The organism is Streptomyces sp. NPDC028991, assembly GCF_055564775.1.
The window spans coordinates 1-55,818 of sequence record NZ_JBVHVP010000021.1; the positions used below are offsets into that span (position 1 = coordinate 1).

The following is a 55,818-nucleotide window of genomic DNA, read 5'->3' on the forward strand; positions in this document are numbered from 1 at the left end:
AACACAGCCCACTCAGCATCCGAAAGCTCATGACGACGCACCACGACAAGCATGATCCCTCATCACTTGAGCACCTTTGAAGACGACTCCTAGGGCATCCGTGGAGTCCGAGGTGTTCTGCAAGTGCGTGAGCATGATGTTGACCGGGGAAACGCCTTTGCCCAGCAGCACGGCCAGTAGGAGCACCAGGGCGAGGACGAGCGCGTAGCCGTGCCGTCGGAACACCAGCCGTGAGCAGACCAGTCCGATGGCCATGCCGGTGAAAGCGCAGGTGAGTTGGGCCTCGGTCCCCAGCACCAGGTCCGCAAGGCCGGGTGTGTGGTTTCCGAACATCAGCGGCAGCACCAGACCGGCAGCCGTCAGCAGCAGGCACCACACGGCGGCCGTCCCGACCGTCGCGAGCAGAACGCGTAGATGGCTGCCGGTGCTGACGACGACGATCGAGCGGTGCGCCTGGTCCTCGAGACCGATCAGTGCCATGGTCAGCCAGACCGAGCACGGCAGCATGGCCCCGGCCACCGAGGCGTAGGTCGCGGTGAGCGGGCCGGCGTCGCTGCTGGTCAGCACGGCCACCAGACCGAGGAACAGCAGCAGCGGCGCGAGGTAGCGCTGGGAAAGCAGCAGCACCGTGAACATGTAGCGGACCAGGGCGATCACAGGGCGGTTCTCCTCGCATCGAACCGGTGATCGTGTTCACCCGCGGCCCCGGTGAGGCCTGCCACCGACCACCGGTGCCGCAGCGCCGTCAGCAGTACCGCGTCCGAGTGCTCCCGCGACACCCGCAGGATGATCGCCCCGCCGCGCCGGGCGGAGTCCGCCACCCCCGGCAGCGCAGACCAGTTCACCTCGACCGGCATGACGCCGGTAGGCGACACCGTCAGGACCAACTCAACCATCGAGGCCCGCCCCCCGGCGCGCCGGCCGCCGCGCAAAATGACCCGGCCGTCGCTGATGACGTAGACGCCGCCGGCCTGCGTCTCGGAGATCGCCTCGCGGTGGTCGGTGAAGACCACCGCCCCGCCCTGTGCGGCCACTTCGTCGATGAACTCGGCGAGGACCCTGTGGGCCGAGGCGTCCAGACCTGACCAGGGCTCGTCAAGGACCAGCAGGTCGGGCTGGACGAGCAGGGCCTGGGCGAGCGCCACCTTCTGCGCGTTGCCCTTCGACAGCGTGCGCAGCGACGCATCCCGACCGCCCACCAGGGACAGCCGCTCCAGCAGGTGATCGCCCCGGGTTCGAGCGGCGGAGGCCGACAGGCCACGAATGCGCCCCATATGGGTAAGGTAAGAGATCGCCGAGATACGGTCGTGGGCGGTGAAGCGGTCCGGTACGTAACCGATGTGCGGTGGTCGGCCCGACATGCTTCCGGAGGTGGGCTGGGTCAGTCCCACGAGGATCCTCAGCAAGGTCGACTTCCCTGAACCATTGCTGCCCACCACCGCGAGAACGTCACCGGCCGAGACCTTCATGTCCACGTCGCGGAGGATCCATCGTCCTCGGCCGTAACGTTTGCCGACTGCCTCGCAACGCAGCAACTCGTCCTCCCTGTGGCCTACGCGCTGGCCCTTCCAGCCCGGCGGGCGGGCTTGACAGTTGAGCTGACAGGCAGGTGAAACCCCTGGTAGATGGCTTTCGACCTAGAGAACCGTCTCCCACCAGAGGCTTCGTGTGCTTGTCTACCCGTCCGGCGTCGACGTGTCCAGCTCTGCCCTGCGCTTCCTGTCCGCCAAGCTCCGCCAGCATCGGCTGGAGCTCGGCACCCGCTGGCGGCGCCTGAGTCCGGGTCGGCAGGCCCTGCTCACGCTCGCCCACCTTCGCAACGGTCACCCGTATGCCCAGCTCGCGGCCGGGTTCGGTGTCGGGACCACCACCGCCTACCGGTACGCGACCGAGGCTGTCGAGCTCCTGGCCGGCCTGGCGCCCACCCTGGCCGACGCGACACGGACCGCGTCTATTGATCAGAAACTCATGGGGTTCTCGTTCAAGACGTAGCGGACGTGCGGGCCGTCGAAGTAGCCGCGGACGATGTGCGGCTGACGCTGGCGTTTGTGGAAGAAGCGGCGGGTCTCCGCGGCGAGTTCGGCTTGGTTCCGGGCCCGGTGCTGCTTGGGCAGGCTGTGCTTGAGGTCCGCGTTGACCAGCTCGTCGGGGTTCAGCTCGGGCGAGTACGGGGGCAGGAAGTGCAGCTCGATGTCGTCGGGGTGGACAGCCAGCCAGTCGCGGACCTTCCTGGAACGGTGGGCGGAGTGCCCGTCGACCACGAGATGTACCTTGCGGTCGAAGTGGCCGGCGAGCCGGTCGAGGAAGCGGCACATCACCTCGGCGGTGAAGCTCTCGGTGAAGACCATGAAGTGCATCCGCCCCTTGGTGCTGATCTAGGACCCCACTCAGGGCGCGCTATTACGTTGCCGATGACCAGGCGTGCGCTGACTTACTGCGATCACGATGATGCCGGTCACCATGAGCACGCTGCCGGTCAGGGTTCCCCACTGCCGGGTGTCGAGGTCGTCGGTCATCAGCCCGAAGACCGCCTGACAGCAAAGGGCGATGGCAATCACCAACTGCCCCCAGCCGTAGACCTGCGGGCGGCGGATGGGTTGCCGGTTCGTGGGAAGCACCCATCCGCGAGTAATCGCCGCTACCCCCGAGGCGGCGATGAGCAGCGCCAGCACAACGACCGGTATGCCGAAGTAGAGCCTCATGTTCCCTCCCTGCGCGCCAGGCCCACGCCGGACACCGCGTGATCATGACACCCCCTGTGTCGTGCGTTCATGAGCTTCCTTCCGGGTGGTGGCGTCCGGGGTGGGCGCCGACGGGTACGGACCGCTGGAGCCTCTGGGCTGCAACAACGTCAACCGGATAAAGGCGATCACGCGCTGGCCGGGCATGCCGCGGGTGGGCGCCCAGGCCACCGCCGCACAGCCGAGGGCGAGGAGGCGGGCCCGGCTCGCGTCAGGTGCTTCCATAGTGTGCGCCCGTCAGACCGTGTGCACCGGCGGCCGGGCGTGCCGCCCGGTGCTCCGCTGTTGCTGGCGTTGCACGACCCACCGCACCAGCGGCAGCAAGCCCAGCCACACCACCAGCATGACCGGCACGTTCGTGAAGTCGCCCACGACCAGGGACGGAAGCGCGCACAGGGCCGCTCCGGCCGCTTCCTTGCCCCGCGTCACGAGTGTGGCGGGCAGGCCCCTCACAGCGTGGCGCCGAGCCCGGGCCAGGGCTGTTCCTCCCGCGTACAGGCTGTACGCGCCGCCGCAGATCACCGCCAGGGCGAGCGCGCACACGAAGACCGGCTCGCCCTCCGGCGTATCGGCGGTCTCCTGGGATATCTTGCCCTGCCGCACTTCGGTCGCGTAGTCCCGCCACATGGTGACCGTCACGTCATCACCGGGACGCAAGCGCTTGAGCAGCGGCTCCGAGTCGCCCATGCCGATGCTGCGGGGCACACGTGCTGGGCCGGTCAGGTACAGCGTGTACTCCGATGACTTGTTCTGCTCCTTGATCACCGTGCGGATCACGGTCGCGTCGAAGGAGCGCAGGCAGTCGTCATGGGGAGAGGACGGGGTGGTGCAGGCAGTCGCGGTCCCGAATGCCTTCTCGTCCTCGATCAGGTCCGGCACGATGGCCAGCCCCGCGGCACCGAGGAGGAGCATCGCGACACCGAGCAGCGCCGCGCCCAGCCCCCACACGCGATGCCAGACAGTACGCCGCCGGACGTCGCCCGGCTCGGGCGGCAGGCTGATGCGGTGGTTCACGCGCGGGTTACCGCGCGGCGGCATGACTGCGTCCTCTAACGCGGCCCCGCAGGGTGAGCACGGATACGGAAGCGGTCGCCGACGCGCCCGTCGCCAGCGCGTCCGCGACGTACCGGCCCAACTCCGGCCGCAGGATATCGACGAGGCCGAACAGTACGGCAACCCCTACAAGGCCAGCCGCGAACCCGGCAGGCCAGGAACGGTGCCGCGCCCAGGACCACTGCATGAGCCCGGCGCCGATGAAGAAAGCAACGGACAGCTGTGGCTCTCCAAGGGCCGCACTCGCGGTGTACCCCAGGCCGCTGACCACCCAGCATGCCGCGGCGACCAGCGCAGCCTCGCGCCAGGAGACGGATCGTCTCACGCCCGCCGCCTGCCCTTCACAGTCCGCGTCCGGCGGCGCGCCCACCGCCGGGCAACAAACGCCGCGACGATCGAGCCGACCACGAGCGGCCCGGCGACCCAGCGGATCACATCCGCCGCCCAGCCGGGCTCCCCGCCGGTCATCAAGGTGATCGTCTCGATGGAGAGGGATACCCCCAGCAGGACAAAGCCGAGCCCCCAGGTGCGGACTACGCACACGGGTCCCCGTATGGGCTCCGGTGGCCGGCGCGGCCGGATGACGGCCCCACATCCGAGCCACACACAGCCCAGTCCCACGGCCACCACGAGCATGTCCATCACCCTGTCGAACACCCCGGCCACGGTCCCGAGCATCTGTCCCTCCCTCCGCCTGTCACGTCCTGTGGGCCTCAGAACAGCAGGTCCGCCCCCGGCTCATCATGATGGCTGCCCGTGCACTGCCGCTCACCCACCGGGCACGGCAAACGACCTGCCCAGCTGCTTTCCGGAACCCGGCAATGTGCGTGACAACGGCCCTGGCCCCGCATTCTTCGAACAGCGTTGTCTTCCGGGTCGCGGCAGCATCTGGTGATCGCGCTGCTCGCAGACGTCCCTGAACAGCATCGGTGTTGCCCCGATGACGGCTGGTGGGCGTTGGTCCGGCCGAGGGCCGGATCATCAGCTGCCATATCCTGCCGCGACGGCGAGCTGACCTTCGCGATCACGGTCGTGTGCTCCCGGAAACCCCAGGGGCCTGGCCTGCCCGGTACAGGCTCTACTCCCCAAGTGGTCCGACTTGGACCCACATGCACCATGCTTCAGCTGGAACCGCAGGAAGATCTTACGATCCGACATCACAAGAAGGAGTAGACGGATGCCCGGAAGACGCTTTTGGGGACTCATCGTCCTGTCCGTGACCGTTGTCTTCTGCACCATCGGCTACTACCTCAACGACTACAGCCCGAGTGGTCCTTGGGGCCTCGCGGGCCTGGCCTGCGGCCTGATCACAGTCCTCGCGATCAATAAGCTCCAGAACAAGTAGAGAAACCGCCGTGCTGCCATCCACAGTTCCCGGCTGGTTCGCGGCCCGCTACGATGCGCAGGGGCCCGGCAGCTGCAATGCCGGGGCCGGGCCGTTGCCACAGGGTGGCTACCCGAGCCAGACGATGTTCAGGACCGTCAGGCTGTGCCGGGGCCGGTTGCCCCAGAAGGTGACGGAGAGCTGGCCGACGGCCGCGTAGCGGACGTCCTCGCCTTCGTCGTCGGTGTCGAACTGCCGGAAGCCGAACGGATCGTCGGAGGCCGCGGCGAGGATGTCCCACACGGTGTCCACCGCGTGCTCGGGCAGCGCGTCGAGGACCTTGGCGGCCGGGGTGGAGACGCGGACCGCGTACGGCGACGGGCTCACCCGCGACGGCGGCGGAGCTCCGCCAGGTCGACGGCGTCGCTGTCGTCGTAGCCGGAGGCGACGAACGCGTCGACGGCCGGGGCGTGCGCGATGCGGCCCTGCCAGTCCTGGAGAACCTCGTAGAGCCCGGCCAGGGAGAACGTGCGCCGGGATTCCTCGAGGGCGGCAGACCACTCGCGCTCGAAGGCCGGCACCCACGTCGCCGCGCGCTTGTCGGCGCGCAGCTGGGCGAGGAGTTCGGCCGGCGCCCGCCCCGGGCGCGGGGGCGTACGGCGTGACGGGGGCGTGGTCGGGCTGCGCGCTCATCTGGTCCTCCCGGCGGATCCTGCCCTCACGGTACGCGCGCAGGCAGGTTCGCGGGCTGGACGGTATTGATTCGTACCGCTCGCGGCAGTTCTTCCGCAAACGCCAGCGTCAGCCGCACATCGTCCGCGGCTACTTCGGCGGCCCGCACATCCGCTACGTCTTGCACGAGAACCCCATGAGTTTCTGATCAATAGCCTCCGCGGGGAGCAACCATCCAAGATCCGCCGGACAGGGCCTAGCCTGCGGAAGATCGCGAAGGAGACCGGGCTGAACCGTCGCACGGTCACCAAGTATCTGTCGGGGCGAGGTGCCGGTCGCGCCGCCGGAGAGGGCCGCGAACCGATACGTGGTTGCCTCGGGCTCGTGCTCGATCTCCATGAACGCCTTCAACCGGAGCTCAGTCATGAGCAAGCGCCCCGTTCCACTTCGACGCGGAGCCCGGTGGATCTGGGGACGTGATGCGGATACGGCCGGGGATGCCTCAGAACACGCGGTCGCGGCGGATGTGGTGCGGGATCAGGTCGAGGAAGGCGTGCAGCGCCCGCGTCGGCGGACGCGTCGCAGAGGTGACCACGCTGAGCGTCCAGGCCAGTCGGGCGTCGGCCAGAGGGACGGTACTAATGGCGTCCCCGGCCGCCGCGGCGAATTCCGGGGGCAACAGCGCCACGCCCAGGCCGTGCGCCACGAAGTCCGCGATCGTGGTGATGTCCGACACCTCGATGAGGACCTGTCGGAACAACTCCTCCCTCGTGAACGCGTCATCGACGATCTGGCGTTGCCCGAAACCTGCGGGCATGTCGATGAAGGTTTCCCCGGCGACGTCACTGAGCCGCACGCTCCTCCGGCGGGCCAATGGGTGATCGGCGGGGACCAATAGCTGAACCTCGTACCTCTTGATGGCCCTCGATCTGAGGTGTGCGTCCTTGATGTCGGCTCCCACGAAGGCCACGTCGACGTGGCTCTCCTTGATCCGCTCGATCAGCCCGGAGGTTCCCCGCGGGGAGGTCTCGGTACGCAACCGGACCTCGGGGTGACGCCGGTGAAATGCACCGGCCAGCGCGGGTACGTCGATTACCGTCAGCCCGCTGAGGACGCCCACAGTGAGGCTCCCACGCAGCCCCGTGGAGAGTGGCTCCACTGCCGCCCGGGCCCGGTCGAGTACCTCGATCGCGGTCCGCGCCTCGGGGAGGAACGCCGAGCCGGCCTCCGTCAGTCTGACCGACCGCGTGGAGCGGAGAAGCAGCTCGGTCCGGAGTTCGTGCTCCAGAGCCTTGATGCCGGCGGAGAGCGTGGACTGAGTGACGTGCATCCGCTGGGCCGCCCGCGTGAAGTTCAGCTCTTCAGCGACGGTGATGAAGTACTCCAGCCGCTTCTGGTCCACGTCCATCCCTTATTAATCGATGTATCCGATTGAGCATTCGAAAACATTCGTTGGACACGATAGCCGGGCGGAGCGACTGTTGCCATGCGGGCCAACACCCCGACCAGGAAACGTCAGCGAAAGAGGATGACCATGCGCGTACTGCTCACTGGCGGCACCGGCTACATCGGAGCCGCGGTGCTCGATCGGCTCATCTCCGGCGGCCACCAGGTAACCGCCGTGGTCCGCTCCGCCGAGAAGGCCGAGCTGGTGCGGGCCAAGGGCACCGAGCCTGCGGTCGCCGACCTGGCAGACGGCGTCGCCCTGGAGGAACTCGCGGCTGCGAGCGACGGCGTGATCCACGTGGCGTCGCCGGGCGACGAAACCAGCGCGACCGTCGACGAGGTGGCCGTCACCAGCTTCCTGCGCGCGCTGCGGAACACGGACCGGCCGTTCGTGTACACCACCGGCGTCTGGCTGCACGGCAGCGGTTCGGCGATCACCGAGTCGGCCGGCATGAACGCCCCACGGCTGACCGCTTGGCGGGCGCCGCTCGGCAAGCTCGTGAGCGACGCGCAGGGCGTCCGAACCTCGGTCATCGCACCGGCAGTGGTGTACGGCCACGGCGGCGGTTTGCTGAACCTCGTCGCCACCGGTCCTCGAACCGCCGGACACACCCCGGCGCTCACCATGATCGGTCCCGGTGACCAGCACTGGAGCACCGTGCACGTGGACGACCTGGCCGAGCTGTACGTGCTCGCGCTGGAGAAGGCCCCGGCCAGTTCGTACTTCATCGGCGCCAGCGGCGCGAACCCGACCGTACGGGAGATCACCGAAGCCGTGAGCCGCTCTATCGGCCTGGCCGGACGCGTCGAGCCCGAGCCGGTCGTGCAGACGCTCGACCGGCTCGGCCTGCTCGGCGAGGCCCTTCTCCTTGACCAGCAGGCATCGGGCGACACGGCCCGGCGTGTCCTGGGCTGGTCCCCCACGGGGCCGTCGGTCCTCGACGACATCGCGCGTACGGGCTTCTGAGAGACCCGGGCCCCGCCCAGGCGGGACCCGACCGACCATCAGCGGCCGGGTCGACCGGGCCCTGTCCGGCCGCCGCAACCCTTCTTGAGGAACTTCGACATGAGTACTCCCACCGCACCACCCGGGTCAGGTCATCGCCGCCCTTCTGGGCCCGGTCCCCAGCCGACGCAACAGTCCCGCCCATCCGTGCCTCGCGGCGGCTCGCTGGCCGTCGTGGCAGCCATCGCAGCCGGCATGGTGATACCGGTACAGGCCCGTCTGAACGGCGAGCTGAGCCATCGCCTCCACGACGGCATCGCCGCGGCGGCGATCAGCTTCTCGGGCGGACTCGTCCTGCTGTCCTTCCTCGCGTTCTTCTCCCCCAGGCTGCGCGGTGCGCTGCGCAGCCTCGGGGACGCTTCACGGGACGGCCGGCTCCCCCGCCGGTACCTGCTTGCCGGTGTGCTCGGCGGCACGTTCGCCCTGGCCCAGTCCACCGCCGCGCTGGTCACTGGAGTCGCCGTATTCACAGTGTCGGCCATCGCCGGTCAGACCTTCGGCAGTCTGATCGTGGACAGCCGGGGAATCGGCGGCGGCCTGCGGCAGCGCCCGGGCGCTGCCCGGCTCACGGGAGCGGCCGTCATTCTGGTGGCCGCAGTCGTGTCCGCCCTGCCCCGTTTGGCCGACACCCTCTCGCCGGTCACGATCATCCTGCCGGCCCTCGCCGCCATCGCCGCCGGCTTTCTCCTCGGTGTGCAGCAAGCCCTGAATGGAGCGACGACGGCCGCTTCGGGCTCGCCGCTCGCCGCGACCTGGCTCAACTTCCTTGTCGGTGCGGTGTTCCTCGTCGCGGCCTGGGGGGTGAAAGCACTCGTGCAGGGGACCCCGGGGCACCCGCTGCCCACCAGCTCGTGGGTCTACCTCGGCGGTCTGTGCGGCGTGGTGTTCATCGGCGCCTCGGCGTTCCTGGTGCGCCGGATCGGTGTCCTGCTGCTGAGCATGGCCTCTATCGCGGGGCAGCTCACTGGTTCGATCGCCCTGGACTTCCTGGTCCCTTCGGGCGGCCGATCCCCCTCCGTCCTCACCATCCTCGGCGCGTTGCTCACGTTCGGTGCCGTCTGGATTGCCTCCCGGCGCCCACGTGGCACCCCCGCGAAGTGATCCACATCCGCGCCTGGACCGGACGCGGACCCGTCCCCCTCCCTCTCGACGGACAAACAACACAGTGCCCCCACGGCACGAAAGGAACCACACGTGTCCCAGAACCAGCCGCAGAACAAGGAACGCATCCTGATCAAGGGCGCGTACCTGATGACGCAGGACGATCAGCTCGGCAACTTCGTGGGCGACGTCCTCCTCGCCGACGGCAGGATCCTTGAGATCGGCCGGGACCTGTCCGACGACCCGGCCAGGGTCATCAACGGCACAGGGAACGCCGTGCTGCCCGGTTTCATTGATACCCACCGCCACAACTGGCAGGGAGCACTGCGCAACCTCGGCCCCGCCTGGACCTACCAGGAGTACCGCAGCCAGGTGCAAATCGGCCTCGGACAGTACTTCGATCCCCGGGACGTACACGTCGGCAACCTGGCGGCGGACCTGATGTCCCTCGACTCCGGGGTGACGACCGTGCGGGACGAGTCGCACATCAGCAACAGCCCCGAGCACTCGGACGCGGCGATCGCCGCGCACTGGGAATCGGGCATCCGCGCCGTCTTCGACCACGGCTGGCCGTCGACGGAGGCCGAGCAGTGGCAGTTCGGCAGTGACCGCACTCATCCCGACGACATTCGGCGCATCCGCAACGAGGTGCTCTCCGACGACTCGGCACGAGTGACCCTCAATGCAATGCTCCGCGGACCGGAGCTGTCCACCCCCCAGGTGTCCGAGCATGACATCCGGCTCGCCCGTGAGCTGGGCCTGCGCATCAGCATGCACGTGGGCCTCGGCGAGTGGGGGGCGGAGCAGCAGGCCGTACGGCAGCTGGAGCGGGCCGGGCTGCTCGCCTCGGACATGACATTCATCCATCTGTGCACGTCGACCGACGAGGAGCTGAGAATGCTGGCCGCACGCGGCGCCACCGCGTCCGTGGCCGGCGCCCTGGAGGTCTTCATGCCGGGCCTGGGCCAGCCGGCCACCAACCGGCTGCTGGCCGCCGGTGTCCGCCCGAGCCTCAGCGTGGACACCGAGACGATCGTGAGCGGTGACATGTTCGGCGTCATGCGGGCAACGCTCGCCTATCAGCAACTGATCCTCGCCGGTGCGGCCGGACCCATGGACCGTACTCCTGGCCTACCCACGTTCAACGCCGCCGACTTGCTGTCCTTCGCGACCATCGAGGGCGCCCGGGCCGCGGGCATCGACGACAGGACCGGCAGCCTGACCCCGGGCAAGGAGGCCGACCTGATCATGATCCGCCTCGATCACGCCAACATGCTGCCCGCCACGGACGTCGCGGCCACGATCGTCGCGGGCGGCCATGCCGGCAATGTCGACCTGGTCGTGGTGGCCGGTGACGTCCTCAAGGAGAACGGTGTGCTGAAGGGAGGCAACGCCGTCTTCGACGATGCTGCGGCCTCTCGGGACCGGCTCTTCCACGCCGCCGGTCTGCCGCTCCCGGTCTGAGCTGACAGCCTCTCAGGCGCGGGCCGACGCGAACGTCGGCCGACTGACAGATGCACGTCACCGTGGCGCACTGGAAGCTGCTCCGGCACGGCGACGTCCCGTGGCAGCAGCGCCGCGCACGCGTGCCACACACCCTCGCTGTCAGTTGGGACTGCTGCCCGGAGGGTTGGTTCCCGCATCATAAGACTTCATCTCATTTGGCTGGGTAAGCTGCCGGTCGTGGTGGGGATCGTTGAGCGGCTGGTGCCGGATGAGTTGTGGGAGTTGTTCCAGCGGCCACCGCCCTGAGGCCCCGTCGCGGCCTCAGGGCGGTGGCCGGCGTCGGCACGGTGACCGCGAAGTGCTGGCCGCGATCGTCTTCGTGGCGACCTCGGGCTGTACGTGGCAGCAGTTGCCGACTGCCTCCTTCGGGCCGTCCGGCGCGACGGCTCACCGTCGGTTCACTGAGTGGACGAAGGCCCGGGTGTGGGCCAAACTCCACCGCCTGGTCCTCGACGAGCTGGGATCCCGCCGGTGCGCGATCGACTCGGTCAACATGCGGGCCCTGAAAAGGGGGAGCCGACAGGCCATGCCGAGCTGTCGCTGGATCGCGCGGCGGCTGTGGCCGGCTGCCAGCAGCGCGTGGACGGCGGCGTGGTTGGACCGGGTTCGGTCGGCGAACCGGTGGCCCGTCGGCCACGAAGGCCAACCCGAGCGCGAACCGTCACTCAGCGTGCACAGGTCACAGAATCTGAGCCAGAGCCTGAGAACGGACAGCAGATGTTCACCACTTCGGGAGGCACCGCTGTCTGGCACTGTTCGATTGCGGCAGCAGCACTCGTGCCTCAACCTCCGTGGGCGCCGCGTCGGCTGTTGACGCCCTGCCGTGCCATCGAACACGGTTGCGGGGGCAAGGTGCGATCCTGCATGCATGAACCATCTGGGCGATGCGCACCTTCGCACCTGGACGCTGCGATTTATGGCCCTCCTCGCAGCCGACACCCAGGATCAACTGGCCTGGCTGGGCCTGCGTGAGCTGGAGACGAGGGACGTCGTTGAAGAGGTGGAGCTCCTCTGCCGCGTTTCCGAAGGGCTCGGGGAGCGCGGAGCCTTCGAGCCCGAGGATCTGCGCGATCTTCGGGCCATCGGCCGCCGCCTCGGCGAGATCGATACCGCCTGCCGTGTCGGCCTCTGGGCCAATGCCCTGGCCACAGATCGGGCGTGGGACGACATCCGTCCTCTCGCCCGCCGTTTTCTCCTCACGACACTGGGCGACTGGCGTCAGCCACTGCCACGCCCCGTGCGCTCGTACACGGGCGGCCATTGAGCACGTCCAGGCCGCCTGCGCGACTCCTGGTGGCCGCCCGGTGCCTGGGCGGGAGGGTTTCGGTGCCGGGGCTGGGCAGGCGGTCTGTGGGCGGATGTGCCGAGAGTCGCGATGGACGCGGGCAGGAGTGAGTCTGTCCGGAGAGCTCGGTTTCGCCCATGAGTGTCGACCGTCGGCGGCCAGAGTGCGGGCCAGCCGTAACTGGGTGTAGACAGCCAGGAGCCAGGTCCAGCGGTCGGCTGCCTCGGGAGTACGGATTTTGGGGCAGGTCCAACCGAGGGTCTGTTTGGACAGGCGGAAGGTGTGCTCGATGTCGAAGCGGCGGAGGTAGGCCTGCCAGAGGCGGTCGATGTCCGCGCTGTCGGCGTCGGTGCCCGACCACCACAGCCAGACCGGTTCGGGAGTGGCTCCACCGGCAAGTGGTCGATGTCCAGGCGGATCACTGTGCCCTCCACGATCGGCAAGGTCCCGTCCGCTGCCGCCCAGGACGAGCGGTGGGTCAGTTTCGGATGGAGCCGGTCCCAGGAACGGACGAGAGCGGTGCCGTAGAGGCGGGTGCCGTAGAGGCGGGTGCCGTAGAGGCGGGTGTCTTTGAGGGTTTCGACGTCTGATGTGCCCCAGGTGCCGGGCTTGCCGAAGACGAACTCGCCGCCGTGCCGGAGTGGCCGGTCCAGGGTGTGTGGCTGCCGGGGCGGGACGGACCTGCGCATGACGCGGTCGGATCGCATCCCGGCCAGGACCTGGACGGGTAGGTCACTGAGCAGGAAGGCCAGACGGGGTGCGTCATAGCCGGCATCCGCGATGATGAGGATGCCCGGGTCGCCCGGCTGCCACTGGTTCACGGCGATGAGTCGTTCGACCAGGTCACGCAGTTGTCTTGCGGTGACGGTGGCGGTGTCGTCGCCTGGTGCCAGACGACGCGCGTCCAGGGGCGCGGTCCAAGAGCCGCGGCCCGGCTCGAACGCACAGACGATGGAGTAGGGCCAGCCGGGGACAGGAATGTGCTGGTCCTTGCCTCGTCCGTAGGTGTGGCAGAGAATCCGCTCCGGTGAGGTGTGGGCAGCGGGCCACAGCCAGCAGGTGACATCCACGGCCCGGACCAATCGGCCGTCGACGGCTCGCGGCAGCGGTGCCGAGGCCAGTGTCTCCCGCAGGCGGTCGGTATTGATACGCCCCCGGGCAACAGCGGCATAGAGACCACCGTGACCGCGGCGATGCTCGCCCACCAACGACAGCCCGAACCAGTGACCCCACCAGCCCGTCCCCACACAACACAGCATCGGCCAACTCGAACAGCACATCCGAACGGGCGGTGAGGCTGGCATGGAACTCCTCCCGGAAGGATGACAGCCGGGCCAACGACTCCCGCCGAGCATCACTACGCAGCAGACTCATCCTCACGGCCTTCGTACTGAAGATGTGCGTTCCTTGGTCGGATCACATGTTCAGACGAGGGCCGCCTTGCTGTAAGCCACTCCCCTGACCGAGCGATCAAGTTCGACGCAGCACTCGAGGCACCGAGTTAAAGATCAAACTAGGGCGTGTTGCGGAAGTGTGGACCGCGCCGCACAACGATGTCTGATTGCCGCCAGAAGGATTTGCCTGTAGTCGTCATGCTGGCGGCATGACGATGTCATCCACTACGGACTCAGTAACAGTCCTCACCGGCATGTATGCGGCTGAGGCGGAGTATTTGGCAGCCGGAGGCCCTGGTACAGCTTCGTTCGATCTGCTCGCCCCCTTCTTTGCGCCGGATGTCGAGCTGCATCAAGCAGACGCTCTGCCCTACGGAGGCACGTGGCGTGGGCACAACGGCATGACGCAGTTCTTCCTCAGGATGGGGCAGGTGTGGGAGTCGTTCGAGATGGTGGAGCAGGAGTTTCTTGCCAACGGTGAGACTGCGGTCGTACTCACACAGGTCCGTGCTCGCGCTCGTGCGACCGGCCGTGAACTCAGCTTCCCGGTCCTGCAAGCGATCACGGTCAAGGATGGCCGGATCACCGAGGTCCGTCCGTTCTACTGGGACACGCGGGCTATCTCCGAAGCCTGCGCCATGCCGACACCGACAGACTGAGGTGGACCGCGAACCTGCTGGTCACGGCCACTCGTTGAGGACTGCCATTAGCACGGTCGCCTCGTAGCGGACGGCAATCTTGTCGTATCTCGTGGCCTCGGCCCGGTGACGCTTGAGGCGGTTGATCCCGCACTCGACCGCGTGGCGCTCGCGGTAGTCGGTCTTGTCGAACTTTGGCGGCCGACCGCCTCGGGAGCCAAGTTTCCGGCGGTTGCGGACCCGGTCCGCCGGGACCGGGGTGGTCGCCTTGATACCGCGTCTTCGCAGATACGCCCGGTTGCGGCGGGAGCCGTACGCCTTGTCGGCGCGCACCCGGTCCGGTCTCCTGCGGGGCCGACCAGAACCGATCCGCGGCACCCGGATCGCGTCCAGGACAGGTTCGAACTGCGGGGAGTCGCCTCGCTGGCCGGCCGTGATCAGCACCGAAAGGGGCTTCTGCCACTGCTCGACGGCAAGGTGGATCGTTGGGGTCAGCCCGCCTCGGGAGCGTCCGAGGCCGTGATCGGCCGGCTCGACGGCAATGCCGCCGGGCGGCTCCTTTTGCAGATCCCCTTTTCGCCGCCCCGGTGGTGTGCTGGTGGGCCCGGCACACGGCACACGGTGGAGTCGACGTTCACGTCCCAGGTGATCAGGCCCTTCGCATCCGCCTGGGCTTGGAGCTGGGTGACGATCCTGGCCCAGGTGCCGTCTCGCTGCCAGCGGCGGAACAGGTCGTAGACCCGGCCCCATGGCCCGTAGCGTTCCGGCACATCGCGCCAGGAGGCACCCGTCCCGGTCCGTCGCCGTCAGTTCACCACGCCCCACCGCCCGTTATCATCCATGCTTAAGATCCACTTTCACAACACGCCCTAGCCTTCTGAGTCAGGAATTCTGTTCAGATAACTAGCGAGGCGTTGGCCGGGTATGGACGTGATGCCTGAAGTCGGTTGTTGGCATGCCGAGTTGGAGTCGGTGTTCGCTCGGATCGCGGGCCGGTTCGGTCGGGCGGATCCGCGGTGGCGGATGCGGGACTACGCGCGGGGGCCTGCTGGCGCCGATCGGGCGGAAGAACGGGCTGGCAGCTGGCCGAGTGGGCCGGTCATCGGGACCCGGCGGGCCTACAGCACCTGCTGAACGGTGCACGCTGGGACGCCGACGCAGTCCGCGACGACGTGCGCGCTTACGTCGCCGAACGGCTGGGCCCGGGCGGAGTGCTGATCATCGACGACACCGGCTTCGTCAAGAAGGGCACTACCTCGGCCGGGGTGGGCCGGCAGTACACCGGAACCTCGGGGAGCTTGTAAATGAATAACTGAGCGTTTTCAGCGTGACCACTCATCGGGTGACGCCCGTGAGGTAGAGGCGAGTGCCGCAACGCACAAGTCTCCCGTGCCGTTGAAGGAGGTGTTCGACGTCTCAACCCACCGGCGCAGGAGCCATGTTGGTCCCCTATCCTGCCGCACTCGACCTCCCTCACCCCCTGGTCGAGTGGGTCACGATGCTCATCGTTACCCGCGAGGGTGACCGGCGGTGCAAGCTCCCGCCGCACCAGCGTGCGCTCGTCGCTCTGGTGTACTTGCGCCGCCACGACGCCCTGGCCCGCATCGCGGCCGGGTTCGGGCGAGGGTTTCGCGGTGTCGTGCGCCGAACGCGATGGTTGCCTCGGTCTCATCGGCGCTGACGCTCGCCAGTAGTCCGGGGGCGGCGTAGAACAGGTCGCTTGTGTAGGTGGGGAGGAAGGGGCTGAGGGGGACGGGGCGTAGGAAGTCCCACAGCGGTTCGAGGCGCTCGATGGGTATGACCAGGGCCCAGGCGTTGAAGGGTGCCGTGCCGCAGGCTTCGTTGAGGGTGAACTGGAGGAGGAACCGGCTGAGGGGTTCCGCCTCGAGGATGGTCTCCGGATCGTCGTCGCAGTGGGGGTCCTCCGTGAACCAGACAGGCGGATCGGAGTCCGTCGGCCCGTCCTGAGGCGGCCAAGCGATGGACCAGTCCCTGCACCCCTGGTTGTCTGTCGCGAAGACCAACTGACTGCCATGCGGTCTCTCTGCTCGTTGGGGCTGCAGGAGCACTGGGTTGCTGAAGCGGCGCAGGGCGGGACGCAGGCGAGCGAGGCGGTGGAAGGCGGCGAGCGAAGACGGCAGGCCTGCGAGATCACCGTCCGCGGGCGCCTTGGCATCCGGGTCGGCCTCCTCGGCGGGGTACCACCCCAGAACAAGCATCTCCAACGCACGGATGGGGTCCGTGTCGAGCTGGTCGATCCAGTCGACGTGCGGAAGCGGCCCGATGAGGGACGTAACTTCACCGGGCGACGACCAGGGGGACGGGGACAGTGTCATGGGCTCACCTTGCGGAGAGGGCTGGGTAGGGCTCGCCGGCCGTCCGCCCCCCAGGGAGCTTCCTGCGTTGCTGCCCTCACTCGACCTCACGGCATCACCCGATCAGGGACCACGCTGAAAACGCTCGCTGACTGCACAACCGACCAACGTCTGTGCACACACAGCAAAGTTGGGCTTCTCGCCGTCCTCTAGTCTTCTGCTGTCGAAGCGCGGCAAGTCCGCAAGGAGCGCCGCTGAGGAATCCGAGAGGAACGAGGGCACGGAGTGCGGAGGAAGAGAGGGATCTTGCTTTCGGCCGCCCTTCTGGCCTGCGTGACGGCCGGTTGCAGCAGCGACACGCGAAGCACGGCCGATACCAGTCGACAACACCAGGAACGAGCCGCCTCCACGCATGGCCCCCGGGTAAGGGACCTCACCCTCGCGGAAGAAGTGGAGATAGACCGCGCGGAGCAGGACCTCGTCACCCAGTGCATGCGGCGCGAGGGCTTCCGCTACTGGCCCCTGCCAGTGCTGAGCGTGCCGGCACGCAAAGTCGGCGCCTACGTCGTGGACGACGTCGCCTGGGCCCGCCAGTACGGCTACGGTCGGACTTTCGAAACCGCAGCCCAGAAGGCCAACCGCGACCATCCCAACATCACCTACGTCAGGGCGCTTCCCAAGAAGGAACGCGTCAGATACTCCAGGGCACTCGACGGGACCTTCACCGACACCATCACCATCGATCTGCCGTCCGGCGGTTCGGTCCGCACCCCGCGCGGCGGCTGCTACGCCCAGGTCAAGGAGCAGCTCTACGGGGATCATGCAACCTGGTTCCGCGCCAAGAAGACCGTGACCTCGCTGACGCCTCTGTACGTTCCGCGCATCCTCCAGGACGAACGTCTGATCAGCACCGTGGCGGCGTGGTCTCGTTGCATGAAGGCAGCGGGCCGGCCTTTTCAGAGCCCCGACGCCATCCGTCGCGAAAGGGAAAGCCTGATTCGCGGGATGACCGAGTCGCAGGCCCTGCGATCCGAATCCGCCCTGGCCGTGACGGAGGCCGAGTGCGCCCAACAGGCATCCCTCGGAAAGACCGCGCGTGCCCTGGAGGCGGAATACCGAGACAAGGTGGCACGCGACTACACCGAGGAATTCACCGCGTACCGGCAGATGAGGCTGTCCGCCCTTGCCCGGGCACGGAACCTCTGAAGCACACTCGCAACCCTCCCAAAAACCCGACCAAATGGTCGCGGAAAGAATCAATCTACAAGGAGTCCCTCATGCGCAAGCTCCCCGCCGTCCTGACCGTCATGGCCATGGCCGCCCTCGGAACTGCTCTCCCGGTCTCTACCGCGCATGCGGCCACGGCCTGCGACGACGCGTGGGATGGTGGTGCGACGCCCACCTACATGTACGCCTATGACGGCACCAACTGCACCAAATTCCTCGGAAAGGACGACGGCTGGGACTCCAACTGGGGCGACGGCATCGGGGATTATCAGGCTTCAGCCACCAACAAGGCCTCATCGATCCTCAACAGGGGTACGACGCTCGAAGTTCAGTTCTTCAACGGGACCGGCACGGGGTGGACCGGAGGCTACATCTGCCTGTCCCGCAACGAGGGGTTCGCCTCCAACCTTGCCGACGACGAGTTTTCCAATGGTGTCACGGTGAACAACGCCATCAGCTCGCACCGCTGGGTTGTCTACACCGCCTGCGGCAACAACTGGGCCGAATAGCGCCGACGATCAGACCCGCACGGCGCGTGGGGGCGCCGGCCTCGCGCCCCCACATACGCAGGTTCTCAGCCGTGCGACAGCCCTCCTTCGCGCCGGGCTGTGGGACCTGACGGCTGCTCTGGTGTCCTGCGCCGGAAATTCGTCGGCAGAGGCGGGCGAGGGAGTCGAGGATCTCTTCGGCTGTCTTGGTCCAGATGAACGGCTTGGGGTCTTCGTTCCAGCCCTTGACCCAGGCCCGGATGTCGGCTTCGAGCGCCTGGATGTTCTTGTGTGCGCCGCGACTGATCATCTGGTGGGCGAGGTAGCCGAACCACCGCTCGACCTGGGTGATCCAGGAGGAGCCGGTCGGGGCGAAGTGCAGCTCGAACCTGGGATGCCTGGCCAGCCAGGCGCCAGATCCCGGGCGACCGCCACGATCGGCGGCACCTCCGGCCCCGCACACGCCAGCACAATTCGGGCCCGCAGAGCCAAAGCCTGGGCCGACGTCGCCCGACGCGTCCACCGCTCCAACGTCGCACGCTCGTCCTCAGCCTCAGACAGCAGCAACGGTTCCAGCTTCGGGCCCCGACGAGGAACTGACGCACCAGCAGCAGAAGTCAGGCAACTACTAACGATCAACTACTGGCGCAGGACTAGAATTGACGCTGCTCACAGAGGACGACACGGTGTAGTCAGGCCTGTGATCGAAACAGAGGGGCCCGTCCCGGTACGACCATTCCACCCACACGGGCGGCGCACTCGCTAAACGCCCGACCGCGCCCCCCATCCACACCGTCGGCCTCCTCACCGCCATCGACCCCGCCACCGTCCAGCGCCTTCTCGGTGCGCACCGCATCCGACAACGCCCGCGGCATCCCCCCTCACGTTGTCCTCCGTACCCTGCCCGCCGCTGCCACCGTCCGCTACACCTTTACCCACCACCCCCCCTCGGCGGCACCCACACCCGCGCCACCCTCCTCGACCTCCTCACTCAGCTCCGGCTACTGCTGCGCCGCCGCGGCCAGGCCGCCCGCGCCCTCCCGTTGTCCCTGCGCTTCGCCGGCGGCACCAACTGGGGACAAGACCCGGCGTCCGCCGGAGGCGTCCGCGCACGACGGCGACCTGCGCACCATGGCCTCCCGGCTGATCGACGCCGCCGTCCTGCAACGCGGACGGCTTACCGCCCTCACCCTCAAGGCCGAGGACCTCATCGACGCCGGCCAGGCCGCCTAGCAGATCAGCCTCGACGAGGCGAGAGAGGCCCGGTTGGTGGCCGAAACGGCCGTATACCGCCTCCGGGACAAGTTCGGGTCCCGGGTTACGGGCCCCGCCACCCACCGTCTTCCGACACGCTTCGTGACATGGCTTCTGGTGCCAGATGCCCATACCGAGTACGGGCATCAGGAACATGAGCAGGCGGCTGGTCACGCGGCACCTCGCTGGGTGCGGCGGCGGGTGCCGGCCTTGGTGTGGAGCTGCTCGGGGACCCTCCGTGGGCAGGGCGCACGTTTACTGCTGGCTGGGCTGCACGTGACGCCCTGGAGGTCGCCCTCGTCAGGCCCGAGGTGGTGGCGGAACTCAACCAAGCAGCACGCAGTGCCCTGCTCGATGCCCTCAGCGCTCTGCGGAATCATCGTGATGCGCTGACCATCGTCGGGGCGCAAGCCGTCTACCTGCGCACCCAGACCGCAACGCTGCGCAACGCTGCCTACACCTCCGACGGCGACATCAGCATCGACCCCCAGCAACTGGGAGACGATCCGCTCCTCGAGCAGGCCATGCACGCGGCTGGCTTTGCCCGGCGGGACAACCAGTCCGGTCTGTGGGAACGCCCCCAGCAGGTCAGCTCGCTCACCGTCCCAGTAGAGGCAGAGCTCCTGGTCCCGTACAACCTTGCGCCGCGCCCCAACAACAGACGCCACACAGAGCTGCCGCCCCACCACGAATGGGCGACGAAGAAGGTACCCGGCCTCGAAGTGGCCGCGGTCGACCGTTCACTCATGACGATCAGCGGCCTGGCCCCCGGAGACCTCCGTCGCATCGAGGCATACGTCGCGGGCCCGACCACCCTCCTGGTCGCTAAGGCCAGCTCCCGCTGTCGAGAGTTGCATCACAGCATGCACGAGCGTTCCTCCGCGGCGCGGTGGCCGTCAAGGGCTCTGGGGGGGGCAGAAAAGGGATGCGGCCGGCTCGGGCAGAGCGCACACTCGTGACGCATGCTGTAGGCACCGGGCGGCGGACACCGGGCGTGCACGGGGTGGCGGACCGGAGTCGTCGCCTGACGCGAGATGCGGTCGGCAGGCCCCGCGCAAGGCGGCGACTTCCGTCGTTTCGCCCGGCAACCGCCTTCGCCAGGGCCGTCAGCCCCCGAAGGCGTCGCTGCAGGGAGGCCGGTTGGCGTATCCCGTCGAACCGTACGGTCAGCACCCGGTCCCGCAGCCACCAGCCGGGCAGGTTCTGTCTCAGGGGCAGAACCACGATGCCGGTGATGCCCATGGCCTGTCCCTGCCCGGCCGGTCGGCCGGCCGAAGCTCGCCCCCACCGCCTGACCGGACTCGGGCAGGCGGTGGCTACGGCTTCCGCTCGTCGGTGACCGCTTCGGGCAGGGGCGAGGCGCCGCCGTGCGCGGTGCAGACCTCCTTGCCCCCGTCCTTGATTACCACGCAAGCCCGGGCGGCCGCGGGGTAGGGGGCTTCGACCATGGGTGAGTAAGTGTCCCGGTCGTAGGTGATCGCGCGTGCGGCCGAGTGGTTGTGCTGCCCCTCGACCCGTGCCTTGTCCCCGACCCGGCCCTCGGTGATCCTGGCCCACGCGGCTCCGCAGCGGGGGCTATAGCGCAGCTCCAGGTGGATCCCGTCGACCTTCTCCGCCGCGGCGGTCCACACCCCGATGTGGCACTCCATGCCCTGGGCATCCTTGTTCCGGCATTCGAACCCGGTGCACTTCGCGGAACTGACTCTGGACGTCGGCTCCCCCTGGCTCTCCGGTGCGCCGACGAGCATGCCCGCGAGCAGCCCCGTGGCCATCCCCACACCGGTGGCGGCCCCGACGATGAGGCCCCAGCGCCGGGGCCGACGCGGCGAGGCGGCGGGGGCAGAAGTGGGGGCAGGGGCGGGATGCTCCGGCGGCCGCGCCTCGGGCGACTCCGTCTCAGAGGCTGGGGACGCCTCCGCGCCCGGGACCAGATCGGGCTCGGGATCGGTATCGGTATCGGTATCGGTACCGGGATCTTGGGCGGCCGTCGGTGGTGCCTCGGCGGCGGCGTCCTTCGGTGCCTTTCCGTCCGGCTGCGACTGACCTCGCTCGGCGAGCTCCAGCAGGAGAAGCAGGCGGTCGGGTTTCACCGAGACCGCCTGGGTGAATTCCCGCACCGCCTGCCGGGGCGGTAGCGCCTTGCCGCTGAGGTAGCGCCCCCACGACGACTTGCTGTAGCTCGTCCGGTTGGCGAGCGTGGCGAGGGTCATTCCGTTGCGCCGCCGCAGTAACCGGAGTTGTTCGGTCAGAAGGTCGGCTTCCCGGTGCGCCTCCCCGGCCCTGGGTCTCCCAGCCTGTCCCGCCACGATTCGTCCTTCCACGCTGTGTCCCCTGGTACAGAGCCTGTTGATGCGTCCCGGTTCCCATCTTGTCCCAACCGGTCCCACCGCTCTACCGGGGGTTCTCGACTTGGCACGAGCATCTGTTCAGCCACCCGGCGGGAACCCAGCGGAGCATGACGGACAGACGGAGACAGCAGTGGCAGACGCCAAAGTCCTGGAAGCCCAGAAATGGGTCAACCGCACCTACGGCGGCGTTCCCGGTTACCGGCGCTGCGCCGAGGACGGGCAGACGGGCTGGGGCACCATGTACTCCCTCACCATGGGGCTCCAGCACGAGTTGGGCATCAGCCCCATCGCCGCGGCGTTCGGCCCCTCCACCCTTTCGCGGCTGACCGCCTACGGCACGATCAAGCAGGGGCACGCGAACGCGAACATGAACAACCTCGTCCAGTACGCCCTGTTCTGCAAGGGCTACTGGGGCGGCAACGGCGACGGCGTCTTCGATGCCGCCACGAAGGAAGCCGTCATCAAGATCACCCTGGACATGGGCGCGCCGGACTACGAGGGCACGGTCACCCCGAAGGTGTTCAAGGCGCTGCTCACGATGGACGCGTACGTCGTCCTCGCCGGCGGCACCGAGAAGATCCGTGCGATCCAGCAGTGGCTCAACCGGACCTACCTCAACAAGTCCACCTTCTTCATCGGACCATGCGACGGCCACTACTCCCGTGATGTGCAGACGGCCCTCATGAAGGCCATCCAGTACGAGATAGGCATCCCCGAAGATCAGGCCAACGGGAACTTCGGCGCGGGCACCCAGGCGGGGCTGAGGGCCAACGCCCTGGCGCAGGGCGACACCGGCACCCTCGTGAGGCTCTTCTCCGCGGCATGCGTCTTCAACGAGCCGGTCCCCTACGGGGATTCGCACTACGTCACCTCGTTCAAGGACACCTACGACTCCGGTCTCGTCGACTTTGTCAGGGCTTTCCAGCGGTTCTCGATCCTGGACGATACCGGTCGGGCCGACTACCCCACCTGGGCCCAACTGCTGGTGTCCACAGGAGATCCGGAGCGCGATGTCGACGCCTGCGACACCCGCTTCACGATCACCGCCTCCCGGGCACGCGCCTTGGCCGCGGAGGGCTACGTGTACGTGGGACGCTACATTTACGACCCGCCCGGCAGCACTCTCGACAAGGAGATCCAGCCGGGCGAGCTCGACAACATCTTCGGCAACAAGCTCCGCGTCTTCCCGATCTACCAGGACAATGCACGGCAGCTCGGGGACGTCAGCCACAGCACCGGATACCGGCATGCGCAGGAAGCCCATGAGCGTGCGGTCGGCTACGGATTCAACCGGGGCACGGTCATCTACTTCGCCGTCGACTACGATGCCACCGACCCGGAGATCACGTCCAACATCATCCCCTACTTCCAGGGAGTGGCCGGCGGGCTGGCCTCGAAGGGCAAGCGGTACGTGCACGGTGTCTACGGATCCCGCAACGTATGCGCCCGGGTCACCGAGGCCACGTACGCGCGCTGGTCGTTCGTTTCCGGTATGTCGTGGGGCTTCTCCGGAAATCTCGGGTTCCCCCTGCCGGCCAACTGGGCCTTCAACCAGATCAAGGAGTTCCGATTCCCCAACGGCTCGGACTCCTTCGACCTCGACAACAACGCCCACCGCCCCAAGACGGACGAAGGCCAGGGAAGCGTCAACGAGATCGTCTCCCCGTCCGAGGAATTCATCACGTACGTCAGGGACATCTACGCGTACGCCCGTGACTACGGCCAGGGGAACCCGAACCGGCTCGTCATGGAATACCTCCGGCACAGGTCGTACGACAACGCGCAGTGGACGGCGCTCATCGGCCCGCCGGACCGGGACTTCATCACCTACGCCACGGCGCGCGGCGCCCGCTGGAAAACCGACTTCGTCGACAGCTCCACGGGCCAGGAGATGGGCATCGAGCACCTCATGGCCACCTGCAACGGCCACTTCCAGCATCCGCAGCCCGCTGACGCACAGCAGGTCAACCACGGAGACGTCGCGGGCTGGGGCGGCGACCTCATCACCTTCTACGCCGAATGGCAGCGCGACCGCGACAGCTACGCCTCTGGCTACCAGTACTGCGTGGAGCGGTTGGCGAAGACCGGGATCCCCTCGACCTTCGGCTACTCGGACCTCCTGGAGGACGCGGACGGATACCTGATAGCCAAACGCGTCAGCGCCGGTCTCGACATCGCCACAGCGGTCCTGCGCCACTACGAGAGCGGTGGGAGCAATGGGCGGTTCCGTGACTACCGCAGCCAGCGCTTCGGGAGCAAGGCGAACACCCAGGCGCTGGCCCGGGACATCCTCACGACGAACAGCCCCGTCATCGCGGCCGGACGGACCTTTCTCATCCAGAACACCGGGGGCATGGGCACGCCGCTGCCCGACTCGCTGCCCGACGCCAAGCTCGGCGAATTCGTCAGCGGGTTCGCTGACGTACTCCACGGAATGGCCGGATGCCGGTGCACACCACCCACGACGAGGAAGCAGACCGCCTGTGAACCAGCACCGGGACGCCGTACGGCACACACCTCTCCACCGCCGCCAGGTCGTTGCCGGCTTCGTCGCCATCGGCGGGGTAGCCCTGTGGTCCGCCACCGGAGGCACAGGGGTGGCCGTGGCCGCTCCATCGGCCGGGCGGTGGAACGGCACACACAGTGCCAACGGCTGGCCGGTCGTCGAGCGTGCGCCGGAGCACCGGGTCGAAGGAGCGGGCGGCACCCGCGTCTCCTGCCTCGGCGGTGACGTCGCCACCGTCCTGCTCCACCTGGTACGCCGCTACCACTACGAAGTCCGCGCGATCGGCCCCCGGGACGTCGCCGGGCACACCACCGACCGGGCGATCGGCCCGCCGTACGAGAGCAACCACCTCTCCGGGACGGCCGTCACGGTTTTCCCGACCCTCTACCCGGCGGGGGCGAAGGGCAATGTCTTCCCCCAGGATCTCGCCACGATCCGGGACATCCTGGCGGAACTGGATGGCGTGGTGGCGTGGGGCGGCGACCAGGAGCGCGCCAAGGAGTCCCACTTCCAGATCGACGTCGCACCGGGGGACAAGAAGCTGGCGGAGGTCGCGGCGCGCATCAGGGCGTGGGAGCCCCGCCCGGGAGCCGGTGCCGGCGTGGTAGCCGGTGCCGGCGTGGTCCCCGACGTCTTCGCCACCCGGCGACGGACCCACGCCAGGGACCTGCGCGACCGCCAGAACCAACAGAACCGACAGAACCGGCGGAACCGCTAGGAGTTCCGGCCTGCCCACCCCGAGTCGCCCGCAGCGGGCGACTCCGAACGGAATGAAGGAGTTCGTATGCGCACCATGACGAAAGCGCTCGTCAGTATCGTCACTGCCGCCGGGATAGCCGCAGGAGGCCTGGCCGCAGCAGGCACCAGCGTCGCGGCGGTCCCGGAGAGGATCCCGGCGGGGAGCGCGGAGGCGATCGCCCCTCTCGCGGTGAACAACCTCGGCCTGTCGACGAAAGACGCCGCGAGCCTCCAGGGCAAGTTCCTGAGGAACAACGGCTACACCGGAGCGCTCGACGGACTGCTCGGCACCGACAGCTGGAAGGCGATGCAGCGCCTCCTCAAGAGCTCCGGGGACTACAGCGGCGCGATCGACGGAATCGTCGGCCCGCAGACGGTGAAGGCGTTGCAGCGCTACCTCAAGAGGTGGTACAGCTACACCGGCGCGATCGACGGGATCGCCGGCCCGGCGACCACAGCGGCCTTCACGCGGATGGCCCGGGTGACCTGAGCCGAACTCGGACGCCCCCAGAACACGCGGCAACGGCTGCCATCGAGCAGGACGGCGGAAGCGGTCGCGATCAGGGCGCCAACCACGGCACTGGCCAGCGTTATCCATTGCATGAGTCTCAGGGTAGGACGCACATCGTCACGCCGAAACAGCGCCAAAGTGGCCACGCGCGTGCCTATACCCGAAGCTGAGTGCTTCGCCTGGCTCACTCGCCAGGCGAAGCACTCAGTCACATCCACCTATCGACCGCGACAAGAGCCCGCTGACCGCCGTGGACGAAGAGGCCGTGCACCTCCCGCCGCCGTGCTGCGTGACGTCGTCGTCCCCGCGCTCCTGGCCCACTCCGCCTACCGGGCCGCCACCGCCGACGGCGACACCCTCACGGTCCACCTGGCCACCGGCCGCCACTACGCCCTGGTCCTCACCCGGCCGCCTGACCCCGGCCGGCACACCTTGGGCCAGGCCGTCCCCGCCACCGCAACTGCCGGGGCCTGGCCCTCGTGCCGCCGCTCACCCCTGTAGGAGGGATCTGCCCATGACCGCACCCACGGCGGTCCGGCGCGCGTACGGTGAGAGGAAGACCCGCCGGGAGGACCAGATGAGCGCGCAGCCCGACCACGCACCCGTCACGCCGTACGCCCCCGCGCCCGGCGCGCCGGCCGAACTCCTCGCCCAGCTGCGCGCCGACCGGCGCGCGGACACCTGGGTGCCGGCCTTTGAGCGGGAGTGGGCTGCCGCCCTCGAGGAATCGCGGCGCACGTTCTCCCTCGTCGGGCTGTACGGAGTCATCCAGGAGTGGCAGGGCCTCATCGCCTCCGCCCCGGCCGTGGACGCGTTCGTCGCCTCCGGATACGACGACAGCGAGTTCATCGACATGGCGGAGCTCCGCGGCAGGCGCCGGTGACCGCACAGCCGTACGCGGTCCGCTTCTCCGCCCCGGCCGCGAAGGTCCTCGACACTCTGCCCGAGCACGTCGAAGACATGGTGTGGGACGTCCTGGACGCCGCCGCCGGCGACCCGTGGGGCTTTCGGCAGTGGAACGCCGACGACCCCGAGGGCGAAGACGTCCGCCACGCCTCCGTCAGCCAGCTCTCCCTCACCTACTGGGTGAACAGACCCTCGCGACGCCTGTCCGTCCTCACCATCACCTGGCTCGGTTAGCCGCCCGAGTCAACGACCTGACCCGGCATCGCAACTGCCGGAGTCAGGTCGGGGGCCCGACCGTCTTCTCCCGCACCCGACGCCAGGTCGTGGAAGCGGATGGCTCGAGGAATCCGAGCGCCTCGCACACATCAGCTACTACCGGCTCAGTGAGAAGAGCACCGGCGAGGACGTTGTCGTCGCTCTGTGCCGCGCAACCTGAACGCGGTGTCGGTGTCGGTGTTGTGGAGAGGTGCCTCGGCGAGGGTGAGGTGCGGTTCGACGGGGATGCCGAGGTGGCCGGTGTTCTGGTGGATAGCGCCCTCACTTGGCGATGGCGACGGTGCGGCGGCGATAGTAGGCGATCGCAAGAGCGAGGGTGATGGGTCCCCAGGCGGCGAGGGGAGTAACACACATCGTCGCCACCGCCTCCCAGGCGGCATTGCTGTATTCGACAGTGTCGATGACGCCGTAAAAGGTAAGCTCGCGACCCCCGCCGATCGGAACAGTGGTGAACAGAAGCGTGAGCATCAGGCCGCCGAAGGCAGCGGGAGCAAATGCTGCCACCGGTCGAACGCGTCTTCCGCCGATGATCGGGATCCAGTCGGGCGCCACCTCCCCCCAGCCCCGGACCAGCCCGATGGTCAAGAACGCGATCACTTCCGACAACGCACTGAGCCCGAGGATGTACGGGATGCCCACCCAATAGGCAGGCATGCCGCCCTCTTGAACCTGCCCCATGTCGAAGTGCAGAGCGAAGGGCAGCCGCCACAGACACGACGGCAGCAGAAGTAGTGGAAGCGCATAGGCCAGGCGCGTCGCCCAACGAGGAACGGGCCGCTCGGTGTCACTGACGGACGGGGGCCGGTGAAGGATCTTCAGGGTCATGGCTTCATCCTTGTCAGGCAGGCGCAACGAGAAATCAACCTCGCGGGCCGAACCGCTCCGCCGTGCGAGGGAGGCAGTCTGCCTCGCACGGCGTAGCGGTTCAGAGGACATTTCCTCCTGGGGCCTCACCCGGGACGGCTCCCTCAACCCCGCCCGCAGGAAGCGCTGTCACAGCACGATCCACACGGTCTCAGTCCGATCAGTGCGTCCTCGGCCAGAGCACGTGATCAGGCCCCGCTTCGGAGTGCGGTCGGACAGTAGCGGCTCGATCCGCGCGCACAACGGCACACTCAGACCGATGCTCAGAAGATCCAAACGAAACCGCCTAGCCGAGCCTGATGCTGTCGTCTTCGGCGCCATGTCGACCAGTGCAGGATGTGGTCGACCGGGGTGGGACGGCGTGTGGTGAGTCGGGTGATCAGGCGTCTGATCTCGGTGAGGCTGAGGTGGATGAGCTGGGAGGATCCGTTTCTGCTTTGTCCGCGTCCAGCTGTCGGGCTCGCAGGACGGTCAGGCAGGCGTGGGCGGCCATGGCCAGGGTCATGTGGCGGTGCCGGCCGGGATAGCGGCGGACCTGGTAGTCGTCCAGGCCGCACTCCTGCTTGGCGGTCTGGAAGCATTACTCCACCGCCCGGCGGCTGCCCGCGATGCGGATCAGCTCGTCCAGCGTGGTGCCAGCGTGGCAGTAGGCGATGTAGTAGGAGATCTCCTCGGGTCTGCTGACGCTGCGGCGGGCGAGAACCCAGTGCCGACGGTCCTCGCGGTGCCAGGGCCGCACCTCGACGCGGGCGAAAGCATTCAAGCCAACTCTATTTAGCTGGGCTCGGCTTGCTTGCGATTCAGGCCCGTCGGCAGGCCCAGCTCACCGCCGACCGGTACCGCATTGGAGGCAGCAGGCAACGACACGGAAGACTGCAGCACCAGGGCCTCCTGTTGCTCGTGGACTTCAACACCCACGAGGTGCGCAGGAGGCCCTACCTCCATGCCCGGCAAGCCGGAAATCACCCGCTCGAGTCGCCGCACTCGAACCCACGTTCACCATGACCGGTACGACAACGGCCTCTCAACGAGGGCACGGATGATGAGCTATCTGACTTTACCCCGTGACTGTGAACGTGGATCCGGACCTAGTCCTCGCAGACAAGGGTTTCGCCCCGAGCATGTCGGGTGCCGTTGACCTCTACCCACCCGCTGACATAGGCGCAGTTGTCATTGGCCCCAGAGACGTAAATACCACCGGCGTAGGTCGAGTAGACGCCCCTGTCGTACCACGAGGTAGTCCACCCAGCGCGACGCAGGCGGATTTCCATGTTGTGGCTGCCCGTCCGGTAGTCGTAGGTCTTGGCACAGTACGTTCCGCTGCCCGCGGGGTCCTTCCAGACCTGGATTTTTGCCAAGCCATCCGGCAGGGGCACGGTTCTTACCAAGTGCCCCTTGCAGTCGCCCGTGAACGGGCCCGCGTAGCCGGGCGGGGCCGCGTTCGCGGACGCGGATGCGGTGCCCGACCCGACGAGCGTGGCGCTGGCCACGATCCCGCAGACGGCGGCGGATAAGGCGACGCTTCTTCTCGCCCTGAACTTCTTCATGGACGGCTCCCGCTGTGAGTCTTCATGCGATCTCCAGGATGGGATGGGACGGTTGCGGCTTCACATCCTGGGCGAGTGGGCACCTGCGGTCTAGCTCTTAAGTCACGGCTTAAAGGGGCTGGGACGGCAGGCGCGTTGCCTCGCGCACCTGGGCACGAGTCTTCGGTGGCACCCGCGCAGGACGGCGCTGCGCCACCGGTCCGACGCCGCGCTGGTGCGCCTGGGGCTCACGGTTCCGTCAGGGCATCGGTCCGCAGCAGGGCCAGTCCGAGGGGTGTGATCAGGTGCAGCACGGACCCCCCTCGGCGGCTGGTCGTGATGAGGCCCGTGTTCCGCAGCACTGTCGCGTGCTGACTGGCCGCTGCGGCCGTGACGCTGAGGCGGCGGGCCAGCTCGCTCGTCGTGCAGCCTTCTGCTGTCACACGCAGGGCGCCGGCTCGCGTGCGGCCGAGCAAAGACTCCAAGTTCCGCACGGCGGAACCGTCCGCTTCTGCCGGTTCGGTACCGGTCAGCGGTCGGCGGAGAGCCGGCACGGTCAGTCGGGGCGGCTGGGAGGTTTCGAGCGGGTCCCACAGAAAGCTCACCGGGAGCTTCGTGAAGATGGTGGGCGTGATGAGCAACCCCCTGCCGCGGAGGTGCACCTCAACTCGGCGCGGGTAGGGCGCTTCGAGTACCGGCGGACGCCAGCGGACCAGTGGTGCGCAGACCGAACGCAGCAGCAGATCGACGCCGCCTTCCAAGACCAGGTTCGTGCAACGGGTGGACAGCGCGGCCAGTTCGGACCGCCCTCGAGGCCAGTAGGGCTCCACGGTCAGCCGATGGCAGGCGCGCACCGCCTCTGCGAGCTCCCGCCTCGCGTCACGGTCGCCCTCGGACACTCGTCTGGCCCATGGCAGGTGCCTGGGGTGGAAGTCGAGGCCCTCGAGCTCGCGTCGCAGCCGGGACACCGGGGCGTGCAGCAGGTTGTCCACGGCGTGGTCGATACACGGCACATCGCCCATCAGGGCCAGCAGATCAAGCCCGGGGCCGCGCACCGGAACCAGGGACGTCAGAGGGCGCGTCTCAACTCCCATCTGGCCCGCGACCACTGACCGCCAGGTGCGGAAGTGCGGAAGTTCCCGGCCTTCCCTCAGCAGCTCCAGGCTGTAGTAGACCTCCGCTGCGACGCCGATCGTCGCAGCCACCCGTGTCCGGGCAAGGTCTTCCGTTGTGAAGTGAATGCGTAACACCGACCGGCCCCCTGCCACCGAAGTGAAGCGCGTGAGCGCACCCCCAGCATGCCCCAACCCGCCGCGCCCGATCCGGCACTCGCCCGAGTCGCCGCACTCGAACCCACGCTCACCATGACCGGTACGACAACGGCTTCTGAGATTTTGCTCTTGCCTGGCTGCAGGCTGCGCTGTGCCTGCAGCCGGTCAGCTTGTTCATTAACCTCTGGCGTCGAAGTGTGCCTGGAACTGGGTCGCTGACCTGGGCATTCGCCGGACGTTGATGCGGCCTTCGCCTGATCATGTGTTCCGACCAAGGTGCACTGACCATGACCGCAGCTTGACGAACACAGGGGCATGAAGCACCGCCGGCACGGCGTGAGTATCCAGGTCGTCACCGACCCGACGGGCCACGTCTTGTGAATCTCGCCCACGCTGCCGGGCCGTGGCCACGACCTCACAGCGGCCCGCGCACATCAGATCACCCGGATCTGTGAACGCCAGGGCATCCCTGTCCTCGCCGACCGCGCCTACCAGGGCGCCGGCCCCTGGGTGACCATCGGGCGCAAACGCCCTCCCGGCGGAGAGTTGCCCCAACCCAGCCGACCGTCAGCCGAGCGCCGGCGCAGGCCCGCCCCCGTCGAACGCGGGGATGGCGAGACTGAAGTCCTGGCGCGTCTTCCGCAGGTCCCGCACCAGCCCACGAACCGCATGACGTCCGTCTCGCCCGGTTCCGGGGCTGGACCCGCCGCATGGCCCGATGCCGCCGCTACCTCTTGAACATGTCCCGGCTCCCCTTTACTCGCTCGGCTCCGCAGCGCAGGCGAGGTCCCGCGCCGGGCGCTGCCCGGTGGTCAGGAATGCCGTTACCGATTCGTTCGCGCACGTGTTGGGACCGAACGGGTAGACACCGTGCCCGCCCTGGTCGGCCGTCACCATCGTGGCCCGCGATCCGAACGCGCGCCGCAGCTTCTGGGCGCCGACCAGCGGCGTCCCCGGGTCGCGCTCGTTCTGCACCATGAGCACGTTCGACGGGCCCCGGTCACCGATGCGCACCGGCGGCTCGGACCGCTTACCCGGCCAGAACGCGCACGGTCCGATGCTGGCCGTGGACCCGCCCAGCATCGGGTACCTCAGCCGGTCGACCGCGACATTCCGCTGATACTTCCGAACCGTCCCCGGCCAGCGAGTATCACCGCATATCACTGCCAAGCGGGAGGCCATGCTGTTTTCTATGTTCTCCGGCAACGGCAGTGTGGGTGGCAAAGGCCGGTTGTTCTCGAGCGCTTGCCAGGTGCTGGCCAGCAGGGGCATGAGCGCATCGCTGTAGAGGTACTCAAATGTGAGCCCGCGGAACAGCGTCCCGTCGATGCCCCGGACCGGATTCGCCTCCAACCGCTTGGCCAGATCGAAGAACTTCGCGGTCACCTGCTCCGGTGTGGCGCCCAGACCGTACTCGGGACGCGCAGCCGCGAACGCCGCGAAGTCCGGGAACCGGTCCCGCATTCCACGGGCGAACAACCGCATGGCCGTGACGTCGTAACCACCAGGGCCCAGGTTGCTGTCGAGCACGATCCGGTCGCTGCGCTTGGGGAACATCGTCGTGTACACCGCACCGAGGTAGGTGCCGTAGGAGGCGCCGAGGTACGAGAGCTTCGGCTCACCCAGCGCCGCCCGGATCCGATCCATGTCGCGTGCGGTGTTCGCGGTGGTGGTGTACGGCAGCATCCACGCCGTCCGCGAGGTGGCGCACTGCTCGGCGATGGTCCGCGCATGTCCCGCCTGTCGGGCGACATCGGCCGCGGTGTGCGCGTACGGCGGGAAGTTGCGGCGCGCCTGCTGTTGCGGCGTCAGATCGCAGGTCACAGGCGTGCTGCGGCCAACGCCGCGCGGGTCGAAGCCGATCACGTCGTAGGAGTCCAGCACCTTCTGGGGCAGCCCTGAGCCGGCGAGAACGGCCGGGTAGTCGAGTGCCGTCCCGCCGGGGCCGCCTGGATTGGTCAGCAGCACGCCGCGGCGCTGCGAGGGGTTCTCGCTCGCCAGCCGGGAGATCGCGATCTCGATCCGCCGGCCGTCGGGATTCCGGTAGTCCAGCGGGACTTCGAGCGTCGAGCACGTGAGACGGGGCGAGGCGATGTCCTCCGGGCACGGGCCCCACCGCATGGTGTCCGGCGTCGCCGCCGACGACACTCCCGGGACCGCCGCTGCCACCGCGGTGGCAGCGAGGGCGAGGGCGAGGGTTCTGCGCATCTGGTGTCTTCCTGAAGGGATGTATGGGGGACGCCGGGGACGCCGGAACGAGGGCTCGGAATGCCCGCCGTCAGGTCCTGCTGGCCTGGAGGCCGGCCGGACAGGACCTGGCCGTTGCCGGATCGCGTCGGGCCGTTTCTCGGCAGCGCATCTTTTTCGAACTCACCGGCCCGCCCGGCGTCCGGTGCGTGTGTGACCAGTCGCCGAGAACCATCGCGACGAGCGCGATGGACCCGAGGAGAGTCATGCGGCCGGCAAGACGCCCGGGACCCCGTCGAAGATGCCCACAGCAACTCGGAGGCCTGGTCGAGCAGACCGCGGACCACCGCCGGGGCGAAGGGCGCGAGCATCATCCACACCGCCTCAGGGGCTGCGAAGCTACTCTCCCCCATCACGCTTCTCCGTCTCGTGTCCGTGGTCTCGGCGCGTGAACGAGTCTGTCCGTGCGGAGCCGCCTCCACATCAGCCCGACGGCTCGAAAGACCTTCGACCACGGGCGAGACGGTCATTCGACTTTGGTCCAGCCCGCATCATCCTCCGGTCTGACTCACCGCGGGCGCGCCTCGCCACCATGACCCTGTTCTTCCACGGCGCCGAGCGCCTCGACGGCAACCCGGCAGCCATCGAGGTCCGGGACTCCCTCACCCGGCGCCCCTCATGAAGAGGACGCCGTCCGGTACGACGACGGCTGCCCGGCCGCCGATCTCCAGCAGGGTGTAGACGTGCTGGACGAAGTTGAGCCGCTGGTGGCTGGTGGCCGCCCAGAAGTTGGGCCGGGCGAGGGCGAACGTCTCAGCGTCATCGAGGTCGGGCGTGGCGGTGGACGGGGCCACGTCCCGCAGGGCCTCGCTGACCTCTTGGAGACCAACACCAACCCCGCTACCCGCCTGGTTCTCGCCCTGGTCGCCCTCCACGCCACCAGCGGCACCGACCTGCGCAGCCTCCTCCTCTCCGACCTTCCGCTTACCCGACGACCGATGCCGACCCGGCCTGGCCTGGCGCCAGCATGTTTGCCTGGGTCATGGCCCCAAGTCCCCCGTCACGGGCAGGCACTCTGCGAGCAGGTCGACGACGTCGCGCCACGCTCGCTGCGCGTGCTGTGGGTGGTAGCCGACGCCGGGGACCATGGGGTGGTCGACCGGCGGGTGGTGGAAGGCGTGCAAGGCGCCGCCGTAGACCGTGAGGCGCCAGTCGATGCCCGCGGCCTGCATCTCAGCAGTGAACGCGTTCCGTTGCGCGGGCGCCATGATCGGATCTTCCGACCCGACCCCGGCCCACACCGGGCAGCGAATGCGCGCTGCCTCGCCCGGTCGGCCCGTGGTCGTTGCGTTCACTGTCCCGATCGCGCGCAGGCTGACGCCATCGCGCCCGAGTTCCAGCCCGACGGCGCCCCCGGTGCCGTAGCCGACTGCGGCTACCCGATCGGGGTCGGTCCTCGGTTCGGCGCGCAACACGTCGAGCGCCGCATGGCCGATACCCCGCATCCGGTCGGGATCAGCGAGCAGCGGCAGGCAACGGGCCAGCATCTCCTCGGGGTCACCCAAATAGCGCCCGCCGTGAAGGTCGAAGGCCAGCGCTACGTAGCCCAGCTCGGCGAGAGCATCGGCCCTGCGGCGCTCGACGTCACTGAGCCCCATGCCTTCTGGTCCGAGCAGCACCGCGGGCCGGCGGTCGACACCGGCCGGGAGCGCGAGGTGCCCGATCATCGTCAAACCGTCGGCCGGATACTCGACCGGACGCGTCGTAATCGTCGTCATGAGAGTGGACTGTAGTGATCGTCGAGCCCGGTCCAGCCGGTGCTCTGCCGTCGGCAGAACAGCGCGGTCATCCCTCCGCTGTCACAACTCTTGTGGCATTGCCCATCGGCTCCGTAGGATCGCCGCAGCACCGGACTTGAATCGTTTCATCCCCCAGCGACACGGCGAGCAAGGGACACGATCATGGACGACAGATGGAATCGCAGGCTCTTCCTGCAGGGCACCATGGCGACGGCGGGCGCGAGCATCGGCGCACTGTCCGCCGGCGCACCGGCTACGGCCCTCCCTTCCTCCGAGACGGAGGAGGGCGGATTGCATATCACGCGCACCACCGTGGAGTACGCGGATGCCCTGCTCGGCACCGATGTCGAACGGCCACGCCTGTCATGGGAGCTGGCGGCCCCGGGGCGCGGTGCCCGCCAGGGCGCGTACCGGATACAGGTGTCCCGTGCCCCTGCCCGCTGGGGCGGCCGACTGGTGTGGGACTCGGGCAAGGTCGCCTCGGACCGGACAACCGGCGTCGCCTACGGCGGGCCCGCGCTGCGTCCCCGCACCCGCTACCACTGGCGCGTCCGGGTCTGGGACACGGCGGGACGCGCTTCGCGCTGGAGTGAGCCCCGCTGGTGGGAGACAACGTTGTCCACGGAGGACTGGCGCGCCCGCTGGATCGGTGCCGACGCCCCGCCGCAGCCTCTCTCCCTCTCGGGAGCCGCGTGGATCTGGTCACTGGGCGCCACCTCCTCCGACGCGCCCGAGGGACCGCGTTGGTTTCGGGCGCGGTTGGCGCTGCCCGCCGGCACGGACGTGGAGCGGGCCACGGTGGTCGCCACCGCCGACGACGACTTCACGCTGTACATCGACGGGGAGCAGGTACTGCACGCCCCGCAGCAGCAGGACGGCTGGCGCACGGGCCACACCGCCGACGTCACCACGCACGTACGCGCCGCGACGGCCGAACAGGCACCGGGCGGCGCGGCCGGAACGGACGGCTCAGGCGGCACGGGCGGGACGGATGGCTCAGGCGGGACGGGCGGCATCGTGGTGGCCGTGCTCGCCACCAACCGGGGTGGTGCGTCCGTCAACCCCGGCGGGCTGTTGGCGCGCCTGGTCGTCGACACGGCCGATGGGCAGCGCCACGAACTGGTCACCGGCGCCGACTGGCGCACTTTCGACAGTGAGCGGGCGGGCTGGCAGCAGCCGGACTTCGACGACACCGACTGGGCGGGGGCGACCGTGCTCGCCCCCTACGGGCAGGGCCCCTGGGGCTCCGAGGTGACGGTCGCGGTGCCGGAACAGCCCGCGCCGCTCCTCCGCCGGGCGTTCACCGTGCGCAAGAAGATCTCCGGAGCACGGCTGTACATCAGCGGACTGGCGTACTACGAGGCACACATGAACGGACGCCGGGTCGGACAGCAGGTCCTCGACCCGGGCTTCACCGACTACGACGAGACCGTGCTGTACGCCGTGCACGACGTGACCGAGCTGCTGCGACGCGGCCAGAACGTGATCGGTGTGACCCTGGGCCGCGGCTTCTTCGGGATGACCACGCCCAACGTCTGGAACTGGCACCGCCCACCGTGGCACGGCGAGCCCCGGCTCCTCGCCCAGCTCGTGATCGACCACCCCGACGGCTCCCGCACCACCGTGGTCTCCGACGACCACTGGCGCCTGACCGAAGGCCCGACCCGCACCAACAGCCTCTACGCCGGGGAGACCTACGACGCGCGCCTGGCACCCGACGGCTGGACGCGACCGGACTTCGACGACCGCGCCTGGCGCCCGGCCGGCGTCCAGCGGGCGCCCGCTGGGAAACTGCGCGCCCAGCCGCACGACCCGATCGAGATCACCGAGACGGTGCGCCCGACGGAGATCAAGGAACTGCGCCCCGGGACGTACGTCGTCGACATGGGCCGCACCATGGCGGGCTGGACACGCCTCACCGTCCGCGGAGCCGCCGAAGGCACCGTGGTGCGGCTGGTGCACGGCGAGAAGCTGAAGTCCGACGGCGGCGTGCATGCCGCGACCGACCACGTGCCGGGCCGCTTCCAGACGGACGAGTACGTCTGCGCGGGACGGCGCGAGGAGACGTGGGAGCCCTCGTTCTCCTACAAGGGCTTCCGCTACGTGGAGGTCAGCGGCCTGCCGGCGCGCCCCTCCCCGGACCAGGTGCTGGGCCGGGTGGTGCACACCCGGGTCGAGGAGGTGAGCTCCTTCGCCTGCTCCGAGCCGTTCTACGAGTGGCTGGACAAGGCCATGCGCCGCACCCTGCTGAACAACCTGCACGGCATCCCGACCGACACCCCGATGTACGAGAAGAACGGCTGGACCGGGGACGCCCAGCTCGGAGCACCCGTCATGGCGTACGACTTCGGCGTGCACCGCCTGCTGTCCAAGTGGCTCGGCGACCTGGCGGACAGCCAGACCCGAGAAGGCCAGCTGCCGGTGATCGTGCCGAGCGGCGGATGGGGCTACGGCGATCTCGGCCCTTCCCCCGAGTGGACCACGGTCTACCCGTTCGTGCTGCGCGAGATGTACCGGGTGTACGGCGACGAACGCGCGGCCCGCGAGCACTGGCCCACCCTGATGCGCTACCTGGACTGGGAACTGTCCCGGCTGAAGGACGGACTCGCCGTCACCGCGCTGGGCGACTATCTGCCGCCCGGCTACGGCGGCAACCCGCCCGAGGACACCCGGCTCACCGCGACGGCGTACCTTCACCGCGCCCTGCTCCACACCGCGGAGCTGGGCGACCTGCTCGGTGAGCAGACGACCGCGACCCGCTACCGGGAGGCCGCCGAGAGCCTGAAGTCCGCCTTCAACGCGGCCTTCCTCGGCCCCGAGGGGCACTACCGCACGGCGAAGGACCCCGGCTACCGCCAGACGTCCAACGCCGTTCCCCTGGCCTTCGGCCTGGTGCCGCCCGGCGCCCGTTCCTCCGTCCTGGACAGCCTGGTCGCGGACATCGAACAGCGCGGCAACCACCTCAACACCGGGGCCCTGGGCACCAGCGTGCTGCTGCGGGTGCTGAGCGCGCACGGCCGGCCGGACGTGGCACACGCCGTCGCCACCCAGCGGACCTATCCGAGCTGGGGGTACTGGCACGCCAACGGCGCCGACACCATGTGGGAGATGTGGCCGCTGGACTCCCGCTCCCGCGACCACTACTTCCAGGGGACGGTCGCCCAGTGGCTCTACGAGAATGTGGCCGGCCTGCGCCCGGGTGACGCCGGCTACCGCACCTTCCTCGTCCGGCCCGACGCCCGTACCGGCGTGGACTGGGCGCGCACGTCGATCCGCACCGTGCGCGGGGAGGCCTCGGTGTCCTGGTCGAAGGTCGACCACCGGCTACGGCTGACGGTGGGGGTCCCGGTCGGCGCGACAGCCGACGTGCACGTGCCGGGCGAGAAGCGGTCCGATGTCACCGCGCCGTCGGGGGCGCGCTTGCTGCGCACGGAGCAGCGGTTCGTGGTGTACCGAGTGCCGCACGGCGAATGGCACTTCACGGGGCGCGCCTGACCGTCCGCTCGACCCGCACGGGCCGACCAGCGATCGGTGTGCCGGCGGACATGACGGGCGGAACAGTATTGCTGCAGCAGGCGAGGCATCCGACTTGTCACATACGCTCACATGACAGCACTTTGGCACTAAAAGCGGAGATCGTGAGCAGGTGACCCTTATTGGCTGTTCCATGGGACATGGCCGCTGCACGCGTCGGCCGGGGAAGGGCAGCCGAGGGCACTGACACCGTGGTCGTTGTTCGCATCGGTGCAGGTGGCAGGAGGTTGCCGCGTGTCCCCGCACGGGCAGGCAGAGGCACTCATCGGGCCAGGCCCGCGATCGTCGGGTCGCAGAAGACAGGTGACGAAAATGCGAAATGAAGCCGCCAGGCGAGTCGAGCTGGTCTTCTCCCTCTTCGACGCCAACGGCAATGGAGTCATCGACTCCGACGACTTCGACTTGATGACCGGCCGTGTCCTGGAGGCGGCGGCCGCGTCGGACGACGGCGCCAAAGCCGCCATCCGGGCCGCCTTCCACCGCTACTGGACGACTCTGGCCACGGAACTGGACGCCAACGGAGACGGTGTGATCACGGTGGACGAGTTCCGTCCGTTCGTGCTCGACCCCGAACGCTTCGGTCCCACCATCGCCGAGTTCGCTCAGGCGCTCTCCGCTCTCGGCGACCCCGACGGGGACGGTCTGATCGAGCGCCCCCTCTTCGTGTCGCTGATGAGGGCGATCGGCTTCGAGGAGGCGAACATCCACGCGCTCTTCGACGCCTTCGGTCCGGACACCGAGGACCGCATCACCGTGGCTACGTGGGCCGCCGGAATCGAGGACTACTACGCGCCGGACATGGCCGGCATCCCCGGCGACCGTCTGGTGGCCGCCCGGGCCGTCTGACACCGTCCGTCGGCGGCATCCCCGGGCGTGACCGACAAGCACCGCGTCCCACCGGGCTGCCGCTCGGTGGGACGCGCCCCACCGGGCGGGGCCTGTGGCGGCCCCCGCTCCCGACCGCGTGCGGACGTCATCGTGAGCGCCGCAGACGTCATGGCAGAGGCTTGCGCGCGAAGACCCACCGGTTCCCCTCCAGCGCGTCGTTCGGCTCGGGGAGGGGGCCACGCCGATACCGGCGGGTGAAGTCGAAGGGCGTGTACATCGAGGTGGACCAGCCCTTGGCCGCCAGGTCGCCCGCGGAGTCGGGTCGTGGCCCCTTGTCGAAGAGAAGGAGGAGGTCGATGCCGATCCGCTCTCGCGTCGCCGTGTAGATCGGGCTGTCGCGGTACGCCAGCAGGTCCTTCTCCAGCTTGGCTTCGAAGGCCAGCGCGCTGCCCCCGGCGGTCAGCCTGTCCACCGTGTCGACGAGGTACGTCTCGGCGGGGCCCGGCAGGTAGAAGAGCAGCCCCTCGGCCAGCCAGACGCTCGGTGCGGCCGGGTCGAACCCGACCGCGGTCAGCGCGCCGGCCCAGTCCGCGCGCAGGTCGACCGGGACGGGGACGCGCTCCACCTTCGGGGTGGCCGCCAGGTCCGTGAGCACCCGTTGTTTGAAGGCCAGTACGCCCGCCCGGTCGATCTCGAAGACCGCGCAGCCGGACGGCCAGTCCAGCCGGAAGGCGCGGGTGTCCAACCCCGCGCCCAGCAGGACAACCTGCCGGGGGCCGGTCCGGACCGATCGGAGCAGGAAGTCGTCGAGAACCCTGGTCCGCAGACCGAAATAGCGGGCGAACCGCCCCCACAGCGGGTTGCCGTCCCCGTCGGGGACCTGCTGGATGCGCACCGGCCAGTCCGCGCACGCCGGGGCGGCGCGCACGAAGTGTTCGGCGTAGGCGTCCTGGGCCAGACTGTCGTCGCGGTGGGTCTCGATCGCCCGTGCGGCGGCGACCAGGAAGGCGGTCAGACCCACACCTCCGTTCACGCCTTCCACGTCCATGTGCTGCGGCGCCGTGCCGGTCATGTCTCCTCCGTTGGCGGGAGTGGGGGCCGCGAGCTTCCTGCTCGTCGGATGGGTGGGACCGCGGTGCTGCGTGCCGTGCTCACCGGCTCTTTCCGGGCGGGAGCAGAACGGGTTTGACCACCAGGCCGGCGTCGCAGTCGCGCTCGGCCTCGTTGACGTCGGCCAGCGGGTAGGTGCGGATGAGCTGGTCGAAGGGGAAGCGTCCGGCCTGCCAGAGCCGGGTCAGCAGCGGTATCAGCAGTCCGGGGACGGCATCCCCTTCGCAGATGTGGCGGATGCTGCGGCCCCGGTCGAGCGTGCCCGCTTCGAGCGGCAGCGCGGTGTGGAGCCGTGCCACCAGGCCGAGACTCCCGGTGGGGCGCAGTGCGCGGAGCGCATCGTTGATCAGAGGTGCGGAGGCAGTGGTGTCCAGCGCGTACTGCGCGCCGCCGCCCATGAGCCGCCGGATCCGGTCGGCCAGTCCGGAGGCTCCGGCGGGCAGCGGAATCGCCCCGAACTGTTCGGCCAGTGCCAGCCGTCGGGGGTGCCGGTCGACGGCCACGGTCTGCGCGCCGGCGGCGGTGGCCGCCATCACCGCGGCCAGGCCCACGGCGCCCGCGCCGAGAACGACGAGGGTGTCGCCCGGGCCGGCGGCGAAGGTGTTCAGCACGGCTCCGGCACCGGTGAGGAAGCCGCAACCGAGCGGCCCGAGCAGTTCGACGGGCAGGGCGGGGTCGACCCGGACGGCGTTGCGGGCCGAGACGAGCGCGTACTCGGCGAAGGAGGACTGGCCGAACCACCGGGGGGCCATTGCTGCCCCGGCCGCGTCGGTGAGCCGCGGCGTGTCCTCCTCGCGTCCCCCGAAGAGGTTGAGGGAGGCGAAGGAATCGCAGTAGGCGGGGGCCGCGCCACGGCAGTTGCGGCAGTGCCCGCAGGAGTCGAAGCTCAGCACGACGTGGTCACCGACACCGATCGCGATGTCCGGGCCGCCGCCGGCCCGCACCACGACCCCGGCCCCTTCGTGGCCCAGCACCGCCGGCAGCGGGCTCCTGCCGGCCGATCGCCGGACCGCGAGATCGGTCCGGCACATCCCGCAGCCGACGATCTCGACCAGGATCTCGCCGGCGGCGGGTTCCGTCCGCAGGGCCACCTCCTCGACCGTGAACGGATCCTCGTAGGAGCGCAGCACGGCCGCCTGGAACCTCACCGTCCCGCCCCCTGCGGCCGGTGGACGACGAACGGGCGGAGGTTGCCGTACAGCCCCCACGGTCCGCCCGCCACGCCGACGCCACTGTCCTTGACGCCCGCGAAGGGCTGGGCGAGGGACAGTTCGGCGTGGTGGTTGATCCAGGCCGTGCCGCACTCGAGCCGGTCGGCCACCGCCTCGGCCCGGTCGAGGTCGGAGCCCCACACGGAGCCGCCCAGTCCGAACCGGGTGCCGTTGGCGGCGTCGACGGCTTCGTCGAGGCTCCGGTACGGCAGTACCGGCAGCACCGGCCCGAACTGCTCCTCGGTCACCACCGAGCTGTCGGGCGGGACGTCGGTGAGGACCGTGGGGGCGAAGAAGTAGCCCGGCCCGTCCAGCCGGTGGCCGCCGGCCGCCGCCCGGGCGCCGTCCGCCAGGGCCCGCCGCGCGATCTGCTCGACCCGGGCCAGCTGGGGGGCGTTGGATACCGGTCCCAACCTGGTGGCAGGGTCGAGGCCGGGCCCGACGGCGACGGCCTTGGCGCGCTCGGCGAGGGCTTCGACGACCTGGGCGTGGAGACGGGCCGGGGCGTAGACGCGCTTGACCGCCATGCAGACCTGCCCACAATTGCGGAAGGCGGCCCAGAACAGCCGGTCCGCGATCCGGTCCACTTCGACGTCGTCCAGCAGGAGGGCGGCGTCGTTGCCGCCCAGTTCCAGGGTGACCCGCGCTAGCGAGGCCGCCGCCGCTTCGGCGACGGCTCGCCCGGTGGGCACCGATCCGGTGAAGGTGACGTGGCGGATGCCGGGGTGGGAGACGAGACGGGCGCCGAGCGGTTCGCGGCCGGTGACGACGGTCAGCACGTCGTCGGGCAGGGCGGTGGCGAGGACGGACCCGAGGAACCGGGTGGCGAGCGGGGTGAAGGGTGACGGTTTGAGGACCATGGTGTTGCCCGCCGCGAGCGCGGGCGCGAACTTCGCCGCCGCGAGTTGGAGGGGGAAGTTCCACGGCACGATCGCGGCGACGGGCCCGAGGGGTCGCCAGCGGACCACGCTGTGCACGGGGCGGCCGTCGGTGATGTGCCGGGTCCTTGGGGCCAGGTCGGCGAAGTAGCGCAGACGGGCTGCCGTGCGGGCGATCTCCGCGTGCGACTCGGCCAAGGGCTTGCCCTGTTCCCGGGTGAGCAGCCGGGCGAGGTCGCCGCCGGCCGCCTCCACCGCACCGGCTGCCGCGCAGAGCGCGGTGGTGCGGGCGACGGGATCGGCGCGCCAGCCGTGCCACGCCCGGCGGGACCGGTCGACGACGGCGTCCAGCGCGTCCGGTTGCTGGTCGGGGGCCTCGTCGAAGACCTCTCCGGTGGCCGGATCGACGACGGAGAGACGCACGGCCCGATGTCCGGGGGCGTGGCCGGGCTCGGAGGTCGGCATGCCGGCGGTCAGCTCGCGGCGGTGACGCCGGCCGCGTGCTCATGGGCCTGCCGGTCCATCTCGGCCCGGAAGGCGGCCACCAGGTGCGGCCGGATGCGTCCGGCGTTGCGGTCGCCGCCCTCGCAGACCGCTCCGCGCACCCCGACGATGTCCGTGCCGATGCGGGTCAGCGGACCGAGGTCGGTCTGCCTGACACTGCCGGCGAGGGCGGCGAGCACGCCGGCGGCGTGGGCGCGACGGACGAACTCGGCGCAGGCGTCCGGCGGCACGTGGTCGAACAGTCGTGTCCCGTCCTTGACCGCCGTGTCGAGCATGGCGGCGTCGGCACCGGAGCGGGCGGCGATGTCCGGCAGGGCGAGCGGGTTGACGCAGCCGATCCGGTGGGCGTCGGCGTAACCGGAAGCGACGACGAGCGCTTCGGAACGGTGCTCCTTCACCGCCCGGACGACCGCGCGCATGACCGCGATGCCCTGGTCGGGTGTCGTGCACCCGTAGAGGCCGACCTTGATGTACGTGGCCCCGGAGACCACCGCGCCGAGCGCGGCCTGCGCCACGGTGCCGGGCTTGTACGGGACATCCCCCACGGTCGCGGACACCGGCTTGTCCGCCGGTACCGCGTCGCGGATCTCCCGGATGACCCACGGGAAGTTCGCGCCGAGAGAGCCCTCGTCGGGCTTCTTGACGTCGACGATGTCGAGATGCTCCGCCGCCTTCACGCAATCGAGAGCCTCCTCGACACCGTCCGGGGAGATGAGAAGCAACACCGTGAACTCCTTTCGCCGCCGGCCCCCGCCGAGGGGGAGGGGACCGCGGATCACCTGGTTCATGCGTCGTGCGCTCATCATTTCCGTCACTCAAGGGAACCGGGAGGGCGCACAGAGTGCCCATTGGGCGCTCATCCCCACGTACGGTGCGCCGTACATAGCGGAGCAAAACAGCCTCACTGACCACCTTTCGTCCGCGCGACCGGCGGACGCCCGCCCAGGACGTGCCCTCCAGCAGGAAGGCTCGAGTTGAGGGCAGAGACGGCTCGAGGTTGCCCTGGTCGAGTCGATCACAGAGCATTCCTGCGGGCGCGGGGGTCGACACTTGCCGCACTGGGATTTCACAGGCCGGACAGTCACTTCAGAGGTCGTTTTCGCTCGACATTTGTCCCGGAATCAGCTGTTTGGTCAGCAGCCGGACATCGCCGGCGGCGATGCGCTTGGTCACCGTGGTGAGGCCGTCGTGGTACCCGAGGTCCGCGGGCAGGACCTCCACGGCGGTGCCAGCCGCGCGGAGTTCGCCCGCGAGCTCGGAAAGGCGGTCGGCCCTTCGGGCCACCAGGCGAAGTCGCAGTACGCGCCGTCGGCCCAGCCACACTCCTCACCTGCTGCTGCCGTGCCGGGTGAGCGGCGACCACTGCGGCCAGGCGGTCGTTGATCCGGCGGGCCGTGGCCACGGCCTCGGACGGGTCCTCGATGGCCTTCACGCCGGGTGAGGTGAGCGACAGCACCTGTATGTCCACCCCGTGCTCGTCCATGTCCGCCAGCCGCAACTCCGTGAAGTCGGCGAGCCGGCGCCCCCAATCCTGCCTCCAGCCGGGGGCATCCAGGCTTCGCCCGGCCACGGGATCAGCCCCGGAACGGAGGACGCCTCTTCGACGGCGATCACCTTCATAGCGCGCCTCGGGCGGCCGGCGGCGGCTCCGGCCGACGTGGAGGTGGCGGCCTGGGCGGCGGCGGGCGGGACCGCGAGGGCTGCCGCGCCCGCGGTGGCACCGGCTGCGGCGGCCGGCAGGCGCCGCCGCGAGGTGCCCGCGGCGAGGAGGATACAGACGATCCTGTCGTCATCGTCCTGCCTTTCCATCGGTTTGTGGGAACCGGGGCGAAGCGGTGGGTGATCGGTGATCGAGCGGACCTTCGGCCGGCTGATGCAGCACCGTCGTCTGGCTCGGGACTACGAAGCCCTGCCGCGGCGACCCCAGACGATGATCCACTGGGCGACAGTTGTACCCACTACCTCGCCGCCCGGACATGACGAGGAATGACCGTGTGGACATCGCTACATCCTGCTAACGTCTGCGCCATGAAGCGCGCTGCTATGACGACGACGCCGGAGAGTGTCCCGGCGCGCTGACAGACGACCTGATCCGAAGCCCCGGGGCGAGTGCCCCGGGGCTTCGTCGTAGGCCCGGTCACTTGCTCCGCAAACCAGCAAGGGAACCGCGATGACCACCGTGCACGACCACCGCAAACTCGGCCGTGAACTGGGCCTGTTCGACACCGACCCGCTGATCGGCGCAGGCCTGCCGTACTGGCTGCCGGACGGCGCGGCTGTGAGGCACACCCTGGAGGAGTACATCCGTACCGCCGAACGGCGAGCGGGCTACCAGCACGTGTTCTCACCAGTCCTGGGCAAGCGGGAGCTGTACGAGATCTCCGGGCACTGGGCGCACTACAGCGACGAGATGTTTCCCCCGATGAACCTCGGCGGTGAGCAGGTCCTCCTGCGGCCGAGCCTGTGCCCTCATCACGCGGTGATCTACCGCTCCCGCTCCCACAGCTACCGCGAACTGCCCCTGCGCATGGCCGAGCTGGGCGGCATGTACCGCTCCGAACTCTCGGGTGTGCTCGGCGGGCTGACCCGGGTGCGGGCCATCCAGCTCAACGACGCGCACATCTTCTGCACCCTGGACCAGGTCGCCGAAGAGGCGCAGGCGGCGCTGGAGATGATCGGCCGGGCGTACGAGGCGCTCGGTATCGCCCCGACCCGTTACCGGCTCTCCCTCCCGGGTCCCGGTGGCAAGTACGTTGCCGCACCCGAGAAATGGCAACGGTCCATCACCCTGCTGACCGACGTCCTCGACCGCTCCGGTCTGCCCTACGAGGCAGCCGAGGGAGAAGCCGCCTTCTACGGCCCCAAGATCGACGTCCAGGTCACCGACGGCGGCGGCCGGGAGTCCACCCTGTCCACCGTCCAGGTCGACTTCCACCAGCCCGAGCAGTTCGACCTGCACTACGTCGGCGCGGACGGCGCCAAGCACCGACCCATCATGGTCCACCGCAGCATCATCGGCAGTGTGGAGCGAGCCGTCGCCCATCTCATCGAACAGCACGGCGGTGCTTTCCCCGCCTGGCTCGCCCCCACTCAGCTGGTCATTCTCCCGATCTCCGACACCGAACTGCCGAACGCCGCAGCCCTCGCCCAACGCTGCATCCGTCTCGGACTGCGTGCCCGGATCGCGGGGCCGGGCCGCGGCAGCCTGGGCGCCCGAATCCGAGAGGCCCGCCTGGTTCCCTACCAAGCCGTCATCGGCGCCAAGGAGGCCGCTGACGATCACGTCGCACTGCGCTTGCGTGACGGACGCCGATTCGACCCGCAGCCGGTCAGTGACGCACTCACCCGCATCAGCACTCTCGTCGGGGCCCACAGCACCGACCTGTGGGCCGACGCCACCTCGTAACAGGCGTCGTGTTCAGCGCCTGCTGCCGCCCGCGCGAGGAGACTGGTGATCTCCGCGATGGCGTCGCACGAGGGCTTGAAGTGACGGCGGAGGACGTTCTCCGGCCTTCTCGTGTCTCGACCTGGCCATCAGCATCAGCAGGCTGGCTCGGGCCTCGACAGGCTGGGCGAGGCCCGAGCGACGGTATTCCCGCACCTCGCCCGGCGCGGCACCGGGCACGGCTCCGGCCTGGGCGTGTACCGCTGGGTCGTGGAAGGAATGATCGCGCTGCTGCACTGGTTCCGCCCCCTGCGCATCCGCTGGGAGATCCGCGACGACCTCCACCACGCGTTCGTCCACGCGTTCGTCACCCTCGGCTGCGCCGTCATCTGCTGGCGACGACTGCGCACCACACTTCGTGGAGAGTAGGGGCAGGCGTTGGGCTCCCAGGTGATGGCTTGCTCGATGCGTCCGAACGCATGCGTGGCAGTTGGGCCCGCGCGGCCTCACATCCGGGATCTCAGCACGTCCACCTCGCAGCCCGGCGCGAAGGGGTCGAAGCCCTGCTCGACCAGCGGGCGAACTGCCAGCAGGCTTCGCAACGACGACCACGCCCGGAACACGTCGAGGTCGATGTCGGTGCCATAGCCGGCGAGGAAGTCGTCGAGGTGCTCCTCATGTCCGAGTATGAAGGTGGCGAGGTCGTACAGGGCATCTCCCTGGCCCGCCTCGGACCAGTCGATGATGCCGGTGACCTCGTCGCCGTCGACGAAGACGTGCGCGATCTGCAGGTCGCCGTGCGTGAACGCCGCAGTCCACGGCCGCAGCGCGGCCTCGGCGACTTGGCAGTTGCGGGCGACCAGGTCGGCTGGCAGGACGCCGTTCGTCACGAGCAACTCGCACTCGTCGGCGAGCTCCCCCGTCAACTCGTCGATGCTCCGGCCAGCCCGGCCAGGCCAGGGCGGCAGCGGCGCGTCGTGCAGCTTCCGGATGGCGGCGCCCGCCGCGGCCCACGCCGCCGGCGACCCGGTCGCCGGCCCGCCGAGGCGCCCAAGCGTCGTGCCCGGGAGTGCGGCGGTCGCGAGCACCGGCGGCTTGCGCCACAGGACCTCCGGTGTCGGAACCGGCGCGAGGGACATCGCCTCGACCTCGACATCGATGCGCGCCCGATCGGCGTCCACCTTCAGGAACACGTCGCCGACGCGCAGAGTCGCGCGCTCGGAATGGGCGACGACGACTTTGACCTCATCCATGGGCGACCAGTATCCCCGGCCCGATCGCCGGCGTCGCCGGGTTTATCGCTGTCGATGCCGTGCAGGTTCAGGAACCCGTTCGTGACGCGATACGGCGCGTCCGGAAGTACCACGTCAACGTGCCGACACGCCTCGATCACCGCGACCCGCTCCGCCATCGTCATGATGGGCCTGCGCTTGTACCTGGCAACGACCTCGTCCGAGAGCACCCCGACGATCAGTCGCTCCCCGAAGGCCCGCGCAGCCCTGCGCAGCGCGACGTGCCCCGAGGGGGGAAGAGGTCGCCGACCATGTCGACGTAGACGTTTCCACGATCAGCCATGCCTGGTGCCGGCTGGGGCGGCATGCGCCCCTACACCCGTGTCGTGATCTCGATCAGTTCGGCACCCTGGAGTACGTGCAGGGGGAACCGCCACAGTTGGCCCTCCCAGGTGCCGGCATAGACCAGGCCGTGGACGCCGTCCAGCGCGATGCCGAGCGGAGAGAAGGCGCCGCTGGCCTTGACCGCCTCGCGTTCCCTGCCGGTGGCCAGGTCGACCGTGTACAGGACGTCGTTCCAGTGGTCGGTGACGTACGCCTTGCCCGCACCGTCGAGTGCGATGCCGCCGCTCCGCCGCTGGGAGGATCCGGGCATCGTCTGCGGTTCGACGGGTGCGTCGCCCTGGAGGTCGACCTGCCGCATGCTCCCCTCAGTGTCCCTGTTGCCGGTGTACGCCTTTCCTCCCCCGTCCAGTGCCACCGCGGAGGTGGAGGCTCCCAGGCCGCGGGAAATCAGCTCGGGTTGCGCTTCCGGCTGTAGGGCGACCTTGTACAGATTCCCGTCGAAGGAGGTGACGTAGGCCTTCTTGGCCGTGTTGTCCAGGGCGATGCCGCAGGCGGAGGGGATCGTGGCGGTCACCTCGATGCGGCCGTTGGACAGGTTCACCCGCAGCAGACGGCCAGAAGCACCGCTGTTGTCGGTGATGTAGGCACTGCCGTCTCCGTCCAGCGCCAGGCCGCTGGGTACGCCGAGACTGCCTTTCGAGTCGTCGCTGGTGATGATCTGGCGTTTGGTGTTGGTGGTGAGGTCCACGCTGTACAGCTTGCCGTCATTGGTGACGGCATACGCCTTGCCGAGCGAGGGGTCCACTGCGACGCCCAGGACGAGTCCCGTCATCCCGCGGGCAACCAAGACCGCGCCCTCGGTTTGGTAGGAGACTCCGTTCAGCCTCCTTTTCGCTTCCTCGCTGACGCTCGGCTGGTCCTCGTCGCTGATCTTCGCCGCTTGCCGGAAGGGTTCCTGCGCGGCCGAGGATGCCGAGGTCGACGCCGCCATACCGGACGCCGCCGCGGGATCCTCGCTGACCTGGCGTTGGTCGTCGGCCACCGTCTGGAAATTTCTGAAATGAGGGCCGAGGAAACTGCTCATCACGTGCAGCGCGCCATGCGCCGTCTGACGCGGGTGCCACGGATCGCGGCCAGCCTCCAGTTCGTGCACGAACGCCGAGACGTCCCCCGAGACGCTCTCCTCGTCCTCGTCCCAGCCGCCGCTCCCGGCGCCGGGGGTGCACCCCCTGAGCGCCTCGGTGGACCTCTCGGCGTCGCCGGCCCGGTCCTTGCCGCTGCCGAAGCCGTTGGCGAAGGCGGACTTGGAGTTGGGCCGGCCTTTCTTGCCGCTGTTGTTGGAGCCGTCGCCGTCAGGCATGGGCTTCTCTCCTCTTCTCGGTGAGCGCAAGGTCAGCTCTTGTAGAACGGCGCTTCCTTGTCGGTTCCTTCGCTGGTGCCGTCGCCGAGCTGGAGTTTCTCCAGCTCGAATACCTCGGCCTCCCCGGCGAGGACGGAAACGATTTCCGCCTCCCCCTTCCGGGTGAGGTACTCCTTGCCGTCCCCGATCAGTTCGAGGATGTCGACCGCCCGCGCGACGACCTGGTAGTAGTCGCTGTCCGGAGTTTCTCCGCTTCTGCCGCGGGTCTGTGCGCGGGTCCGCGCCGTGACGTCCTCTACCCCCTCGATACCGGTGATGCTGCGGAATTCCACCGGCTCCTCGTAGTACAGGGCGACCCACCCGCCGAAGGTGACGGGGAGTTCGTAGTCGAACTTGCTCACCTTCCGTCGTTGCGTGGCCCTGACGACCGCCCGGCTTCCCACCGTCCCGCTGACCGAGAACGAGCCCTTGAACTGGGTGGTGAACGAACCGCTCACGGAGGCGCTGATGCCCAGCATCAACTGTGCCGAGAGCTCTCCGGTGCCCGTGGCGGTAGCCGTGGCCGTCGTCGTGCTTGCCGCTTGGGCCTGGGACGCCACGTCAACGCCCTGATTGTCCCTGCTGTTCTTCAGGGTGATCGTCTTGGACTCGCTCGCCGACATGCCGCTCTGCAGTTGCTGCTGCAGCGACGCGGTGCTCTTCGCCCCGAACGTGAGCTGCGCCTGTCCTTGCAGCGACCAGCTGATCGCGTTGGAGACCGAGAACTCGAAGCCGGCGGTCCACGTCACCGGCCGGGGGTCCGTCCGGTTGACGAACGTGTTCTCGTAGATCACGTCGGGAGGGGGCTGCTGGATATCGCTGCGCTCCTCGATGAGCGGCACCCCCATGTTCATGTAGGTGGTCCACCCGTGCTCGTGCGCTGAATCCCCCCGAGGAAAGGCGCCGTACGTCACCTTGTTGATGGAGAACCCCACAGGAGCGATCCACCGGTCCTGCTCGCCGTCGGACTTCTTCTTCACCTTCCCCCTCACCCTGTTCCACTTCACCTCCACCTTCTCCCAGTCATCGGGCTTCTCATCCTGCTGGCTATTTTTCTCCCACTCCTTCCATTTCCTCAGGATCGGGGGCGGCTCACTGGTGAGAATGTCGAGTTCCCTCTGGTTCTTCCGTGTCAGCGGGTGGCGCATGAACCTGGTGGGCTTGTAGGTCTTTCCCACCACGTGTTCACGGCCCTCGTCGGTGGAATCGTCGGTGGAGGTTCCGGCTGCCGAACTGTTGCTCATGGCCTTCGATCCTCCTTGTGCGGCAAAAATGCTGCACTTCGCTGTTCCCGGATCACGTCTACGAGTTTTGCTACCCGGGCGTGACGGGCGGCATCCGTGCACGCCCGCCGCACCAAGGGGCGTCCGGAGGCAAGGCACAGTACTAAAAGCGCGCCGGTGTTTACCGGATCACCGGATTATCAGATAGTGCGGGGCCTGGTGGCGAAGTGCCTGCATGACGGTGTCCGCTTGGTGGCCGACTGCGAGTGCTGTGCCTCGTTGCTCACGCAGTTCTTCCATCTCCCTGTCGCGCAGCGAGCGGGCGTCCAGGCCGTCGCGGAGGCGGGCGCCCAGTTCGCCGGCGCGTAGCGTGCGCAGGTGAGATGGCCGAGCTGTTCTGCTCGCTCAGCTTCCTCGCGTACACCCGAACCCACGGATCCCGTGCCCTGACGCACACCGGCGGACCCTTGGATTCGCACGGCAGGAACTTCGGTCTCCGCGAACTCACGGGGTTCTGTGCGACATCCCGTGAGTTCTCCTGAGCGCCGCCGTGCTCACGTCGTGACCAGGGCTGCCGCCTCCGCTCCGGGACCGCTCCGCGACCTGATACGACATCGGGATTCCTGAGGCGTACTCACCGGTTCTGACCGATCGCCGGTCAGGAGGGAGGCGAGGAGGCCCGGAACCAAGGCTCCGCCGCCGCGTCGGCTCACACGGAGGCGGCCCCGGACGAGGGCGACGTGGAGTTCGGGGACACCGCTGTCTCCTCCGCGACAGGGACCGGGCTCGGCAGGGTCTCGCGGTGGGCGCGGGCGACGGTCACCATCCTGTCGAGGGTGTCTCGCGCCCGCAGGAGGTCGTCGATCTGTGCGGTGATGCGCTCACGCTCGCGGGCCATCCGTGCCAGCGTGGCGTCGGAGTTGTGTTTGCTCGGGGAGTCGCGGCATGGCATGAGTTCGGCGATGGTGCTGCTGGAGAGGTCGGCCGCGTACAGGCCCTGGATGAAGTGGACGCGGTCCACGTCGTTTTCCGTGTACTGCCGTTGTCCGCTCGGCGTGCGGGTACTGGTGAGCAGTCCCCGCTGCTCGTAGTAGCGCAACGACCGCACACTCACTCCCGAGCGTGCGGCGAGTTCCCCGATCCGCATGCCGCCTCCTGCGGGTTCTCCCATTTGCCTCTGACACCGGTGTCAGGTTTTAGCGTACCCATGCGCTTCGGCGACCGGAGCGCATGGGTACACGAGGAGAACCGACATGCCGTCCCTTTTCAGCAGTTACCGCCTGGGCGGGCTGACCCTGCCCAACCGGACCGTCATGGCCCCCATGAGCCGTGTCCGGGCCGCCGCCGGCGGTCTGGCCACCCCCTCGATGGCCAGCTACTACGCGCAGCGCGCCACGGCCGGGCTGATCGTCACGGAAGGCGCCCAGCCCAGCCTGGTCGGACAGTCCAACCCGGGCACACCCGGCCTGCACACCGACGAGCAGACGGATTCCTGGCGACAGGTGACCGACGCGGTCCACACCAACGGCGGACGCGTCTTCGCCCAGATCATGCACGGCGGCCGGGTCTCGCACCACGAGACCACGGGCCTCCAGCCAGTCGGCCCGTCGGCCGTATCCGGCGAGGGCAGCGTATTCACCCCGAACGGCCCTCAGCCGATGCCCGTGCCACGGGCGCTGGAGACCGACGAGGTCCCCGAGCATGTCCGGTCCTACGCCGACGCCGCCCGCCGTGCCGTGGACGCGGGCTTCGACGGGGTCGAACTGCACGGCGCCAACGGCTACCTGATCTCCCAGTTCCTGTCCTCCAACGCCAACCTGCGCGACGACCGCTACGGAGGCTCGGTCACCAACCGGATCCGTTTCGCCGTGGAGGCGGCCGCTGCCACCGTCGAAGCCGTGGGCGCCGCCCGTACCGGCATCCGCCTGTCGCCCGGCGGCGGCATCTGGGGCGTCGCCGAGGACGACGCAGCCGAACTGAACACCGCTCTGCTGACGGAACTGGCCCGTCTCGACCTCGCCTACGTACACCTGGAGGCCACTACCGACGAGGAGACCCTCCTCCGACTGCGCAGGACCTGGCCGGGCACCCTCATCGTCAACCCCACCATGCCCGGCGGCCCGAAGCAGACCGGACAGGCGGAAGCCGACCACTGGCTGGGGCTGGGCGCCGACCTGATCGCCTTCGGCCGCGGCTTCCTCGCCAACCCCGACCTGGTAGAGCGCCTGCGCTCGCGCCTGCCCATCGCGCCCGCCGACGAGGACACCTTCTACCAGGGCGGCGACGCCGGGTACATCACCTACCCGACGTACCAGCACACGGCCTGACCGTCGCACCGCAGGCAACGGCCGTGGACGTCACGCGACAACCGCGCCGCGCGTGCTTGTCCTGGAGCGGCGGGGTGCGCTCCATCGGCGTGGCGTGTCCGTTCAGTGGCCGCCGGTCAGGGGAGCGTGGTGGCGGTGCGGGCGCCGGTGACGCGGAGCAGGTCCAGTTTTCCTGCCTCGCTGCTTCCGGTCGCTGCCGTGTAGGTGACCATGCGCAGGTCTGCGCCGGGGACGATGAGGACGTCGCAGTCGAGCAGTATGTCGCCGATCTCGGGATGCCGGATCGTCTTGCGGTCGGTCGTGTGCTGGGCGGCGGCCGTCTGTGTGGCCCAGTGGTGAGTGAAGGCGTCGGATGCTTCTCGTAGTTCTTGTACGAGACGGTCGAGCCGGGTGTCCTTGGGGTAGCGGGACACGGCGTCTTTGAGGTCGTCGACGATCGACTCGGCGAAGGCGCCCTGTCCGCGCTCGGACTGGACGGGAAGCATGGCGGCATGTGCGGGGCCGTTGCCGAAGAGTGCGCGGGCGAGGTTTCGTTCGCCGGTCGGGAGGGTGGCGGGGTCGCCGTGCAGGGCGCTCCACGTGCTGTTCCACCACACGAGGGTCCAGTCGGCGGTGAACACCCCGATCGGTATGTCGCCCAGGCGCGTGGCGAGCCGTTGGATGCTGGGGGGCACGTGGGTGCCGACCGTCCCGTCCTGGGGCGGCAGGTGCCCGGCGCTTCGGTACAGCTGGTCGCGTTCGGCGCGGGAGAGCTGAAGGGCCCGGGCGAGGGCGCCGACGACCTGAGGCGAGGGGTTCTTGGCGCGTCCCTGTTCCAGGCGCAGGATGTAGTCGACGGAGAGCCCGGCCAGCTGTGCGAGTTCCTCGCGGCGCAGTCCCGGGGCGCGACGGCCGGCCGTCGGGGCAAGGCCGGCGTCGGCCGGGGACAGCCGGTCGCGCCAGGCGCGCAGGAGTGCGGCGAAGGGGGAACGGGAGGAAGCCATGGGTCCATTGTCGCCGAGCGGCGCCGGATGAGCCTGGGTACTGCCGGTCCTGGTGACGGGGACGGCACTGGCTGGGGACGGCGCCACCGGCGAACGTGGAGATGCGCCCGGGCCGGGCGCCATCGGTTGACCAGTTGAGGAGCCTTCCATGAAGCACACCCTTGTGATGACGGGCGCGAGCCGCGGGATCGGCCGCGTCGCCGCGGAGCACATCCTGCGCCGGTCGCCGCACGCGCACCTCCTGGTCGTGGCCCGTGGCTCTTCCGGCGCGCAGCTCGCCGCGGAGCTCGGCGCGGGCGGGCACACGGTCTCACACGTTTCGGCGGACCTCGGCTCGCCGGCCAGCGTCCGCTCGGCCGCATGCGAGATCCGCGACCGGCTCGACCGCGGTGACCTGCCGCCGCTGCGCGGCTTCGTGGGCAACGCGGGCATGCAGTACACGAACGCGCTGACCGAGGGGCCCGACGGGTTCGAGGCCACCTTCGCCGTCAACGTGCTCGCCAACCATTTGTTCGTCCGACTGCTCCAGGACCGCTTCACCGCTCCCGCCCGGATCGTGATCACCGCCAGCGACACCCACTTCGGCGACTTCAAGCACAACATGGGCATGGTGCCCGGCCCAGCCTGGAAGACCCCGGACGTCCTCGCCCGCACGGGCGCCTTCCCCAAGCCGGACACCGCGGCCGCCGGGCGCACCGCGTACTCGACGAGCAAGCTGGCCGCGATCTACCTGGTTCACGAGTACGCGCGCCGGCTGCCGGCCGGGATCGACGCCGTCGCCTACAACCCGGGATTCGTCCCCGGCACCGGCCTCGCCCGCAACGCAGGTCCCGTCGCCCGGTTCGCGATGCGCCGCATCATGCCGGTGATGACCCTCACCCCGTTCGCCACCAGCCGCGGTGCCGCGGGCCGCTACCTCGCCGACGTCGTCCTCGGCACAACCCAGGCCCCGACCGGCTCCTACGTCGACCGCAGCCGTGCGGACCGCTCGTCCCAGGAGTCCTACGACCCGCAGCGCGAAGGCGAGCTGTGGGAGGCCGCCGAGCGGTTCACCACAGCGCACGCAACCATGGCGGACACGTACTCGGGCGACGCGACGGACGGTTCACCCCGATAGATCGAGCAACGACCGAATGACCCAACGTCACCCACAAGACGCCCGCCATGAAGCACTGACCGCGCGGCCCTCGAAGGCGGCGTCCGAGCCTGGCTCGCCGGCTGGCACGTCGAGAGGCACCTCACGAAACAGCTCCCGGCCGCCCTGCTTTGCGGCCTTCTCCACGGCCTGATCTCCTCAGCAGGTCACGACAGGAGATCGCCCGGTGCCCGCTCAAAACAGTTCCAGGTCCCCACCGCTGGTGTCCGCGATGACTGGCCGGAATTGGGCGGGGAGGCCGTCCAGGCGGTCGGGACCGGCCGCGGCGGCCACGGCAGGGGCCGTCTCGGCCAACCAGGCACGAAACCGCTCGGTGGCTTCTCGGTAGGGGACTCGCGCCAGGACACGGTGCTCGCCGGAGGGGCAGAAGTCGACGGCGACAGTGAGCAGGCAGGAACGGGGTGCGTTCTGACTGCCCGTCCATGACACGCGCAGGAGACCACAGGGCTTGCGCCCGCGCGGGGCGCGGTGGGTCGGGCGCAGCGATCGGCAGGCTATGTAGGCGGTCCATGCCGCGAGGTGCGCCAAGGGCAGGGTGGTGCGTGCGCGGCAGCCGGGGCAGCGGTGCCAGTGGCGGAGCCAGTCGTCGGTGTCGGTGTGGAAGAGGCGTGTGTAGCGGTTCGCCACGCGGATGTCGTTGCCGTACAGGTGGTCGGGGCGTTCCTGGGTGTTGCAGGACTGGCAGACGGGGGCGCGGACGTAGCCGTGTTCGTGGCAGTGGTCGAGGACGGTGGCGGGCGCAGTGCGGCACACGGCGCACGCCCACCCGGCCACCCTGCGGGAGGTACCGGGCTTCCTGCTGAGCACCGAGTAGAGCTGGCCTTCCAGCTCTTTGTCGTACGGGCGAAGTGCGGCAGTGCGGCCGTCGGGGCTCGTCGTCTGCCGACCGCCGGCGTCTCGGACCTGCGGGGGGTGGGAGGGCGACTCGGTGACGGCTGCGCTCGCCTGGCCAGTCCGCGCGGCTTGCACCCACCGCGTTTCGGCGTGCTCGGCAGCGTCCAGCAGCCTGACCACGGCGCGCGGCAGCCACCATGTGCGCTGCGCCCCGTCGCGGGTCCGCTGCACGAGTATCTGTCGCCAGTCGATCCCCGCCAGGGTGTACGGCCGGCCGACTTCGCGTCGCGCTGCCCGCTCGGGGCCGCCCAGCTCCTGCAGTTCCGCTGCGATGCGCCGGCGCCAACGCAGCGCCGTTTCCTCGTTGCCCTCCTGCCGCGGAGCCCCACGAAACGGACCGATGCGGACCAGGTCCCGCCGATCCACCCGAACCGCGTTCAGGTCCGCGGCCGCCCGGCGCACCTCAGCCTCCGGAACACTCCGCCGG

At 69.1% G+C, this 55,818-nt stretch carries 50 protein-coding genes and 10 pseudogenes (1 of these 60 only partly in view); 26 read left to right on the forward strand and 34 right to left on the reverse strand.

Annotated elements, in window-relative coordinates; translation table 11 throughout:
* Positions 1 to 27: 27 nt before the first annotated feature.
* Positions 28 to 657, reverse strand: a complete 630-nt coding sequence (locus ACZ4V1_RS29265; RefSeq protein ID WP_468341830.1) for a hypothetical protein — start codon at positions 655 to 657, stop codon at positions 28 to 30.
* Positions 654 to 1,475 carry an ATP-binding cassette domain-containing protein gene (locus tag ACZ4V1_RS29270; protein WP_468341833.1) on the reverse strand — a complete coding sequence of 274 codons (822 nt, stop codon included), beginning with the start codon at positions 1,473 to 1,475 and terminating at the stop codon, positions 654 to 656. The genes ACZ4V1_RS29265 and ACZ4V1_RS29270 overlap by 4 nt, the downstream gene beginning before the upstream one ends.
* Before the next feature lie 193 nt (positions 1,476 to 1,668).
* On the opposite strand from ACZ4V1_RS29270, the pseudogene ACZ4V1_RS29275 reads away from it, so the two are divergent.
* Positions 1,669 to 1,953: pseudogene (locus ACZ4V1_RS29275) on the forward strand (helix-turn-helix domain-containing protein); the annotation flags it as partial.
* A gap of 5 nt (positions 1,954 to 1,958) precedes the next feature.
* Here ACZ4V1_RS29275 and ACZ4V1_RS29280 read toward each other — a convergent pair.
* From ACZ4V1_RS29280 to ACZ4V1_RS29295, 4 genes are all read right to left on the reverse strand, one after another.
* Positions 1,959 to 2,375, reverse strand: coding sequence for an IS630 family transposase (locus ACZ4V1_RS29280; RefSeq protein ID WP_468342015.1), 417 nt, complete (start codon positions 2,373 to 2,375; stop codon positions 1,959 to 1,961).
* A 12-nt stretch (positions 2,376 to 2,387) separates the two neighbouring features.
* The gene (locus ACZ4V1_RS29285; protein WP_468341836.1) at positions 2,388 to 2,702 is read right to left on the reverse strand and encodes a hypothetical protein; all 315 of its coding nucleotides are present in this window, start codon (positions 2,700 to 2,702) and stop codon (positions 2,388 to 2,390) included.
* 276 nt (positions 2,703 to 2,978) lie between these two features.
* Entirely contained in the window at positions 2,979 to 3,779 is an 801-nt protein-coding gene (locus ACZ4V1_RS29290; protein WP_468341839.1) for a hypothetical protein, read from the reverse strand.
* Positions 3,780 to 4,115: 336 nt separating this feature from the next.
* A complete protein-coding gene (locus ACZ4V1_RS29295; protein WP_468341842.1) occupies positions 4,116 to 4,472 on the reverse strand; it encodes a hypothetical protein in 357 nt (118 codons plus the stop codon).
* A 538-nt stretch (positions 4,473 to 5,010) separates the two neighbouring features.
* Here ACZ4V1_RS29295 and ACZ4V1_RS29300 point away from each other — a divergent pair.
* Positions 5,011 to 5,139 carry a hypothetical protein gene (locus tag ACZ4V1_RS29300; RefSeq protein WP_468341845.1) on the forward strand — a complete coding sequence of 43 codons (129 nt, stop codon included), beginning with the start codon at positions 5,011 to 5,013 and terminating at the stop codon, positions 5,137 to 5,139.
* A gap of 108 nt (positions 5,140 to 5,247) precedes the next feature.
* Here the strand turns inward: ACZ4V1_RS29300 and ACZ4V1_RS29305 are convergent, their stop codons facing one another.
* The 4 genes and pseudogenes from ACZ4V1_RS29305 to ACZ4V1_RS29320 form a co-directional block, all read right to left on the reverse strand.
* Positions 5,248 to 5,505: a hypothetical protein gene (locus ACZ4V1_RS29305; RefSeq protein WP_468341849.1), complete on the reverse strand. Its 258-nt coding sequence runs from the start codon at positions 5,503 to 5,505 to the stop codon at positions 5,248 to 5,250.
* Positions 5,502 to 5,811, reverse strand: a pseudogene (locus tag ACZ4V1_RS29310) (DUF6247 family protein). The gene ACZ4V1_RS29305 and the pseudogene ACZ4V1_RS29310 overlap by 4 nt, the downstream one beginning before the upstream one ends.
* A gap of 153 nt (positions 5,812 to 5,964) precedes the next feature.
* Positions 5,965 to 6,216: a hypothetical protein gene (locus tag ACZ4V1_RS29315; protein WP_468341852.1), complete on the reverse strand. Its 252-nt coding sequence runs from the start codon at positions 6,214 to 6,216 to the stop codon at positions 5,965 to 5,967.
* A 76-nt stretch (positions 6,217 to 6,292) separates the two neighbouring features.
* A complete protein-coding gene (locus ACZ4V1_RS29320) occupies positions 6,293 to 7,192 on the reverse strand; it encodes a LysR family transcriptional regulator (RefSeq protein WP_468341855.1) in 900 nt (299 codons plus the stop codon).
* Positions 7,193 to 7,324: 132 nt separating this feature from the next.
* Here ACZ4V1_RS29320 and ACZ4V1_RS29325 point away from each other — a divergent pair, with 132 nt between their 5' ends.
* From ACZ4V1_RS29325 to ACZ4V1_RS29345, 5 genes and pseudogenes are all read left to right on the forward strand, one after another.
* A complete protein-coding gene (locus ACZ4V1_RS29325; RefSeq protein ID WP_468341858.1) occupies positions 7,325 to 8,203 on the forward strand; it encodes an NAD-dependent epimerase/dehydratase family protein in 879 nt (292 codons plus the stop codon).
* Between the two features lie 213 nt (positions 8,204 to 8,416).
* Positions 8,417 to 9,343: a DMT family transporter gene (locus tag ACZ4V1_RS29330; RefSeq protein WP_468341861.1), complete on the forward strand. Its 927-nt coding sequence runs from the start codon at positions 8,417 to 8,419 to the stop codon at positions 9,341 to 9,343.
* A 93-nt stretch (positions 9,344 to 9,436) separates the two neighbouring features.
* Positions 9,437 to 10,807, forward strand: coding sequence for an amidohydrolase family protein (locus ACZ4V1_RS29335; RefSeq protein WP_468341865.1), 1,371 nt, complete (start codon positions 9,437 to 9,439; stop codon positions 10,805 to 10,807).
* Between the two features lie 219 nt (positions 10,808 to 11,026).
* Positions 11,027 to 11,357: pseudogene (locus ACZ4V1_RS29340) on the forward strand (transposase); the annotation flags it as partial.
* Positions 11,358 to 11,717: 360 nt separating this feature from the next.
* Positions 11,718 to 12,113 carry a hypothetical protein gene (locus tag ACZ4V1_RS29345; protein WP_468342033.1) on the forward strand — a complete coding sequence of 132 codons (396 nt, stop codon included), beginning with the start codon at positions 11,718 to 11,720 and terminating at the stop codon, positions 12,111 to 12,113.
* A 24-nt stretch (positions 12,114 to 12,137) separates the two neighbouring features.
* Here ACZ4V1_RS29345 and ACZ4V1_RS29350 read toward each other — a convergent pair.
* Positions 12,138 to 13,508: pseudogene (locus ACZ4V1_RS29350) on the reverse strand (NF041680 family putative transposase); the annotation flags it as partial.
* Positions 13,509 to 13,737: 229 nt separating this feature from the next.
* Here ACZ4V1_RS29350 and ACZ4V1_RS29355 point away from each other — a divergent pair.
* The gene (locus ACZ4V1_RS29355) at positions 13,738 to 14,187 is read left to right on the forward strand and encodes a nuclear transport factor 2 family protein (RefSeq protein WP_468341868.1); all 450 of its coding nucleotides are present in this window, start codon (positions 13,738 to 13,740) and stop codon (positions 14,185 to 14,187) included.
* 21 nt (positions 14,188 to 14,208) lie between these two features.
* On the opposite strand, the gene ACZ4V1_RS29360 is transcribed toward ACZ4V1_RS29355, so the two are convergent.
* Complete coding sequence (locus ACZ4V1_RS29360; RefSeq protein ID WP_468342018.1) at positions 14,209 to 14,733, reverse strand: IS5 family transposase; 525 nt, start codon at positions 14,731 to 14,733, stop codon at positions 14,209 to 14,211.
* A complete protein-coding gene (locus ACZ4V1_RS29365) occupies positions 14,658 to 14,936 on the reverse strand; it encodes a hypothetical protein (protein WP_468341872.1) in 279 nt (92 codons plus the stop codon). Before ACZ4V1_RS29365 ends, ACZ4V1_RS29360 begins: the two co-directional genes overlap by 76 nt.
* A gap of 163 nt (positions 14,937 to 15,099) precedes the next feature.
* On the opposite strand from ACZ4V1_RS29365, the pseudogene ACZ4V1_RS29370 reads away from it, so the two are divergent.
* From ACZ4V1_RS29370 to ACZ4V1_RS29385, 4 genes and pseudogenes are all read left to right on the forward strand, one after another.
* Positions 15,100 to 15,467 (forward strand): annotated as a pseudogene (locus ACZ4V1_RS29370) (transposase); the annotation flags it as partial.
* Positions 15,468 to 15,607: 140 nt separating this feature from the next.
* Positions 15,608 to 15,787: pseudogene (locus ACZ4V1_RS29375) on the forward strand (transposase family protein); the annotation flags it as partial.
* Between the two features lie 1,000 nt (positions 15,788 to 16,787).
* On the forward strand, positions 16,788 to 17,687 hold the full coding sequence (locus tag ACZ4V1_RS29380) for a hypothetical protein (RefSeq protein ID WP_468341875.1): 900 nt from the start codon (positions 16,788 to 16,790) through the stop codon (positions 17,685 to 17,687).
* 71 nt (positions 17,688 to 17,758) lie between these two features.
* On the forward strand, positions 17,759 to 18,217 hold the full coding sequence (locus tag ACZ4V1_RS29385) for a hypothetical protein (protein ID WP_468341878.1): 459 nt from the start codon (positions 17,759 to 17,761) through the stop codon (positions 18,215 to 18,217).
* Here ACZ4V1_RS29385 and ACZ4V1_RS29390 read toward each other — a convergent pair.
* On the reverse strand, positions 18,162 to 18,659 hold the full coding sequence (locus ACZ4V1_RS29390) for a hypothetical protein (RefSeq protein WP_468341881.1): 498 nt from the start codon (positions 18,657 to 18,659) through the stop codon (positions 18,162 to 18,164). The genes ACZ4V1_RS29385 and ACZ4V1_RS29390 overlap by 56 nt on opposite strands.
* A 1,105-nt stretch (positions 18,660 to 19,764) precedes the next feature.
* On the opposite strand from ACZ4V1_RS29390, the gene ACZ4V1_RS29395 reads away from it, so the two are divergent.
* On the forward strand, positions 19,765 to 20,409 hold the full coding sequence (locus ACZ4V1_RS29395) for a hypothetical protein (RefSeq protein WP_468341884.1): 645 nt from the start codon (positions 19,765 to 19,767) through the stop codon (positions 20,407 to 20,409).
* 357 nt (positions 20,410 to 20,766) lie between these two features.
* Here ACZ4V1_RS29395 and ACZ4V1_RS29400 read toward each other — a convergent pair whose 3' ends face one another.
* Entirely contained in the window at positions 20,767 to 21,771 is a 1,005-nt protein-coding gene (locus ACZ4V1_RS29400; RefSeq protein ID WP_468341887.1) for a helix-turn-helix domain-containing protein, read from the reverse strand.
* A 157-nt stretch (positions 21,772 to 21,928) separates the two neighbouring features.
* Here ACZ4V1_RS29400 and ACZ4V1_RS29405 point away from each other — a divergent pair, with 157 nt between their 5' ends.
* From ACZ4V1_RS29405 to ACZ4V1_RS29430, 6 genes and pseudogenes are all read left to right on the forward strand, one after another.
* Positions 21,929 to 24,529, forward strand: coding sequence for a glycoside hydrolase domain-containing protein (locus ACZ4V1_RS29405; RefSeq protein WP_468341890.1), 2,601 nt, complete (start codon positions 21,929 to 21,931; stop codon positions 24,527 to 24,529).
* Positions 24,530 to 25,088: 559 nt separating this feature from the next.
* Positions 25,089 to 25,532: a peptidoglycan-binding domain-containing protein gene (locus tag ACZ4V1_RS29410; protein WP_468341893.1), complete on the forward strand. Its 444-nt coding sequence runs from the start codon at positions 25,089 to 25,091 to the stop codon at positions 25,530 to 25,532.
* Positions 25,533 to 25,835: 303 nt separating this feature from the next.
* On the forward strand, positions 25,836 to 26,054 hold the full coding sequence (locus ACZ4V1_RS29415; RefSeq protein ID WP_468341896.1) for a hypothetical protein: 219 nt from the start codon (positions 25,836 to 25,838) through the stop codon (positions 26,052 to 26,054).
* A 76-nt stretch (positions 26,055 to 26,130) separates the two neighbouring features.
* A complete protein-coding gene (locus tag ACZ4V1_RS29420) occupies positions 26,131 to 26,436 on the forward strand; it encodes a DUF6247 family protein (RefSeq protein WP_468342021.1) in 306 nt (101 codons plus the stop codon).
* Positions 26,433 to 26,693, forward strand: coding sequence for a hypothetical protein (locus ACZ4V1_RS29425; protein WP_468341899.1), 261 nt, complete (start codon positions 26,433 to 26,435; stop codon positions 26,691 to 26,693). Before ACZ4V1_RS29420 ends, ACZ4V1_RS29425 begins: the two co-directional genes overlap by 4 nt.
* A gap of 56 nt (positions 26,694 to 26,749) precedes the next feature.
* Positions 26,750 to 26,895, forward strand: a pseudogene (locus ACZ4V1_RS29430) (replication initiation protein, RepL2); the annotation flags it as partial.
* Positions 26,896 to 26,996: 101 nt separating this feature from the next.
* On the opposite strand, the gene ACZ4V1_RS29435 reads toward ACZ4V1_RS29430, so the two are convergent.
* The 4 genes and pseudogenes from ACZ4V1_RS29435 to ACZ4V1_RS29450 form a co-directional block, all read right to left on the reverse strand.
* The gene (locus ACZ4V1_RS29435; RefSeq protein ID WP_468341902.1) at positions 26,997 to 27,560 is read right to left on the reverse strand and encodes a hypothetical protein; all 564 of its coding nucleotides are present in this window, start codon (positions 27,558 to 27,560) and stop codon (positions 26,997 to 26,999) included.
* Between the two features lie 418 nt (positions 27,561 to 27,978).
* Positions 27,979 to 28,353: pseudogene (locus ACZ4V1_RS29440) on the reverse strand (IS701 family transposase); the annotation flags it as partial.
* A 334-nt stretch (positions 28,354 to 28,687) separates the two neighbouring features.
* On the reverse strand, positions 28,688 to 29,146 hold the full coding sequence (locus ACZ4V1_RS29445; protein WP_468341905.1) for a hypothetical protein: 459 nt from the start codon (positions 29,144 to 29,146) through the stop codon (positions 28,688 to 28,690).
* A 227-nt stretch (positions 29,147 to 29,373) separates the two neighbouring features.
* Entirely contained in the window at positions 29,374 to 30,330 is a 957-nt protein-coding gene (locus ACZ4V1_RS29450) for an ArsR/SmtB family transcription factor (protein WP_468341908.1), read from the reverse strand.
* A 384-nt stretch (positions 30,331 to 30,714) separates the two neighbouring features.
* Between ACZ4V1_RS29450 and ACZ4V1_RS29455 the strand changes: the two are divergent.
* Positions 30,715 to 31,134: pseudogene (locus ACZ4V1_RS29455) on the forward strand (transposase family protein); the annotation flags it as partial.
* 18 nt (positions 31,135 to 31,152) lie between these two features.
* Here ACZ4V1_RS29455 and ACZ4V1_RS29460 read toward each other — a convergent pair.
* The 3 genes from ACZ4V1_RS29460 to ACZ4V1_RS29470 all read right to left on the reverse strand — a co-directional run bounded on the left by ACZ4V1_RS29460 (position 31,153) and on the right by ACZ4V1_RS29470 (position 34,361).
* A complete protein-coding gene (locus ACZ4V1_RS29460) occupies positions 31,153 to 32,604 on the reverse strand; it encodes an alpha/beta hydrolase (RefSeq protein ID WP_468341911.1) in 1,452 nt (483 codons plus the stop codon).
* 641 nt (positions 32,605 to 33,245) lie between these two features.
* Positions 33,246 to 33,518 (reverse strand): N-6 DNA methylase, encoded by a 273-nt coding sequence (locus ACZ4V1_RS29465; RefSeq protein WP_468341914.1) that lies wholly within the window; start codon positions 33,516 to 33,518, stop codon positions 33,246 to 33,248.
* A 105-nt stretch (positions 33,519 to 33,623) separates the two neighbouring features.
* A complete protein-coding gene (locus ACZ4V1_RS29470; protein ID WP_468341917.1) occupies positions 33,624 to 34,361 on the reverse strand; it encodes a dienelactone hydrolase family protein in 738 nt (245 codons plus the stop codon).
* 183 nt (positions 34,362 to 34,544) lie between these two features.
* Here ACZ4V1_RS29470 and ACZ4V1_RS29475 point away from each other — a divergent pair, with 183 nt between their 5' ends.
* Together ACZ4V1_RS29475 and ACZ4V1_RS29480 are read left to right on the forward strand one after the other, a co-directional pair.
* A complete protein-coding gene (locus tag ACZ4V1_RS29475; RefSeq protein WP_468341920.1) occupies positions 34,545 to 37,877 on the forward strand; it encodes a family 78 glycoside hydrolase catalytic domain in 3,333 nt (1,110 codons plus the stop codon).
* 351 nt (positions 37,878 to 38,228) lie between these two features.
* Entirely contained in the window at positions 38,229 to 38,762 is a 534-nt protein-coding gene (locus ACZ4V1_RS29480) for an EF-hand domain-containing protein (protein ID WP_468341923.1), read from the forward strand.
* Between the two features lie 148 nt (positions 38,763 to 38,910).
* Here ACZ4V1_RS29480 and ACZ4V1_RS29485 read toward each other — a convergent pair whose 3' ends face one another.
* The 5 genes from ACZ4V1_RS29485 to ACZ4V1_RS29505 form a co-directional block, all read right to left on the reverse strand.
* Entirely contained in the window at positions 38,911 to 39,816 is a 906-nt protein-coding gene (locus tag ACZ4V1_RS29485; RefSeq protein ID WP_468341926.1) for a class I SAM-dependent methyltransferase, read from the reverse strand.
* 79 nt (positions 39,817 to 39,895) lie between these two features.
* Positions 39,896 to 41,002, reverse strand: coding sequence for an NAD(P)-dependent alcohol dehydrogenase (locus ACZ4V1_RS29490; protein WP_468341929.1), 1,107 nt, complete (start codon positions 41,000 to 41,002; stop codon positions 39,896 to 39,898).
* On the reverse strand, positions 40,999 to 42,408 hold the full coding sequence (locus tag ACZ4V1_RS29495) for an aldehyde dehydrogenase family protein (RefSeq protein WP_468341932.1): 1,410 nt from the start codon (positions 42,406 to 42,408) through the stop codon (positions 40,999 to 41,001). The genes ACZ4V1_RS29490 and ACZ4V1_RS29495 overlap by 4 nt, the downstream gene beginning before the upstream one ends.
* Positions 42,409 to 42,416: 8 nt before the next feature.
* Positions 42,417 to 43,172 carry a (5-formylfuran-3-yl)methyl phosphate synthase gene (locus tag ACZ4V1_RS29500; RefSeq protein ID WP_468341934.1) on the reverse strand — a complete coding sequence of 252 codons (756 nt, stop codon included), beginning with the start codon at positions 43,170 to 43,172 and terminating at the stop codon, positions 42,417 to 42,419.
* Between the two features lie 361 nt (positions 43,173 to 43,533).
* Entirely contained in the window at positions 43,534 to 43,731 is a 198-nt protein-coding gene (locus ACZ4V1_RS29505) for a hypothetical protein (RefSeq protein WP_468341937.1), read from the reverse strand.
* An 895-nt stretch (positions 43,732 to 44,626) separates the two neighbouring features.
* Here ACZ4V1_RS29505 and thrS point away from each other — a divergent pair.
* Both thrS and ACZ4V1_RS29515 read left to right on the forward strand, forming a co-directional pair.
* Positions 44,627 to 45,853 carry a threonine--tRNA ligase gene (gene thrS, locus ACZ4V1_RS29510; protein ID WP_468342024.1) on the forward strand — a complete coding sequence of 409 codons (1,227 nt, stop codon included), beginning with the start codon at positions 44,627 to 44,629 and terminating at the stop codon, positions 45,851 to 45,853.
* 189 nt (positions 45,854 to 46,042) lie between these two features.
* A pseudogene (locus ACZ4V1_RS29515) lies at positions 46,043 to 46,261 on the forward strand (IS5/IS1182 family transposase); the annotation flags it as partial.
* Between the two features lie 77 nt (positions 46,262 to 46,338).
* Here ACZ4V1_RS29515 and ACZ4V1_RS29520 read toward each other — a convergent pair.
* The 5 genes from ACZ4V1_RS29520 to ACZ4V1_RS29540 all read right to left on the reverse strand — a co-directional run bounded on the left by ACZ4V1_RS29520 (position 46,339) and on the right by ACZ4V1_RS29540 (position 51,178).
* Positions 46,339 to 47,085: a phosphotransferase family protein gene (locus tag ACZ4V1_RS29520; RefSeq protein WP_468341940.1), complete on the reverse strand. Its 747-nt coding sequence runs from the start codon at positions 47,083 to 47,085 to the stop codon at positions 46,339 to 46,341.
* Positions 47,016 to 47,339 carry an adenylyltransferase/cytidyltransferase family protein gene (locus tag ACZ4V1_RS29525; RefSeq protein WP_468342027.1) on the reverse strand — a complete coding sequence of 108 codons (324 nt, stop codon included), beginning with the start codon at positions 47,337 to 47,339 and terminating at the stop codon, positions 47,016 to 47,018. The genes ACZ4V1_RS29520 and ACZ4V1_RS29525 overlap by 70 nt, the downstream gene beginning before the upstream one ends.
* 98 nt (positions 47,340 to 47,437) lie before the next feature.
* Positions 47,438 to 48,769, reverse strand: coding sequence for an NHL repeat-containing protein (locus ACZ4V1_RS29530; RefSeq protein WP_468341943.1), 1,332 nt, complete (start codon positions 48,767 to 48,769; stop codon positions 47,438 to 47,440).
* A 32-nt stretch (positions 48,770 to 48,801) separates the two neighbouring features.
* On the reverse strand, positions 48,802 to 50,052 hold the full coding sequence (locus tag ACZ4V1_RS29535; RefSeq protein ID WP_468341945.1) for a gluconolaconase: 1,251 nt from the start codon (positions 50,050 to 50,052) through the stop codon (positions 48,802 to 48,804).
* Positions 50,053 to 50,740: 688 nt separating this feature from the next.
* Positions 50,741 to 51,178, reverse strand: coding sequence for a MerR family transcriptional regulator (locus tag ACZ4V1_RS29540; protein ID WP_468341948.1), 438 nt, complete (start codon positions 51,176 to 51,178; stop codon positions 50,741 to 50,743).
* Between the two features lie 106 nt (positions 51,179 to 51,284).
* Between ACZ4V1_RS29540 and ACZ4V1_RS29545 the strand changes: the two genes are divergently transcribed.
* Positions 51,285 to 52,358 (forward strand): alkene reductase, encoded by a 1,074-nt coding sequence (locus tag ACZ4V1_RS29545; protein ID WP_468341951.1) that lies wholly within the window; start codon positions 51,285 to 51,287, stop codon positions 52,356 to 52,358.
* A gap of 116 nt (positions 52,359 to 52,474) precedes the next feature.
* Here ACZ4V1_RS29545 and ACZ4V1_RS29550 read toward each other — a convergent pair whose 3' ends face one another.
* Positions 52,475 to 53,341: a helix-turn-helix transcriptional regulator gene (locus ACZ4V1_RS29550; RefSeq protein ID WP_468341954.1), complete on the reverse strand. Its 867-nt coding sequence runs from the start codon at positions 53,339 to 53,341 to the stop codon at positions 52,475 to 52,477.
* Positions 53,342 to 53,489: 148 nt separating this feature from the next.
* Between ACZ4V1_RS29550 and ACZ4V1_RS29555 the strand changes: the two genes are divergently transcribed.
* Positions 53,490 to 54,458, forward strand: coding sequence for an SDR family NAD(P)-dependent oxidoreductase (locus ACZ4V1_RS29555; protein WP_468341957.1), 969 nt, complete (start codon positions 53,490 to 53,492; stop codon positions 54,456 to 54,458).
* Positions 54,459 to 54,671: 213 nt separating this feature from the next.
* Here the strand turns inward: ACZ4V1_RS29555 and ACZ4V1_RS29560 are convergent, their stop codons facing one another.
* Positions 54,672 to 55,818 carry the 3' portion of an endonuclease domain-containing protein gene (locus tag ACZ4V1_RS29560; RefSeq protein ID WP_468341960.1) on the reverse strand. Its footprint extends 197 nt past the window's final position, so 1,147 of the gene's 1,344 nt are visible here — the last part of the coding sequence; its start codon lies beyond the right edge, outside the window; its stop codon occupies positions 54,672 to 54,674.

Excerpts from the sequence above, each read along its gene's own strand:
- ACZ4V1_RS29285 (WP_468341836.1), bottom strand. The coding sequence starts at position 2,702 with ATGAGGCTCTACTTCGGCATACCGGTCGTTGTGCTGGCGCTGCTCATC.
- ACZ4V1_RS29290 (WP_468341839.1), bottom strand. The coding sequence starts at position 3,779 with ATGCCGCCGCGCGGTAACCCGCGCGTGAACCACCGCATCAGCCTGCCG.
- ACZ4V1_RS29295 (WP_468341842.1), bottom strand. The coding sequence starts at position 4,472 with ATGCTCGGGACCGTGGCCGGGGTGTTCGACAGGGTGATGGACATGCTC.
- ACZ4V1_RS29315 (WP_468341852.1), bottom strand. The coding sequence starts at position 6,216 with ATGACTGAGCTCCGGTTGAAGGCGTTCATGGAGATCGAGCACGAGCCC.
- ACZ4V1_RS29325 (WP_468341858.1), top strand. The coding sequence starts at position 7,325 with ATGCGCGTACTGCTCACTGGCGGCACCGGCTACATCGGAGCCGCGGTG.
- ACZ4V1_RS29345 (WP_468342033.1), top strand. The coding sequence starts at position 11,718 with ATGAACCATCTGGGCGATGCGCACCTTCGCACCTGGACGCTGCGATTT.
- ACZ4V1_RS29355 (WP_468341868.1), top strand. The coding sequence starts at position 13,738 with ATGACGATGTCATCCACTACGGACTCAGTAACAGTCCTCACCGGCATG.
- ACZ4V1_RS29385 (WP_468341878.1), top strand. The coding sequence starts at position 17,759 with ATGCGCAAGCTCCCCGCCGTCCTGACCGTCATGGCCATGGCCGCCCTC.
- ACZ4V1_RS29410 (WP_468341893.1), top strand. The coding sequence starts at position 25,089 with ATGCGCACCATGACGAAAGCGCTCGTCAGTATCGTCACTGCCGCCGGG.
- ACZ4V1_RS29420 (WP_468342021.1), top strand. The coding sequence starts at position 26,131 with ATGAGCGCGCAGCCCGACCACGCACCCGTCACGCCGTACGCCCCCGCG.
- ACZ4V1_RS29435 (WP_468341902.1), bottom strand. The coding sequence starts at position 27,560 with ATGACCCTGAAGATCCTTCACCGGCCCCCGTCCGTCAGTGACACCGAG.
- ACZ4V1_RS29445 (WP_468341905.1), bottom strand. The coding sequence starts at position 29,146 with ATGAAGAAGTTCAGGGCGAGAAGAAGCGTCGCCTTATCCGCCGCCGTC.
- ACZ4V1_RS29460 (WP_468341911.1), bottom strand. The coding sequence starts at position 32,604 with ATGCGCAGAACCCTCGCCCTCGCCCTCGCTGCCACCGCGGTGGCAGCG.
- ACZ4V1_RS29470 (WP_468341917.1), bottom strand. The coding sequence starts at position 34,361 with ATGACGACGATTACGACGCGTCCGGTCGAGTATCCGGCCGACGGTTTG.
- ACZ4V1_RS29475 (WP_468341920.1), top strand. The coding sequence starts at position 34,545 with ATGGACGACAGATGGAATCGCAGGCTCTTCCTGCAGGGCACCATGGCG.
- ACZ4V1_RS29480 (WP_468341923.1), top strand. The coding sequence starts at position 38,229 with ATGCGAAATGAAGCCGCCAGGCGAGTCGAGCTGGTCTTCTCCCTCTTC.
- ACZ4V1_RS29485 (WP_468341926.1), bottom strand. The coding sequence starts at position 39,816 with ATGACCGGCACGGCGCCGCAGCACATGGACGTGGAAGGCGTGAACGGA.
- ACZ4V1_RS29495 (WP_468341932.1), bottom strand. The coding sequence starts at position 42,408 with ATGCCGACCTCCGAGCCCGGCCACGCCCCCGGACATCGGGCCGTGCGT.
- ACZ4V1_RS29520 (WP_468341940.1), bottom strand. The coding sequence starts at position 47,085 with ATGGATGAGGTCAAAGTCGTCGTCGCCCATTCCGAGCGCGCGACTCTG.
- ACZ4V1_RS29530 (WP_468341943.1), bottom strand. The coding sequence starts at position 48,769 with ATGCCTGACGGCGACGGCTCCAACAACAGCGGCAAGAAAGGCCGGCCC.
- ACZ4V1_RS29535 (WP_468341945.1), bottom strand. The coding sequence starts at position 50,052 with ATGAGCAACAGTTCGGCAGCCGGAACCTCCACCGACGATTCCACCGAC.
- ACZ4V1_RS29540 (WP_468341948.1), bottom strand. The coding sequence starts at position 51,178 with ATGCGGATCGGGGAACTCGCCGCACGCTCGGGAGTGAGTGTGCGGTCG.
- ACZ4V1_RS29545 (WP_468341951.1), top strand. The coding sequence starts at position 51,285 with ATGCCGTCCCTTTTCAGCAGTTACCGCCTGGGCGGGCTGACCCTGCCC.
- ACZ4V1_RS29550 (WP_468341954.1), bottom strand. The coding sequence starts at position 53,341 with ATGGCTTCCTCCCGTTCCCCCTTCGCCGCACTCCTGCGCGCCTGGCGC.
- ACZ4V1_RS29555 (WP_468341957.1), top strand. The coding sequence starts at position 53,490 with ATGAAGCACACCCTTGTGATGACGGGCGCGAGCCGCGGGATCGGCCGC.